The 57,052-nt window shown below is 64.6% G+C and carries 60 protein-coding genes and 1 tRNA gene (2 of these 61 running past the window's edge); 46 read left to right on the forward strand and 15 right to left on the reverse strand.

All coding sequences use genetic code 11. From position 1 onward, the window contains the following. Positions 1-358, forward strand: partial view of a 16S rRNA (guanine(966)-N(2))-methyltransferase RsmD gene (rsmD, locus tag HIM68_RS08300; protein ID WP_172171269.1) — the 3' portion only. It extends 245 nt beyond the left edge of the window; 358 of the gene's 603 nt are visible here — the last part of the coding sequence; the start codon falls outside the window, past its left edge; its stop codon occupies positions 356-358. Here rsmD and ehuA read toward each other — a convergent pair. Genes ehuA through ehuB form a run of 4 tightly spaced genes read right to left on the reverse strand, consistent with a single transcriptional unit; the run spans position 355 to position 3,521 of the window. Next, positions 355-1,167 carry an ectoine/hydroxyectoine ABC transporter ATP-binding protein EhuA gene (gene ehuA / locus HIM68_RS08305; RefSeq protein ID WP_172171271.1) on the reverse strand — a complete coding sequence of 271 codons (813 nt, stop codon included), beginning with the start codon at positions 1,165-1,167 and terminating at the stop codon, positions 355-357. The genes rsmD and ehuA overlap by 4 nt on opposite strands. Next, a complete protein-coding gene (ehuD, locus tag HIM68_RS08310) occupies positions 1,154-1,810 on the reverse strand; it encodes an ectoine/hydroxyectoine ABC transporter permease subunit EhuD (protein ID WP_172171273.1) in 657 nt (218 codons plus the stop codon). Before ehuD ends, ehuA begins: the two co-directional genes overlap by 14 nt. After that, positions 1,810-2,622 (reverse strand): ectoine/hydroxyectoine ABC transporter permease subunit EhuC, encoded by an 813-nt coding sequence (gene ehuC / locus HIM68_RS08315; protein WP_172171275.1) that lies wholly within the window; start codon positions 2,620-2,622, stop codon positions 1,810-1,812. Before ehuC ends, ehuD begins: the two co-directional genes overlap by 1 nt. A gap of 20 nt (positions 2,623-2,642) precedes the next feature. Beyond that, a complete protein-coding gene (ehuB, locus tag HIM68_RS08320; protein WP_172171277.1) occupies positions 2,643-3,521 on the reverse strand; it encodes an ectoine/hydroxyectoine ABC transporter substrate-binding protein EhuB in 879 nt (292 codons plus the stop codon). A 116-nt stretch (positions 3,522-3,637) separates the two neighbouring features. Here ehuB and HIM68_RS08325 point away from each other — a divergent pair, with 116 nt between their 5' ends. The 8 genes from HIM68_RS08325 (at position 3,638) to HIM68_RS08360 (ending at position 9,422) form a co-directional block, all read left to right on the forward strand. Beyond that, complete coding sequence (locus tag HIM68_RS08325) at positions 3,638-4,396, forward strand: GntR family transcriptional regulator (protein WP_172171279.1); 759 nt, start codon at positions 3,638-3,640, stop codon at positions 4,394-4,396. Between the two features lie 71 nt (positions 4,397-4,467). Next, entirely contained in the window at positions 4,468-4,986 is a 519-nt protein-coding gene (coaD, locus tag HIM68_RS08330) for a pantetheine-phosphate adenylyltransferase (protein WP_172171281.1), read from the forward strand. Between the two features lie 3 nt (positions 4,987-4,989). Next, positions 4,990-6,180 carry an MFS transporter gene (locus HIM68_RS08335; protein ID WP_172171283.1) on the forward strand — a complete coding sequence of 397 codons (1,191 nt, stop codon included), beginning with the start codon at positions 4,990-4,992 and terminating at the stop codon, positions 6,178-6,180. A gap of 74 nt (positions 6,181-6,254) precedes the next feature. Continuing rightward, on the forward strand, positions 6,255-6,818 hold the full coding sequence (locus HIM68_RS08340) for a DUF177 domain-containing protein (RefSeq protein WP_227492764.1): 564 nt from the start codon (positions 6,255-6,257) through the stop codon (positions 6,816-6,818). Positions 6,819-6,820: 2 nt separating this feature from the next. Then, entirely contained in the window at positions 6,821-7,024 is a 204-nt protein-coding gene (rpmF, locus tag HIM68_RS08345) for a 50S ribosomal protein L32 (protein WP_025777330.1), read from the forward strand. Positions 7,025-7,028: 4 nt separating this feature from the next. Next, positions 7,029-7,733, forward strand: coding sequence for a ribonuclease III (rnc, locus tag HIM68_RS08350; protein WP_172171285.1), 705 nt, complete (start codon positions 7,029-7,031; stop codon positions 7,731-7,733). Positions 7,734-7,794: 61 nt separating this feature from the next. Further along, positions 7,795-8,733, forward strand: a complete 939-nt coding sequence (gene mutM / locus HIM68_RS08355; protein ID WP_172171287.1) for a bifunctional DNA-formamidopyrimidine glycosylase/DNA-(apurinic or apyrimidinic site) lyase — start codon at positions 7,795-7,797, stop codon at positions 8,731-8,733. Between the two features lie 293 nt (positions 8,734-9,026). Beyond that, positions 9,027-9,422, forward strand: coding sequence for a DoxX family protein (locus HIM68_RS08360; protein ID WP_172171289.1), 396 nt, complete (start codon positions 9,027-9,029; stop codon positions 9,420-9,422). 21 nt (positions 9,423-9,443) lie between these two features. Here HIM68_RS08360 and HIM68_RS08365 read toward each other — a convergent pair whose 3' ends face one another. The 4 genes from HIM68_RS08365 to HIM68_RS08380 form a co-directional block, all read right to left on the reverse strand. Beyond that, positions 9,444-10,304, reverse strand: a complete 861-nt coding sequence (locus HIM68_RS08365) for a CorA family divalent cation transporter (protein WP_172171291.1) — start codon at positions 10,302-10,304, stop codon at positions 9,444-9,446. Positions 10,305-10,376: 72 nt separating this feature from the next. After that, complete coding sequence (locus HIM68_RS08370) at positions 10,377-10,850, reverse strand: hypothetical protein (protein WP_172171293.1); 474 nt, start codon at positions 10,848-10,850, stop codon at positions 10,377-10,379. A gap of 93 nt (positions 10,851-10,943) precedes the next feature. Further along, positions 10,944-12,728, reverse strand: coding sequence for a BCCT family transporter (locus HIM68_RS08375; protein WP_253903805.1), 1,785 nt, complete (start codon positions 12,726-12,728; stop codon positions 10,944-10,946). A 283-nt stretch (positions 12,729-13,011) separates the two neighbouring features. Beyond that, a tRNA-Asn gene (locus tag HIM68_RS08380) sits at positions 13,012-13,084 on the reverse strand. 87 nt (positions 13,085-13,171) lie between these two features. Here HIM68_RS08380 and smc point away from each other — a divergent pair. The 19 genes from smc (at position 13,172) to HIM68_RS08475 (ending at position 32,998) form a co-directional block, all read left to right on the forward strand. Next, the gene (gene smc / locus HIM68_RS08385) at positions 13,172-16,711 is read left to right on the forward strand and encodes a chromosome segregation protein SMC (RefSeq protein ID WP_172171295.1); all 3,540 of its coding nucleotides are present in this window, start codon (positions 13,172-13,174) and stop codon (positions 16,709-16,711) included. A gap of 238 nt (positions 16,712-16,949) precedes the next feature. After that, entirely contained in the window at positions 16,950-17,351 is a 402-nt protein-coding gene (locus HIM68_RS08390) for a hypothetical protein (RefSeq protein ID WP_025777325.1), read from the forward strand. Positions 17,352-17,512: 161 nt separating this feature from the next. Then, entirely contained in the window at positions 17,513-18,655 is a 1,143-nt protein-coding gene (ftsY, locus tag HIM68_RS08395) for a signal recognition particle-docking protein FtsY (RefSeq protein ID WP_172171297.1), read from the forward strand. Between the two features lie 174 nt (positions 18,656-18,829). After that, the gene (locus HIM68_RS08400; RefSeq protein WP_139908450.1) at positions 18,830-20,050 is read left to right on the forward strand and encodes an ammonium transporter; all 1,221 of its coding nucleotides are present in this window, start codon (positions 18,830-18,832) and stop codon (positions 20,048-20,050) included. 427 nt (positions 20,051-20,477) lie between these two features. Further along, on the forward strand, positions 20,478-22,088 hold the full coding sequence (gene ffh / locus HIM68_RS08405) for a signal recognition particle protein (protein ID WP_172171299.1): 1,611 nt from the start codon (positions 20,478-20,480) through the stop codon (positions 22,086-22,088). 157 nt (positions 22,089-22,245) lie between these two features. Next, a complete protein-coding gene (gene rpsP, locus HIM68_RS08410) occupies positions 22,246-22,689 on the forward strand; it encodes a 30S ribosomal protein S16 (protein WP_139468811.1) in 444 nt (147 codons plus the stop codon). Position 22,690: 1 nt separating this feature from the next. Continuing rightward, positions 22,691-22,921: an RNA-binding protein gene (locus HIM68_RS08415; RefSeq protein WP_039210974.1), complete on the forward strand. Its 231-nt coding sequence runs from the start codon at positions 22,691-22,693 to the stop codon at positions 22,919-22,921. Positions 22,922-23,101: 180 nt separating this feature from the next. Continuing rightward, the gene (gene rimM / locus HIM68_RS08420) at positions 23,102-23,602 is read left to right on the forward strand and encodes a ribosome maturation factor RimM (protein ID WP_139468810.1); all 501 of its coding nucleotides are present in this window, start codon (positions 23,102-23,104) and stop codon (positions 23,600-23,602) included. A 101-nt stretch (positions 23,603-23,703) separates the two neighbouring features. Beyond that, a complete protein-coding gene (gene trmD, locus HIM68_RS08425; protein WP_172171457.1) occupies positions 23,704-24,522 on the forward strand; it encodes a tRNA (guanosine(37)-N1)-methyltransferase TrmD in 819 nt (272 codons plus the stop codon). A 173-nt stretch (positions 24,523-24,695) separates the two neighbouring features. After that, positions 24,696-25,037, forward strand: coding sequence for a 50S ribosomal protein L19 (rplS, locus tag HIM68_RS08430; RefSeq protein WP_025777317.1), 342 nt, complete (start codon positions 24,696-24,698; stop codon positions 25,035-25,037). 31 nt (positions 25,038-25,068) lie between these two features. After that, positions 25,069-25,692 carry a signal peptidase I gene (gene lepB, locus HIM68_RS08435; protein WP_139468809.1) on the forward strand — a complete coding sequence of 208 codons (624 nt, stop codon included), beginning with the start codon at positions 25,069-25,071 and terminating at the stop codon, positions 25,690-25,692. 106 nt (positions 25,693-25,798) lie between these two features. Further along, on the forward strand, positions 25,799-26,506 hold the full coding sequence (gene lepB, locus HIM68_RS08440) for a signal peptidase I (RefSeq protein ID WP_172171301.1): 708 nt from the start codon (positions 25,799-25,801) through the stop codon (positions 26,504-26,506). Beyond that, positions 26,506-27,318, forward strand: a complete 813-nt coding sequence (locus HIM68_RS08445) for a ribonuclease HII (RefSeq protein WP_139468807.1) — start codon at positions 26,506-26,508, stop codon at positions 27,316-27,318. The genes lepB (HIM68_RS08440) and HIM68_RS08445 overlap by 1 nt, the downstream gene beginning before the upstream one ends. Beyond that, complete coding sequence (locus HIM68_RS08450) at positions 27,315-27,632, forward strand: DUF2469 domain-containing protein (RefSeq protein WP_025777313.1); 318 nt, start codon at positions 27,315-27,317, stop codon at positions 27,630-27,632. Before HIM68_RS08445 ends, HIM68_RS08450 begins: the two co-directional genes overlap by 4 nt. A gap of 169 nt (positions 27,633-27,801) precedes the next feature. After that, complete coding sequence (locus HIM68_RS08455) at positions 27,802-28,221, forward strand: YraN family protein (RefSeq protein ID WP_139908445.1); 420 nt, start codon at positions 27,802-27,804, stop codon at positions 28,219-28,221. Further along, the gene (locus tag HIM68_RS08460) at positions 28,218-29,855 is read left to right on the forward strand and encodes a YifB family Mg chelatase-like AAA ATPase (RefSeq protein ID WP_172171303.1); all 1,638 of its coding nucleotides are present in this window, start codon (positions 28,218-28,220) and stop codon (positions 29,853-29,855) included. The genes HIM68_RS08455 and HIM68_RS08460 overlap by 4 nt, the downstream gene beginning before the upstream one ends. Beyond that, complete coding sequence (gene dprA / locus HIM68_RS08465; protein ID WP_172171305.1) at positions 29,852-31,081, forward strand: DNA-processing protein DprA; 1,230 nt, start codon at positions 29,852-29,854, stop codon at positions 31,079-31,081. The genes HIM68_RS08460 and dprA overlap by 4 nt, the downstream gene beginning before the upstream one ends. Before the next feature lie 49 nt (positions 31,082-31,130). Next, entirely contained in the window at positions 31,131-31,805 is a 675-nt protein-coding gene (locus HIM68_RS08470) for a maleylpyruvate isomerase N-terminal domain-containing protein (protein WP_172171307.1), read from the forward strand. 77 nt (positions 31,806-31,882) lie between these two features. Beyond that, on the forward strand, positions 31,883-32,998 hold the full coding sequence (locus HIM68_RS08475) for a tyrosine recombinase XerC (protein WP_172171309.1): 1,116 nt from the start codon (positions 31,883-31,885) through the stop codon (positions 32,996-32,998). 152 nt (positions 32,999-33,150) lie between these two features. On the opposite strand, the gene HIM68_RS19330 is transcribed toward HIM68_RS08475, so the two are convergent. After that, complete coding sequence (locus HIM68_RS19330) at positions 33,151-33,840, reverse strand: nucleoside phosphorylase (protein WP_367647477.1); 690 nt, start codon at positions 33,838-33,840, stop codon at positions 33,151-33,153. Between HIM68_RS19330 and HIM68_RS08485 the strand changes: the two genes are divergently transcribed. From HIM68_RS08485 to HIM68_RS08495, 3 genes are all read left to right on the forward strand, one after another. Continuing rightward, complete coding sequence (locus HIM68_RS08485; RefSeq protein ID WP_172171313.1) at positions 33,818-34,177, forward strand: hypothetical protein; 360 nt, start codon at positions 33,818-33,820, stop codon at positions 34,175-34,177. The genes HIM68_RS19330 and HIM68_RS08485 overlap by 23 nt on opposite strands. A 116-nt stretch (positions 34,178-34,293) precedes the next feature. Next, positions 34,294-34,779 (forward strand): hypothetical protein, encoded by a 486-nt coding sequence (locus HIM68_RS08490; protein ID WP_172171315.1) that lies wholly within the window; start codon positions 34,294-34,296, stop codon positions 34,777-34,779. Positions 34,780-34,810: 31 nt separating this feature from the next. Further along, positions 34,811-35,023, forward strand: coding sequence for a hypothetical protein (locus HIM68_RS08495; protein WP_172171317.1), 213 nt, complete (start codon positions 34,811-34,813; stop codon positions 35,021-35,023). A 67-nt stretch (positions 35,024-35,090) separates the two neighbouring features. On the opposite strand, the gene HIM68_RS08500 is transcribed toward HIM68_RS08495, so the two are convergent. Further along, complete coding sequence (locus HIM68_RS08500; RefSeq protein ID WP_172171319.1) at positions 35,091-35,639, reverse strand: hypothetical protein; 549 nt, start codon at positions 35,637-35,639, stop codon at positions 35,091-35,093. 178 nt (positions 35,640-35,817) lie between these two features. Next, a complete protein-coding gene (locus HIM68_RS08505; protein WP_172171321.1) occupies positions 35,818-36,927 on the reverse strand; it encodes a D-alanyl-D-alanine carboxypeptidase family protein in 1,110 nt (369 codons plus the stop codon). Between the two features lie 551 nt (positions 36,928-37,478). On the opposite strand from HIM68_RS08505, the gene rpsB reads away from it, so the two are divergent. From rpsB to HIM68_RS08550, 9 genes are all read left to right on the forward strand, one after another. Then, positions 37,479-38,396: a 30S ribosomal protein S2 gene (gene rpsB, locus HIM68_RS08510; RefSeq protein WP_172171323.1), complete on the forward strand. Its 918-nt coding sequence runs from the start codon at positions 37,479-37,481 to the stop codon at positions 38,394-38,396. A 33-nt stretch (positions 38,397-38,429) separates the two neighbouring features. Next, positions 38,430-39,257 carry a translation elongation factor Ts gene (tsf, locus tag HIM68_RS08515; protein ID WP_101544635.1) on the forward strand — a complete coding sequence of 276 codons (828 nt, stop codon included), beginning with the start codon at positions 38,430-38,432 and terminating at the stop codon, positions 39,255-39,257. Positions 39,258-39,441: 184 nt separating this feature from the next. Beyond that, on the forward strand, positions 39,442-40,194 hold the full coding sequence (gene pyrH / locus HIM68_RS08520) for a UMP kinase (RefSeq protein WP_139468802.1): 753 nt from the start codon (positions 39,442-39,444) through the stop codon (positions 40,192-40,194). Between the two features lie 193 nt (positions 40,195-40,387). After that, positions 40,388-40,945 carry a ribosome recycling factor gene (gene frr / locus HIM68_RS08525; RefSeq protein ID WP_101544639.1) on the forward strand — a complete coding sequence of 186 codons (558 nt, stop codon included), beginning with the start codon at positions 40,388-40,390 and terminating at the stop codon, positions 40,943-40,945. Continuing rightward, positions 40,945-41,967, forward strand: a complete 1,023-nt coding sequence (locus HIM68_RS08530; protein ID WP_139468801.1) for a phosphatidate cytidylyltransferase — start codon at positions 40,945-40,947, stop codon at positions 41,965-41,967. Before frr ends, HIM68_RS08530 begins: the two co-directional genes overlap by 1 nt. 111 nt (positions 41,968-42,078) lie before the next feature. Further along, a complete protein-coding gene (rlmN, locus tag HIM68_RS08535) occupies positions 42,079-43,383 on the forward strand; it encodes a 23S rRNA (adenine(2503)-C(2))-methyltransferase RlmN (RefSeq protein WP_367647478.1) in 1,305 nt (434 codons plus the stop codon). A gap of 100 nt (positions 43,384-43,483) precedes the next feature. Further along, on the forward strand, positions 43,484-44,044 hold the full coding sequence (locus HIM68_RS08540) for a DivIVA domain-containing protein (RefSeq protein ID WP_025777300.1): 561 nt from the start codon (positions 43,484-43,486) through the stop codon (positions 44,042-44,044). After that, positions 44,037-44,711: a hypothetical protein gene (locus HIM68_RS08545; protein WP_172171325.1), complete on the forward strand. Its 675-nt coding sequence runs from the start codon at positions 44,037-44,039 to the stop codon at positions 44,709-44,711. Before HIM68_RS08540 ends, HIM68_RS08545 begins: the two co-directional genes overlap by 8 nt. 112 nt (positions 44,712-44,823) lie before the next feature. Next, entirely contained in the window at positions 44,824-45,717 is an 894-nt protein-coding gene (locus HIM68_RS08550) for a hypothetical protein (RefSeq protein WP_172171327.1), read from the forward strand. A gap of 205 nt (positions 45,718-45,922) precedes the next feature. Here HIM68_RS08550 and HIM68_RS08555 read toward each other — a convergent pair whose 3' ends face one another. Next, complete coding sequence (locus HIM68_RS08555; RefSeq protein ID WP_092017334.1) at positions 45,923-47,122, reverse strand: acyl-CoA dehydrogenase family protein; 1,200 nt, start codon at positions 47,120-47,122, stop codon at positions 45,923-45,925. Between the two features lie 158 nt (positions 47,123-47,280). Here HIM68_RS08555 and dxr point away from each other — a divergent pair, with 158 nt between their 5' ends. The 3 genes from dxr (at position 47,281) to HIM68_RS08570 (ending at position 50,403) form a co-directional block, all read left to right on the forward strand. Beyond that, positions 47,281-48,501 (forward strand): 1-deoxy-D-xylulose-5-phosphate reductoisomerase, encoded by a 1,221-nt coding sequence (gene dxr, locus HIM68_RS08560; RefSeq protein ID WP_172171329.1) that lies wholly within the window; start codon positions 47,281-47,283, stop codon positions 48,499-48,501. Then, positions 48,498-50,048 carry an RIP metalloprotease gene (locus tag HIM68_RS08565; protein ID WP_172171331.1) on the forward strand — a complete coding sequence of 517 codons (1,551 nt, stop codon included), beginning with the start codon at positions 48,498-48,500 and terminating at the stop codon, positions 50,046-50,048. Before dxr ends, HIM68_RS08565 begins: the two co-directional genes overlap by 4 nt. Before the next feature lie 88 nt (positions 50,049-50,136). Next, positions 50,137-50,403, forward strand: coding sequence for a hypothetical protein (locus tag HIM68_RS08570; protein ID WP_139468796.1), 267 nt, complete (start codon positions 50,137-50,139; stop codon positions 50,401-50,403). Positions 50,404-50,457: 54 nt separating this feature from the next. Here the strand turns inward: HIM68_RS08570 and HIM68_RS08575 are convergent, their stop codons facing one another. After that, positions 50,458-51,858 carry a serine hydrolase domain-containing protein gene (locus HIM68_RS08575; protein ID WP_172171333.1) on the reverse strand — a complete coding sequence of 467 codons (1,401 nt, stop codon included), beginning with the start codon at positions 51,856-51,858 and terminating at the stop codon, positions 50,458-50,460. A gap of 280 nt (positions 51,859-52,138) precedes the next feature. Between HIM68_RS08575 and ispG the strand changes: the two genes are divergently transcribed. Further along, complete coding sequence (ispG, locus tag HIM68_RS08580; protein WP_172171335.1) at positions 52,139-53,302, forward strand: flavodoxin-dependent (E)-4-hydroxy-3-methylbut-2-enyl-diphosphate synthase; 1,164 nt, start codon at positions 52,139-52,141, stop codon at positions 53,300-53,302. Between the two features lie 81 nt (positions 53,303-53,383). Continuing rightward, positions 53,384-54,265 (forward strand): DUF4081 domain-containing GNAT family N-acetyltransferase, encoded by an 882-nt coding sequence (locus HIM68_RS08585; protein ID WP_172171337.1) that lies wholly within the window; start codon positions 53,384-53,386, stop codon positions 54,263-54,265. Between the two features lie 12 nt (positions 54,266-54,277). Here the strand turns inward: HIM68_RS08585 and HIM68_RS08590 are convergent, their stop codons facing one another. Further along, positions 54,278-54,694 (reverse strand): RNA-binding S4 domain-containing protein, encoded by a 417-nt coding sequence (locus HIM68_RS08590; protein ID WP_139468792.1) that lies wholly within the window; start codon positions 54,692-54,694, stop codon positions 54,278-54,280. Then, a complete protein-coding gene (locus HIM68_RS08595) occupies positions 54,694-55,554 on the reverse strand; it encodes an NUDIX hydrolase (RefSeq protein ID WP_253903806.1) in 861 nt (286 codons plus the stop codon). Before HIM68_RS08595 ends, HIM68_RS08590 begins: the two co-directional genes overlap by 1 nt. A gap of 205 nt (positions 55,555-55,759) precedes the next feature. Here HIM68_RS08595 and HIM68_RS08600 point away from each other — a divergent pair, with 205 nt between their 5' ends. After that, on the forward strand, positions 55,760-57,052 hold the 5' portion of the coding sequence (locus HIM68_RS08600) for a proline--tRNA ligase (RefSeq protein WP_172171339.1). The gene runs 555 nt beyond the window's last position; 1,293 of the gene's 1,848 nt are visible here — the first part of the coding sequence; the start codon lies at positions 55,760-55,762; the stop codon falls past the right edge of the window.

Genomic DNA, 57,052 nt, shown 5'->3' on the forward strand with positions numbered 1-57,052 from the left:
GGAATCCAATGCGGACAAGCTTGGTCTCGACCATTCGGCCGAGGTCCACACCGGGGACGTGCTCCACTTTCTCGCCGGACTGCCCGGACCGGAGAATCCGGAGTCACGCGTCTTCGACCTCGTGTTCATGGATCCGCCGTACCCGTTGGGAGAGGACGCTGTCACGCAGATCCTCAGACGGCTGAGCACACACCTGGACATGGAGTCCATCGTCGTCGTCGAACGTGCCGCGCGTTCGCCGGAGCCGACGATGCCCGACGGGCTGGAGGTCTTCCGTTCGAAGACCTTCGGCGAGACCGCGATCCACTTCGTCCAGTTGGTCGGGGAGCCGGACGAAGTGAGCGCCGCAGAGGATTAGAGCACGCTGGAGAGGAATTTGCGCGTGCGTTCGTGCTGCGGGTTGTTGAAGATCTGATCCGGCGGACCCTCTTCGAGCACCTGACCACCGTCGAACATCATCACGCGGTGAGAGACGTCGCGGGCGAACTGCATCTCGTGTGTGACCAGCAGCATCGTGATGTCCGTGGTCTCGGCGATATCACGTAGCACCCCGAGCACGTCCCCGACGAGCTCGGGGTCGAGGGCGGAGGTGACCTCGTCGAGGAGGAGGATCTCCGGGTTCATCGCCAGTGCTCGGGCGATCGCCACGCGCTGCTGCTGACCGCCGGAGAGACGGGTCGGGTGAGCGTCGGCCTTGTCGGCCAGGCCCACGCGTTCGAGCAGCTCCTTGGCTTCCTTGGTCGCTTCTTCCTTGGACTTGCCGAGCACATGGACAGGAGCTTCGATGATGTTCTCGAGCACGGTCATGTTCGGGAACAGGTTGAATTGCTGGAAGACCATGCCGATGCGCGTGGTCATCTCACGCGTGCGCTTCTTCGGCAGTTCCACGCGTTTGCCGCCGCGGTCCTCGTGCGTCAGCGGCTGACCGTCGACGAAGATATACCCGTCGGTGAGCTCCTCGAGCGTCATCACCAGGCGCAGGATCGTCGTCTTGCCCGAACCGCTGGGCCCGATCAGGGTGACGCGTTCGCCGGGAGCCACCGTGAAGTTGAGGTCCTTGAGCACGGTGGTCGGCCCGAAGCTCTTCTCCACATCCTTGAACTCGATCGCCGGGGTGCCTGCGCCGGGAGTGGAGGAATTGGCTGGGGTGTTGTCAGTAGGTGGCAAGGCGTCGATCCAATCTCTGAATGACCAGTGAGGTCGGGTAGCTGGCGGCGAGGAAGATGATTCCGGCCAGTGTGAAGGCTTCCGTGTAGGCGAAGGTCGAACCGCCGAATTCCTTCGCAGCAGTGACGAGCTCGACGACGGAGATCGCGAACAGGAACGGAGTGTCCTTGAACATCGCGACCGCGTAGTTGCCCAGCGACGGAATGGTCGCCCGCAGCGCCTGCGGCAGCACGATCGCGGTGAACGTGCGCACCGGCGGCAGCGACAGCGCAGTGGCAGCCTCGAACTGTCCGGGCGGCACGGCATCGATTCCGGCGCGGTAGCTTTCGGACATGTACGTCGAATAGTGGATGCCGATGACGATGAAGCCGATCACCAGAGCGGGCACATCGACGAGTCCCGGAATATCCGAGAACGCGTAGTAGACGAACAGCAGCTGGACGACCAGCGGGGTGTTGCGGATGAACGCGACGATGAGCCGCACGAGCCAGTTGATCCACCGCGGGAGGCCGCGGATGGCGACGGCGAGGATGAGTCCGAGGACGACGGCGATGGCCGTGCCCACGACCGTGGCGATGAGAGTATTGACGAAACCGCGGAGCAGGATCGGCAGTGCCTCGGCAGCGAATTCCCAATTCCACATCAGAGGTCACCTCCCTGCCCGGGGAACGGACCTTTGGTGTGGTTGGTGCCTTCGCCGGCGGCAACGTGTGACTTGAGGCGGTCCTTGCGCACGGCGTCGGCACGGGCTGCACGCCTGGCCTCACGGCGATCAGTGCGGGAATTGGGGCGACGGCGGCCGAGAGCTTTCGTCGCTCTGCGTTCGAGGAAGTTCATGAACTCCTGGAGCAGCCATGCAAGTGCGAAGTAGATGAGGAGGCTGATCGAATAGGCGAACATCGTGTCACCGGTCGACTGACGCAGCTGTTCGGTCTTGTCTGTGAGGTCGGAGAGCGTGATGAAGGAGACGACCGCCGTGCCCTTGAGCAGCTGGATGAGCAGCGTCGCCAGCGACGGGATCATCAGTGCCCAGGCCTGCGGGAAGATCACGCGGATCATCCGACGGGTGGGGGAGAGGCTGAGCGCGATCGCGGCTTCCCACTGACCGGGGGCCACGGTCTTGATCGAGGACCGGACCACCTCGGCGGAATAGGCTCCGTAGTTGAGCGCCAGAGCGGCGACGCCGCAGGCCATGGGGTCGAAATCGACGCCGAGGAGCGGGAGCACATAGAACAGCCAGAACAGCTGCACGAGCAGTGAGGTGCCGCGGAAGAATTCGACGACGATGCGGGCCGGGACGCGCAGCCAGGCGCTCGGCGAGGTCATCGTCAGGCCGAGGATGAGTGCGATGAGGACGGCGCCGATGCTGCCGGCGACCGTGAGGATGCTGGTTGTCTGAACTCCCTCCCACAGCTGTGGGAGGAAGTTCAGCAACGTTGTGACATTGTCATTCATGGTGCGTGAGAGGAACCGACTCAGGAGTCAGCGGTGGGAAGCTCGCCCTTGCACAGCTGATCGGTGGTGATCGAACCGTCGGGGCGTTCTTCCTTCGTGAAGCCGTAGTCGCCGACGACGTCGAGGTAGGACTTCTCATCGGAGACGATCTTCTCGAGGCCCTTGTTCCATTCGTCGCGCAGTTCCTTGTCATCTGTGCGGAAGACCGTGGCGCCGGCTCCCACCTGGGGGACTCCGTCGATCTCCTGGACGAAGGAGTCGCTGACCTCGACACCGGAATCCTCGGTGTTCTTCTCCATCCAGTTGAGGGAGATGGCGGTGAGTGCGAACACGTCGGCGCGGCCGGTGGTCACGGCGTCCATGCCGTCCTGCGGGGTGCCGACCTGCTGGGTCTTGATGCCGAGGTCCTTGGCATAGTCGGACTCGATGGCGCCGGTCATAGTGGCGAGCTTGACGCCCTTCTTCTTCACGTCCTCGAGGTTCTTCATTCCATCCAGCTTGCCCTCCTTGGTCATCAGGGCGGTGGTGTACATGAACTCGGGATCACCGAAGGACGCCTGCTCGCAGCGGTCGGGCAGAATCGACATGCCGGCCGAGATCGCATCGAAGCGATCAGCGTTGAGGCCGGGGATGAGCGAACCGAATTCGGTGTTGACGCCTTCGACATCGTCGACGCCGAGCTCCTTGAACACGGCCTTGGCCAGTGCCACCGATGCTCCCTGGAGTTCACCGCCCTCTTCGAAGCTGTACGGGGCTTCACCGGCGAAGCCGACCGTGATCTTTCCATCGTCGACGGCCTTCTGCAGGGTGGACTTGTCGGAGTCGCTTCCGCCGCAGGCACCGAGGGTCAGCGTCAGCGCGAGGATCGATGTCGCGGCGGCCAGTCCTTTGAGTTTCATGTGCTGTTCCTTCCTTGAACGTCGACACATCATCGTGACGTGCGTCTCTGAAACAGTATTCAATACTCATGTTGTCCGAATGTCACACTGTCTGACAACGTTATATGATCGTGACCGTGACGAATCCTCCTACTTCCGAGCTGCCGGTGCTGCGCAAAGTGGTCCGATCATCGACGATCGACCTCATTGCGGACCAGCTGCGCAATGCCATCTACTCCGGTTCGCTCGAGCCAGGGCAGTCGATCAACGAGGTGCGCACGGCTGAGCTGCTCGAGGTGTCGCGGCCGTCCCTGCGGGAGGCCCTGCAGCGCCTCATCAGCGAAGGCGTGATGACGCATACTCCTGGACGAGGTGTGCATGTGAGACGCATGCGCATGGCCGATATCGACGACGTCTATGCCGTGCGCGAGGCGGTCGAATCGCAGGCGGTCAGGCTCGTCATCAGGCAGGGTCGGTCCACGTCACGGATCGGCACGGCGCTGCGAGAGCTCGAGCACGCCATCGAGGACAACGTCGCGCGCACGATCGGCGACGCCGACCTCAACTTCCACCATTCGATCGTCGCGTGCTCCGGATCGGCGCGGCTGACCGACCTCATGAAGGTCTCGATGGTCCACACCCGGCTGCTGTCGCTGTCGGAGACGCGCGGCTACGAGGTCCGATGCGATGTCCTGGACATTCACAGGAACCTCGCCGAGGCGGTCGCCGCCGGTGACGAACCCCGCTCCCTTGCCATCGTCGCCCGGATCATGGCCGAGGCGGCCTCCCGCCTGCACGGACCGGTTGATGATTTCGACGGGCAGGTGGTCAAAGGCACCGGCGCTGAGACTCCCGCCGACGACCAGTGGCTGCGACTGCGGGAGCAGACGCACTGACGGTCGCGACCTCACGTGTCCGTCACACGGATCTGCCCGCCTCTGATCGGGGCAGACGATACGATGAGGGCATGAAGGTCGTCTGTCCCGGTTCCTATGACCCGATCACCATGGGTCATCTCGATATCATCGCCCGCAGCTCTCGGATGTTCGAAGAGGTCGTCGTGGCAGTGGTCCACAATCCTTCGAAGTCCGGTCGCTTCGACCCGGAGATCCGTGCCGACCTCATCCGCCGGTCCCTGACCGAGGACGAACGCACCCGGGATGCGCGGAACGTCACGATCGACCTCGTCTCCGGGGGCCTCCTCGTCGACTACTGCACGAGCATCGGCGCCCCCGCCGTCGTCAAGGGCCTGCGCTCGGGCACCGACTTCGCCTACGAACTGCCGATGGCGCTGATGAACAAGCACCTGTCGGAGCTCGAGACGATCTTCGTCCCCGGTGATCCGAAGTTTGAGCATGTCTCCTCCTCACTCATCAAGGAAGTCCACGCAGGCGGCGGGAACATCGAAGGCCTCGTCCCCACCTCGGTGCTGGAGGCATTGGGCGGCCGCGGACCCGCGGCCGCGAACGACGACAGCGTCGTCTGAGGGATGAGCGCAGCCGCCGATCCTGCCAATAGGGCCTGGTTCCCGGGCCTTGTCATCCACACTGTCATCGCGCACGCAACGTACAACGGCGTCCGCGTCCTCATCTCCTACCGCACTCTGGAGCTCGGCGGATCAGGAGTCGTCCTCGGTCTCATGACCGCGGTGTACTCACTCGTCCCGCTGCTCACCGCGCTCTTCGTCGGCCGCCTCGTCGACCGCGGGTACGCCACGGCGGTGCTGTGGGTCGGCACCGCTCTGTCGATCCTGCCCGTCGCGCTCGCGGCCACCGCACCCAACCTCGGCGTGCTCCTCATCGCCACGATGAGCCTGGGCTTCGGCCAGCTGCTCACCACGGTCGCCTCCCAGGCGCTCATCCCGCAGAGCTTCCCCGCTTCGAAGCTCACCGCGAAGTTCGGCCACCTCACCCTCGGGGTCTCGATCGGACAGACCATCGGCCTGCCCCTGGCCGGCATGGTCGCCGACGCCACCTCGGGTGATGCCGCGATCACGAACGCGCTGTGGTTCATGACCGCACTGTCAGCGCTCACCCTCATCGCCGCCGTCATCGTCATGCTCCGGGGCCGCACACCCCACGTGTCCCGCGCCGAGGCGGCCGAAGGCGCCATCGCCCCGTTGGCTCTGCTGTCGGTGAGGGGGATGAAGCCCGCGATCTTCGCCTCCATGGCCACGCTCGCCGCCGTGGATCTGATGACCGCCTACCTGCCGCTCATCGGTCAGCAGAACGGACTGTCGGTGACGACGGTGACGTGGCTGCTCGCGGCACGGACCTTCGCCTCGGTGATCTCCCGGCTCTTCATCGGTTTCCTCACGCGGAAATGGCGGAATCTCTCCCTGCTGTGGACCGCCTCGGCGGCGGCTGGGCTCTGTGTGGTCCTCATCCCCGTGCTCAGCCAACCGTGGACGCTGGCAATCCTGCTCACGATCGCAGGCTTCTGCTTCGGTCTCACCCAACCGCTGACGATGACCTGGGTGTCGACGCTTTCGGATCCGGCGAACCGGGCTGCGGTGCTGTCGATCCGCTTGGCGGGCAACCGACTCAGCCAGGTCGCGATACCATCGGCCGCCTCGGCGCTCACGGTCATCGCCGGTTCCGGGATCGTGTTCACGATCTCCGGCGCACTGCTCCTCCTGGCCGGCGGCGTCACCTGGCGCAACCAACACGAGAAATGGTGAGCAGGAACACCTGCGCGGCGGGACGGACCCGATTGGTAATGGCCGCTGACAATGATTAGAATGGTGAGTCGCGTGTGAACGCAGGAGCGACATCCTCAAACGCACCAGGAGGACAGGGCATGAAGAACAGATCTGAATTCGTCTATGATCTCAGATCCATGGGATTGCTCGGTCATCCGGGTGAGTGGGAACGGGTGAACACCACCTTGTCGGCTCCAGCGGATCTCAAGATCGAAGTGATCGGGGTTGCGGAAGGTTCACCACTGACGCTCGAGCTGATGTTCGAGAGTGTGTCGGAGGGGATCTACGTGTCGGGCACAGTCTCGGCGACGGCCCGCGGCGAAGACGCGAGGACGCTCGAACCCATCGAGCTGCCTATAGATGTGGACATCCAGGAGATGTACGTCTATGAGCAGGCCGAAGGGGACGAGGACTCCTACGTCATCGACCGGGATCAGCTCGACCTCGAGCCCGCGATCAGAGACGCCGTCGTGATGGCTCTGCCGTTCAATCCCTCACGGGATGAGAGCGAGGAGTTCAGCTACACCCTGGGGGAGGACCTCGAGGTGGACGAGGACGAATCCGAATCGCCGTTCGCATCATTGAAGAATCTGTTGGAAGAGAAGAAAGAGAGCTAGACGTGGCTGTTCCGAAGCGTAAATTGTCGCGCAGCAACACCCGCCACCGTCGTTCGCAGTGGAAGGCCAAGGCTCCGAACCTGGTCAAGACTGTGGAGAACGGTCGCGTTGTGTACTCGCGCCCCCACCAGGCCAAGGTCGTCGAAGACGCAGCCGGCACCCCGCTGTACCTCGAGTACAAGGGCCGCAAGGTCGCTGACGTCTGAGACTGTGGACACTGACACCACAGCAGCACTGAAGAAGAGTCTCGGGATCGATATTGATCCCGAGACTTTTCGTCTCGCGCTCACGCACCGCTCCTTCGCCTTCGAGGCCGGTGGCATCCCCACCAACGAGCGCCTCGAGTTCCTCGGCGACTCCGTTCTGGGCCTCGTCGCCACCGAGTCGCTGTTCTACGACAACCCGGATCTTCCCGAAGGCCAGCTGGCCAAGATGCGTTCGGCCGTCGTCAACACGCGTGCCCTCGCGTCGATCGCCCGCCGACACGGCATCGGCGAGCATATTCTGCTGGGCAAGGGTGAGGAGCTGACCGGAGGCCGGAACAAAGACTCGATCCTCGCCGACACGGTCGAGGCCCTCATCGGCGCGACCTTCGTCTCCCGCGGACGCGAAGAGGCCTTCGCCTTCGTCCACCGCCTCATCGACGGAATGCTCGACGACGCGGTCAACCTCGGGGCCGGGATGGACTTCAAGACCACCCTGCAGGAGGCCGCTGCCGACCTCGACCTCGGCGCCGTGAGCTACGAGATCACCTCGGCGGGTCCCGACCATGCGATGGTCTTCACCGCCACCGCGATGCTCGGGGCGAACAGCTGGGGCGCGGGCGACGGATCCTCGAAGAAGGCCGCCGAAGCAGCGGCCGCCGAAGTGGCCGTCAAAGCCATCCGCACCATCTACCCGGACTACCGGCGCTGAGCCTCACCGTGGTCTCTTTGTGCGCTCACGGGCGCATACCTGATCGAATCGAGGGTCACTGATGCCTGAGCTTCCCGAGGTCGAAAGCGTCCGTCGCGGCGTCGACGAATGGACGGCCGGGACCACGATCACCGGCGCCGAGGTGGCCGACCCCCGAATCCTGGGCACGACGTCCCAGCGGCGCATCGATCCGTCTGCGGTCTCCGGGTTCGCTTCCGCCGTAACCGGGGCGCACATCCTTAGGGCCGAACGGCGCGGGAAGTTCATGTGGCTGAGCCTGGGAGAGGGGACTGATCTCTCCACTGCGGACTCGGTCGCTTCATCTGCGCCGAGGCCCGAACTCGGCATCCTCGTGCATCTGGGCATGAGCGGACAGCTGCGCATCCACTCGCCCGGCGAGGAGATCCACCGCCACACACGGGCGATTCTGCACCTCTCGGACGATGGAGGACAGACACGAGAACTGCGCTTCGTCGACCAACGGATCTTCGGCCATATCGGCGTCCAACCTCTCGTCCACGGGTACGGACGGCTCGTCCCCGCCTCGGCGATTCACATCGCCCCGGATCCGCTCGAGCCCGCATTCGATCCGGAACGGGTCGTTGCGGACCTTGCGAGGAAGCGCACGGCGGTCAAGGCAGCGTTGCTCGACCAGACGCTGGTCAGCGGAATCGGGAACATCTACGCAGATGAGGCCCTGTTCCGGGCGGGAGTCCACCCTTTGGCGACACCCGCGCGGACACGGAAGAGCCGCCTCGTTGCGGTGCTCGAATCCGCGACGAAGGTGATGAGCGATGCCCTGGCCGTGGGCGGGACGAGCTTCGACGCTCTCTACGTCAACGTCAACGGCGAATCCGGATACTTCGATCGCGCCCTGCTCGTCTACGGGCGCGGGGGACAGGAATGTGTGCGCTGCGGGACGGAGATCGTCAAGATCACCGTCGGCGGACGCGGAACCCACTACTGTCCCGTGTGCCAGAAGCCCCCGCGGTATAGGTAGGCGGTGACGGCGCTGGGGTGATCCGGCCTCCGTGTCTCCGGCACGGTGCACTCCAGCTGCCGAGAGCATCCCGCACCGTTGCTCGCAGTCCCTCGCCTTCGCCGCAAGTCCTACAGTCAACGGTCCATCGGTCACCGGCTGCGGCATTATGCACCGCTGCAGCGCGGTGCAATGCAACTCAGGGTGAGGGATGCCGGGCAGGAGAGGCTGTCGAGACCTCTGGCTGCAACGCAGTGAAGCGTAGACTCGGGCGAGAAGTCGCCACCTCGGCGCTCAGGCGGAGAGGAATGCTCATGTTCACGGTTCCAACGATCGCTGCAGGGATCGTACTCCTGCTCGTCAGGGCGGTTCTGACGGTGGCTTTCGTCCGCGAGTTCATGGTCAAGGCCAAGGATATTCCGCGGTTCGCTAAAGCGGATGGGCTCAACGTCCCGACTGCATGGTTCGTCGCCATCGCCGAGCTCGCCGCCGCAGTCTCATTCGGCACCGGCGTCCTCGCCCAATGGGCCGGTCTCGGCGTCGTCGTGCTCATGCTCATCACGACGAGCCTGCACGTCTTCAAATGGCACTCGAAGTACTGGGCCTCGGCGGGCGGTCCCGAATACGACCTGCTCCTGCTGGTGCTGGCCGCGGTCATCACCGCATTCGGTGCCGGCCCGATCGCCATTCCGGCGCTGTTCGGGATGTGACGTCGATGAGCGCGGGCCGACTCACGACGAACGGGTCAAGCGGCGGATGAAGACGAGGGTCGCCACCGTGAGCAGGCCGGGGATGACGAGGCCGAAGACGATGAACGCCGGCAGGCTGCCCAGACGATCGAGCATCCACTGGAAGTTCATGCCGAAGAACCCCGTCGCCAGGGTCAGCGGCAGGAAGATCGTCGCCACGAGTGTCAGCCGTTCGGACACGACGGAGTCCTGTTCGTTGAGGATGTCGCCGAGCATCGCATACAGTCGCGTGGTCATCGACTGATTCGCCCCGAATGCCGCTGCGGCACGGCCGAGCAGCCGCTGATGGTCCTCGCCGAGGCTCTGGGCGAGCTCTTCCTCGTTCGACAGCAGCCTCTGTTGGGCCGCCTGGGTCTCACCGATTCGGAAGAGCTCGGCTCGCAGTCTCCCCATCGTCCGCCGCCGCGGTGAAGACGCGTAGCCCACGGACTGTGCTTCGAGCTCTTGGCACCGATCATCGATCTCGTCGAGTGCCTCTTCGCAGCGGCGCGCCACGATGAGGATGAGCTCGACGAGCACGGTCCACGTATCGCCGGCATCGGCAGGAATCTTTCCCGCGATGGAGTCCAGGGCCTTCTTCTCACCGATGACGAGCAGGCCGCGCTCACGGGCGTGGAGCTGCAGCGCATGGTGGGCACGATCCTCGTCGAGGACCTGCAGCACGAGGCTGATCTGGTCGTCGACGACCGCAGCCATCGGCCGCCTCGGCCCAGGATGTGCGGTGTGCACCGTCAGGTCGAGGCTATTGGCCGCCTCATCCGTCAGCTCTCGGTCTTCGGGGGTGGCGAGAACGCAGCGTGTGTCGGCTGTGTGCTCACGCAGCGCCTCGATGCTGTCGATCACGATCATCAGTCTCGCCCTCCGTCTCTCGCCGTCAGCAGTGCCGCATGCGAACACAGTATCAAGACGTCAGTGTCAGAATGCCCTCGCAAGATACGCTTTGTGGCCGTCGATGAGCGCGCGTTGCGCCTCGGTGTGGTCAGGTGGGGAGAGAATATTCGCGGGGTTCGTCGGAGATAACCACAGTGAGTCGATTTCGACGATCCGACCGTCTCGCAGGCGCGCTGCCGCAGCCAGCCGATAGCGTGAACCGGGAACCGGTAGGAGAATGCGGTCGAGATCCCGCCAGGCGATCCGATGAGGTCTGCCGGTGAAGCCGCACCAGATGAACTCCTCAGGAGTGATCTCCAACCGGGCGCGGGCTCCTAAGTGGAAATTCACCCACGCGCCGATGAGCGCGATGACCGGTGTGAAGAGGAAGATGAGAAAGAATGGTTCGGCGAAGATCGCCAGGAGGATCACCGTGATGAACGCGAGAATCGCCATGACGACGAGCATCCAGCCGATGAATGTCGAGATGTTCCCCTCGTGTCTGATGACTCTGTTCATCTATCGACGTCCTTTCCCTCAGAACTACCTGACGGCGGCCCAGCTACCTCGCGCGAGGTTGCTGGGCCGCCGTCAGGTAGCAATTGGGGGTTGTTAGTTCTTTGTGGAGGTGTCCTTGTCCTCGTCCGGCTCGTCCTCGATCTGGAGTTCCGAGGTTTCGAGGCCGAAGATCTCGCCATCGTACTCGTCGACCGCGGTGGCCACCGAGGTCTCGAGCACGTGTGCGGCCAGCTGCTCCTGGATGATGAGAGGATCCTTCGACAGGTCCTTCCACACAGCCACGCACAGCAGCAGCATGACGATGACGAACGGCAGGGCGGAGACGATCGTGATGTTCTTCAGTCCGTCGAGCGCCTCGGCGGGATCGGAACCGCCCGCCAACAGCATGACCGCAGCCACGGCACCGGTCGCGGTGCCCCAGAAGATGACGAGGCCCTTGCCCGGCTCCTGCATGCCGTTGGCCGACAGCGTGCCCATGACGATCGACGCGGAATCCGCACCGGTGACGAAGAAGATCGCGATGAGGATGACCGTGACGATCATGAGGATGATCGCGACTAGGTTCGGCAACGGCAGAGCGCCGAGGAGGTCGAACAGAACCGTGTCCATGTTGATGTCCGGTTCTCCGTCGACGATGCTCGCCAATGCCTTGACCGTGCCTTCGCCGCGCTCGGCGCGTTCCTGGATGCCGATGGCACCGCCGCCGAAGATCGCGAACCAGATGGTCGAGACGACGGAGGGGACGATGAGCACGCCGGTGACGAACTGACGGACGGTGCGACCGCGCGAGATGCGCGCGATGAACAGGCCGACGAAGGGCGACCATGACACCCACCATGCCCAGTAGAAGACCGTCCACGACGACAGCCATTCATTGACACCCTGCCCGTCGGCAGCGGTGCGTGAAGCCAGCTGAGGCAGATCCTGGATGAACGCACCCACCGAGGAGGGGATGACGTTGAGGATGAACAGCGTCGGACCGCCGATGAAGACGATGAGGGCGACGATGACGGCGAGCACCATGTTGATGTTCGACAGCCACTGGATGCCCTTCTCCACGCCCGACACCGCCGAGGCGACGAATGCGGCCGTGAGGATGGCGATGATGATGACGAGCACCGGTGAAGTGACCTCGGACATGATGCCTGCGGACTCGATGCCGCCGCCGATCTGGATGGCACCCAGACCCAGCGAGCAGGCCGAACCGAACAGAGTCGCGAGGATCGCGAGGATGTTGATGACCTTGCCGCCGATTCCATTGACGGCGCGTTCGCCGAACAGCGGGGTGAACATCGACGAGAACAGCTGCGAGCGTCCCAGACGGAACGAACCGTAAGCCACGCCGAGACCGACGATGGCGTACATCGCCCACGGGTAGAGGGTCCAGTGGAACAGTGTCGTTCCCATGGACGTGCCCATCGCCTCGGCAGTGGAGCCGTCGACGGTGTTCGGGGGAGGCGACATGTAGAAGAAGAGAGGCTCGCCGACCGCGGAGAACACGAGTCCGATGCCCATGCCCGTGGCGAACATCATCGCGATCCACGAGGAGGTCTTGAACTCCGGCTTCTCATCGTCCTTGCCCAGCGGGATCCGTCCGAATCGGCTGACGGCGACGACGATGACGAAGATCGTGAAGATCGTGGCGGCGATGACGAAGAGCCAGCCGAAGTTGTCCATCACTCCGGTCAGCAGCGTGCCAGCCACATTGCCGAGGCTGTCGGGAGAGACGAAGCCCCAGACGACGAATGCGACGGCGAGGATGCCGGCCGCGAAGAAGACCACCTTGTCCAGACCCTCACGTTTGAAGGGCCGGAGCGCGGTCGTCGGATGCTTCAGGTGCTCGATGAGCTCCTGAGTCTTTGTATGTTCACTGCTCATAGTGATCGGGCCGATCGGGGGCGGGTCCTCGGTGACACGAATGAGAACGGGCTGCCGCCTCGGCGTTCCTTCCTTGAATGGACTGCATCGGACAGGTGGCCGAAGGGATCCGAGCCGAGTGCACCCGAACACCTCTCACACATGATCATGACAGACCATGGGCGATGATGGTCGGAATTCCCTCATCTCGGACCACCATCGGTCGCCTTTCGCTGTGCTTCACCGTCACACAGGTGCGGTGAATAGTGAGGGGCCCTGCCGCGCACGACAGGGCCCCTTCCAGCTCCCCCGGCTGGGCTCGAACCAGCGACCCTTCGATTAACAGTCGAATGCTCTGCCAACTGAGCTACGGAGGAAAACGGCGCAGTCGTCTACGCACGAGGAGAAACTCTACCAAAAGATTCGGGATCTCGCCGCCGCCTGCGGATATGCTGGTGCCCAATATGCATCTCAAAAGCCTGACACTGCGGGGATTCAAGTCCTTCGCCTCGGCGACGACCCTTCGATTCGAGCCGGGAATCACCTGCGTCGTCGGACCGAACGGCTCGGGCAAGTCCAATGTCGTCGACGCCCTGTCCTGGGTGATGGGCGAACAGGGTGCGAAGAATCTGCGCGGCGGAAAGATGGACGACGTCATCTTCGCCGGAACCTCGAAACGTCAGGCCCTGGGGCGCGCCGAGGTGACTCTGACCATCGACAACACCGACGGGGCCATCCCCGTCGACTACACCGAGGTGACCATCTCGCGGACCCTGTTCCGCACCGGCGGATCCGAATACGCCGTCAACGGGGCACCGGCGAGGCTGCTCGACATCCAAGAGCTGCTCAACGACTCCGGCCTGGGCAAGGAGATGCACGTTATCGTCGGTCAGGGCCGCCTCGACGCGATCCTCCATGCCGACCCGCTGGAGAGGCGCAGCTTCATCGAAGAGGCCGCCGGGGTGCTCAAGCATCGCCGCCGCAAGGACAAAGCGGTCCGCAAACTCACCGGACTGCAGACGAACCTCGACCGCCTCACCGATCTGCGCACCGAACTCAACCGGCAGCTGGGGCCCTTGGGACGGCAGGCCGAAGCCGCCGCGAAGGCAGCGACCGTGCAGGCGACGCTGCGTGACGCCACCGCCAGGCTGCTCGCCGACGACGCTGTGAGGATGCAGTCCTCCCTGGCCTCGACGAGCGAGGGCGAAGACCACAGCGACCGCATCGCCGAACTCGACCACCGCCGCACCCGCGCCGAGGCGCGCCTGTCGGAGATCGAAGCCCGGCTGTCCGAACTCGACAGCGAACTCGACGTCCAACGCACCGCCGAATCGCGGACACAGACGCAGGTCGTGCGCGCCCAAGGACTGAGCCAACGTGCCGCGGACAAGCGCTCCCACCTGCTCTCGGAGGTCACGAGCCTCGGGCAGAGGGAAGCGAAGTCACCCGAAGAGCTGCGCGCCCAGGCCGAACGCAACCGTTCCGAACTCACCGACGCCGAGGCGGCCGTGACCGAGAAGACGAACGCACTCGAGGCCAGCCAGCAGCGGAAGGAAGAGCTCACCCAAGCCCTGCGCGCCGCCGAAGACGAGGTCAAGGCAGCACAGATTGCCATCACCGAAGCGGTGAAGAACCGCTCGGCGCTGCAGTCGAAGCAGACCCAGGCGGCCGAGCGGATCACCGACCTCAAATCCCGAATCGAAGCCAACCGCGCGGAGATCGACACCGTCACCGCCCGCATCGCCGAACGCAGCAGGGAACTCGAATCGGCCGAGACTGGTGTCGAGGACGTCGAAGCCGGTGAGACCGAACTCGATTCCGCGTACGAGGCGGCGCAGAAGAGCCTCGAGAAGCTGGAGACCGAACGCACTGAGCTGCAGGAGCAGCGGGCGCAGGTCGCGTCCGAACTGTCATCGGCGAAGGCGCGCGCGGAAGCCCTGGCGTTGGGCACCGCCCTGGAAGCCGACCTCGAAGACATCGTCAATGCGGACCTGCCGGGAGTGCGCACGGCCGTGACAGAAAGACTGAGTGTCGACCATGGGTTCGAAATGGCCGCGGCAGCGGCCCTGTCGACGACGGTCTCCGGTGTCATCGTCGATGACAGCGCAGCGGCGCTGGCAGTGCTCGACCACCTCGGAGAGGACACGAACGTGTCACTGACGATTCCCGCCGGAGTCGAACCAGCAGCAGGGAAGGGTGGTGGGACCACCCTTGACGCTCTGCTGGAGCTGCCTGCGTCAGAAGGCCTGCGATGGCTCTCCGATGTCGTCGACAGCGACGTCCCCGAACTGCGTGCTCTGCTGGCCCGGGCGCTGCACGGTGTCGTCTGCGTCCCCGATGCGCGCACCGGAATCGAACTGACCGCGGCCCGGCCCGAACTCACCGCTGTCACCGTCCACGGTGAAGTGCTCACCGCGACCCGCATCAGCCGGGCCCGCACCGCCTCGGGCACACGGCTGGCCTCACAGACCGCGCTCGAGGACACCCATTCCCTCATCGCCGAACTCGACGACCGGGCGAGGAAGCTCGACGCCTCCTTGAGCGAACTCGAACCCCGCCTGACCGCCGCACGTGAGGAATCAGCCGCAGCCCTCGATGCTCTCCACTCCTCGGATGCGAAGATCATGGCCGCGGCCGAAGAGGTCTCGCGCATCACCGGTGAGATCGGTGTGGCTCGCACTCGCCTGCAGCGCGCGCAGGAGAACGCGACCGAACTCGAATCCCGCCTCGCCGCCGCCGAACGGGACTCTCAATCGGCCGCGGCAGCACTGGCCGGAGCCGCCGAGGTCGACGAAGTCGTCGATACCGCCGCCCGGGATGAACTCAGCGCACAGGTCGCCCAAGCTTCGGAAGACCTCGTCGAAGCCCGCATCAGTCACCGGTCGGCTGCCGACCGGGCCCGGTTCCTCAGCGACCGGGTGGAATCCCTCCTGCGGGCGGCGAAGGCCGAGGAAGCGGCGCGGGAGCAGACGCAGCGCACTATCGCGAAGAAGAAGCGGGCGGCAGCCTCGGTGCAGCTCATCGCCGAAACCGCGGCCGAAGCCGCGGAGCTCGCCGCCTCAACGGTGGCCGAACTCGGTGAGGCGATCCAGGTTCTCGTCGATGAACGCGGCGGTCTGCGCGAAGAGAAGGGCCGCCTAGGCGAGGAATTGGGATCGACGCGAACCCAGCTGCAGAAGCTCAAGGACGCCGCGGCCGAAGCCGAACTCGCGAAGGAGCGTTTCCGACTTCGGCTCGAGGAGATCGCGCACCGATCGGAGGAGGAGACGGGGTTGGGAATCGACCGCCTCATCGACGAATTCGGGCCGCATCTGCCCGTTCCGTCGTTCGAGGAGGACGTCGAGGACCGGCCGTATGTGCGCGCGGAAGTGGAGAAGCGGCAGAAGCAGGCGGCGTCGCAGCTCAAGCGCATCGGCACGGTCAATCCGCTCGCGCTCGAGGAGTATGAGGCGCTGAAGGAGCGGCATCAGTTCCTCGAGAAGCAGATCGCGGACATCGAATCCTCGCGCAAGGACCTCATGCAGCTCGTCGAGGAGGTCGACCGGCACGTCGAACGCGTCTTCGCCGAAGCCTATGCGGATACGGCGCGGGAGTTCGAGGACATCTTCTCCCGTCTCTTCCCCGGCGGTGAGGGCGCCTTGAGCCTGACCGATCCGAACGATATGCTCACCACCGGCGTCGACGTGCACGCCCGCCCGGCCGGCAAGAAGGTCAAACGTCTGTCTCTGCTCTCCGGAGGCGAGCGGTCGCTGGTGGCCGTGGCCATGCTGGTCGCGATCTTCAAGGCCCGGCCGAGCCCGTTCTACGTCATGGACGAGGTCGAAGCGGCCCTCGACGATCTCAACCTCTCGCGCCTGCTCACGGTGTTCAAGGAGCTGCAGGACTCCTCGCAGCTCATCGTCATCACCCACCAGAAGCGGACGATGGAGATCGCCGATGCCCTCTACGGAGTGACGATGCACGGCGACGGGGTGTCGAAAGTCATATCGCAGCGGATTCCGTGATCGGCAGTCCGCTCTTCGGCCGGCGCGCCCGAGGTGGCAGGCCCGCCGCTGGGGCACAAGGCCATTTGACGGTGATGCCCAGGACAGTCCCAGGGAATTTTGCAACTGCCGTACGGCGGGCGAGCACAATAGTCGTGGCCGGGGACTATAGACTTGGGCCGAGACACAGGTATTCGAAGAATGTGAGGAGCGGGACGTCCATGGCCGAGGCTGCTGTACTGCGAGGTGGCTCGAGGGCATGAATTCGGTACTTGTCGTCATCGTCGGACTTGCGATCTCCTTCGCCCTGGCACTCGTCGTCGTCCTTCTCGTGGCTCTGCCCGGCCTGCGCGCCGAAGGACGCCTGCGATACTCCTCCGACGTGCAGCGATTCCGTCTGCCGCCCGAGTGGACCGGCTACGACGACGAAGTCCACGAATTCTTCGGCCACGATGACGGCACCTCGCACCTGGCGACCAGGGAACAGGCGGCGGTGACCGCGATCCGCGACCACTCCTATGTGCTCCGGCCACAGCCCCGACGCCATGCCGCGCCCTCGCTCATCACGGTCCGCCCGCGCACCCGCCACTGGAAGATCCCCGAGTCGGGAACAGGGTGGAAGACCACCGCCGGGCTGCTCTTCGGCAGCCGCGGATCCTGACCTTAAGACCCATGCGGCCTCGAGCGGTCGAGGCCCGCGACAACGGAGACCGCGCCGACTGATTCCGGCGCGCTCACCGACACACTGACACCACCGGAAGAGTCCGGGAACTCGAGTGCCGGCGGCCCGAACGGCGGCACTCAAAGGAGGACGGAAGAACCATGGATCAGCCGATCATCTTGCTCATCGTCGCGGCGATCGTGTTCGCTCTCGTCGTCGGCGTGGGCATCTCGCTGCGCGTCAATGCGCGTAAGAAGGGCCTCGATGACAGGCGCGGCATCGATGCGGAGGTCACCGGTGAGCTGAGCATCGATGACGTCGCCGAGGCGGTCGAGAAGGACAAAGCCGAAGCGCGCGGTTCCGAGGTCCCCACCGAACCGGCCAGCCGCCTCGTCCGCCTGCGCGAGCGCCTGGCGAAGTCGAACAGCGGGCTCGGACGCGGACTGCTCAACCTCCTCTCCCGTGACAACCTCGACGAGTCCGCATGGGAGGAGATCGAGGATACGCTCATCCTCGCCGACGTCGGCGTCGAACCGACGACCGAGCTCGTCGACCGCCTGCGCGAACGCGTCAAGGTGCTCGGCACCCGGGATCCCGAAGAGGTCCGCGGGCTGCTGCGCGAAGAGCTCATCAAACTCGTCGATCCGACGATGGACCGCTCGCTCGCCGACACCGGCAAGGACGGTGACCCCTCCGTCATCCTCGTCGTCGGGGTCAACGGTGCCGGGAAGACGACGACGGTGGGCAAGATCGCCCGCGTGCTCGTCGCTGAGGACAAGTCCGTGCTGCTCGGTGCCGCGGACACCTTCCGCGCTGCCGCGGCCGAACAGCTGGCCACGTGGGGTGAACGTGTCGGCGTCGAAACCGTGCGCAAGGAAGAAGGTGCCGATCCCGCCTCGGTGGCCTACTCGGCCGTCGAGAAGGGACAGGCCGACGGTTCCGACGTCGTCCTCATCGACACCGCCGGACGTCTGCAGAACAAACGCGGACTCATGGACGAACTCGGCAAGGTCAAACGAGTGGCCACCCGACCGCTGGGGGAGGGCCACGAGATCGACGAGGTGCTCCTCGTCCTCGACGCGACCACCGGTCAGAACGGCATGCAGCAGGCGAAGGTCTTCGCCGAGGCGGTCGACATCACCGGGATCGTGCTCACCAAGCTCGACGGCACCGCGAAGGGCGGAATCGTCGTCGCCGTTCAGCGTGAGCTCGGGGTGCCGGTCAAGCTCATCGGCCTCGGCGAAGGCGCGGACGACTTGGCGCCATTCACCGCCGAAGGGTTCGTCGACGCACTGCTCGACTGATTTCGCACACCGAATCTGCGGATGGATTCTGCCGGGTCTCACCCTTGTGAATGCTGGGAGAGACCCGGCTTGTCATAATCACGAAACATAGCCGAATCATCACTGTGACATGCGTCATGGAGACTGTCTCTGCGCGGTTCGATCCGGAACCGGCTTCGACAGATGAGAGACGACATGGAACTCGATGCAGTGAACGTATGGATGATGGTCGCGGCAGGGCTGGTCCTGCTCATGACCCCCGGGGTGGCGTTCTTCTACGGCGGGATGACGCGCATCACCTCGGCGATCAACATGATGATGATGGTCTTCTCCGCAATGGCCGTCGGTGGGCTCGTCTGGGTGCTCTACGGATACGGCCTGAGCTCGGGTGATTCGATCGCCGGGCTCGTCGGTAATCCGCTGTCCCAGCTCGGACTCACCGGTGCCGTCGCCGACGACCCCGCCTCGCTGATCTCGATCGGCTACGGTTCGACGTTCGCGATGATCGCGATCGCACTCATCGCCGGTGCCGTCGCCGACCGAGCGAAATTCTCCACCTGGCTGGTCTTCTCGGCCGCCTGGGTCACCCTCGTATACTGCCCGCTGGCGTTCATGGTCTGGGGCGACGGACTGCTCAGCGAATCAGGAGCGATCGGCAGCCTGTTCGGGCCCGCCATCGACTTCGCCGGCGGCACCGTCGTTCATATCAATGCCGGCATCTCCGCACTTGTCCTCGTCGTCGTCATGGGGCGCCGGGCCCGCTTCTCGACCCCGCACAAGCCGCACAACATCCCGATCACCGTGCTCGGTGCGGCCCTGCTGTGGTTCGGTTGGTTCGGCTTCAACGGCGGTGCCGCCTCGACGATCGAACAGGGCGGACTCATCTGGATCAACACCCTGGCCGCTCCGGCAGCCGGCATGATCACCTGGATCATGATCGAACGTCTGCGGGCCTCGCGACCGTCCAGCATCGGCAGCGTCTCGGGTGCGATCGCCGGCCTTGTCGCCATCACCCCGGCCTGCGCCAACGTCGATCCCTACGCCGCCGTGCTCATCGGCATCGCCGCAGGAGCGGGAGCGATCTTCGCCGTCGAGGCGAAGAACCGCCTGCGCTACGACGATGCTCTCGACGTGGTGGCCGTCCACCTCGTCGCAGGAATCATCGGCACCGTGATGATCGGCTTCTTCGCCTTCCCCCACGAGGACGGACCGGCCGGTCTCTTCTACGGCGGCGGACTCGAACTGCTCATCGCGCAGGTGCTCGCCTGCCTCGTGGCCATCGTCTTCGCCGGACTCGTCACGCTGGCCATCTCGCTGGTGCTGCGGCAGACGATGGGGCTGCGGATCGACCCGCGCGAGGAGCTCGAGGGCATCGACACCTACGAGCACGCGGAGCAGGCCTACTCCTTCCGGTGATCGCGGCCGCCCGCGGCGGCTTCCCCGGTCGCCGGCCGCGGCCAGCTGAATCTCGGCCCTCACCTCTGCGGCGTGCAGCATCCCTCACCGCTTGGTCTATCTCCTACAGCCAGTCGGGCATCCCTCACCGCTCCTCGCAATCCGCCTGGGTGTAACGAGTGGGTATGCGACTGCCAGCGTGTTTTGCGAGGAAATGTCGGGTGAACCGCTAGCGGTGAGGGATGCCTCGCGAGTGGCGTACTGGGACGCTCGCCGGGTGATGGCGGCGAGAAGGGCATCCTCAGCGAGGCGGCGTCAGAAGACGGGCCGCCTCGGTGAGGAGTTCACCGGGGCTCACGGGGGTTTGCCAGCATGCGCGGTTTCAGCCGGACCCGGGTGAGTTGCTAGTCTAGAGAGTCGACCAAACCATCGTGAAGAAGGCTTGTACGTGTTTAACTCTCTGTCCGACAGGCTCACCGCGACTTTCAAGAATCTGCGCGGGAAGGGCCGGCTGTCCGAAGCCGACGTCGATGCCACCATCCGTGAGATCAGACGTGCCCTGCTCGACGCCGACGTCGCTCTGCCTGTCGTGCGTGCCTTCACCGGCCGGATCCGTGAACGCGCCCTGTCCGAGGAGGTCTCGGGCGCACTCAATCCCGGCCAGCAGGTCGTCAAGATCGTCAACGACGAACTCGTCGGCATCCTCGGCGGTCAGACCCGTCGACTCAACTTCGCCAAGCGGCCGCCGACGGTCATCATGCTCGCCGGCCTCCAGGGTGCAGGTAAGACCACCCTGGCGGGAAAGCTCGCGCACTGGCTGAAGTCCGAGGGCCACCGGCCGATGCTCGTCGCGGCCGACCTGCAGCGTCCCAACGCCGTCAACCAGCTCCAGATCGTCGGCGAGCGTGCCGGTGCCGTGGTCTACGCCCCGGAACCGGGCAATGGCGTTGGTGATCCGATCCAGGTCGCCACCGACTCGATCGAGGTCGCGAAGTCCAAACTCCACGACGTCGTCATCGTCGATACGGCCGGCCGCCTCGGCATCGACGAGGAGCTCATGCAGCAGGCCGCGGACATCCGCAGCGCGGTCAACCCCGACGAAGTCCTCTTCGTCATCGACGCGATGATCGGTCAGGACGCGGTGAAGACCGCCGAGGCGTTCCTCGACGGCGTCGACTTCACCGGCGTGGTGCTCTCGAAGCTCGACGGTGACTCCCGCGGTGGTGCCGCGCTGTCCGTCGCCGAGGTGACCGGAAAGCCGATCATGTTCGCCTCCACGGGCGAATCGATGAAGGACTTCGAGCAGTTCCATCCGGACCGGATGGCCGACCGGATCCTCGACATGGGCGACATCATGACGCTCATCGAGCAGGCCGAGAAGAACTTCGACGAAAAAGAGACCGAGAAGCTCAAGAAGAAGGTCGAATCCGGCGAGGACTTCGACCTCAACGACTTCCTCACGCAGATGGCGGGCCTGAAGAAGATGGGCTCGATGAAGAAGATGCTGGGCATGATGCCCGGCATGAGCCAGTACAAGGAGCAGCTGGCGAACTTCGACGAGCGTGAGGTCGACCGAGTCGAAGCGATTGTGAGATCGATGACACCCCAGGAGCGCTCCAACCCGAAGATCCTCAACGGCTCCCGCCGTGCCCGCATCGCCAAGGGCGCCGGCACCACGGTCACCGCGGTCAACCAGCTCATGGAGCGCTTCACCCAGGCGCAGAAGATGATGCGGTCGATGACCCGCGGCGGCGGAATGCCCGGAATGCCCGGTGGCGGAGGTATGCCGCAGATGCCCGGAATGGGCGGAATGCCTGGTGCCGCGGGTGGCAAGAAGAAGAAACCCGCAGGGAAGAAGAAGGGCCGCAAGGGCGGTCAGTCGGGCAACCCGGCCAAGCGTGCGCAGGAGGCACAGGCGCTGGCGGACAAGAAGGCGGGCAAGACCCAGGACCCGGTCGGCTCGGCTTTCGGCGGAGTCGATCTGGGCAAGGACGAGGAGTTCGATCCGGCGAACCTGCCCAAGGGCTTCGGCGGAATCTTCCCAGGTGGCAAGAAGTAGAGCCTTCTGGCACAATTGACTCTTGTACTTTTGCTCTCGGTCCGGGCCCTCTCATCCGCGCCGAAGTGATAGTCCGAGCCGCGGCTTCCAGCAGATCAACCCCACGATTCTTCTGGTACAGCTGTGCACACAGAACACAAAAGGAGACACCACTAAAGTGGCAGTCAAAATTCGTCTGACCCGCATGGGCAAGATCCGTGCACCCTTCTACCGCGTCGTGGTCGCTGACTCGAAGACCCGTCGTGACGGTAAGGCCATCGAGCAGATCGGCATCTACCACCCGACCCGTGAGCCTTCGGTCATCGAGATCGATTCCGAGCGAGCACAGTACTGGCTCGGCGTCGGCGCACAGCCGAGCGACCAGGTCAAGGCTCTGCTCAAGCTCACCGGTGACTGGCAGAAGTTCACCGGCGAAGGCGAAGCGGTCAACACCGTGAAGCCGCAGCCGGAGAAGGAAGCCTACGTGGCACCCAACGCCGAATCGGTGATCAAGGAAGCCATCACGCAGAAGGGCGGCAAGTCCGCTGAAGCTGCCGAGGCTCCGGCCGAGGAAGCAGCCGAAGCCGCACCTGAGGCCGCTGAAGAAAGCGCTGAAGCCTGAGATGTTGCCTGATTCGCTCGAACATCTGGTCCGCGGAATCGTCGATCATCCCGACGACGTCTCCGTCCGTTCGCGTTCTTCGCAGCGCGGCACGACCCTCGAGGTCCGGGTTCACCCCGAAGACCTCGGCCGGGTCATCGGCCGTGCAGGCAGGACCGCCAAGGCCCTGCGCACCGTGATGAACTCGCTGGCCGGCCGTGAGTCGGTGCGAGTGGACCTCATCGAGGCGTAATTCCAACATCCGAGAGGGGATGCAGCGCACGTGCGCTGCATCCCCTCTCGTGCATTCACTTAACCGTCGCCGACTACACTGGTGCCTGAACAGGGCGGCCCGCCGTACGACCGCAGAAGCGCAGTCACCTCAGTGCAGGGCCGGCCGAACAGACAGCGACAGCAGACCTCGAGGAGCAGTATGGACACGGTGATCGCCCGGCTGGGCAAGCCGCACGGAATCAAGGGCGAGTTCACCGTCGAGGTGCGCACCGACCGACCCGAGGACCGGCTCAATCCAGGGGCGACCTTCGCCACGGATCCCGATATCGGAGAGCTGACGCTGAAGTCGGCGAGGTGGCACCGCGATCGCCTGCTCCTGGCCTTCGATGAAGTCCCCGACCGCAACCGCGCCGAGGAGATCCGCAACACCCTCATCCTCGCCGAGGCGGATGAGGACGAAGACGAAACTGACGCCTGGTACCTCGACGACCTCATCGGCCTCAAGGTCTATGAGAACGACGCGCTCGTCGGCGAGATCGTCGACGTCACGAACGGCACCGCCCAGGATCTGCTCCACATGAAGCACACCGCCGGTCACGTTGTGCTCATCCCCTTCGTCACCGAGATCGTGCCCGATGTCGACATCGACTCGGGCCGCGTCACCGTCACCCCGCCCGCCGGCCTCTTCGACGCCGAATGAGCGAACCGTTCCCGATGAATGGCACCGACACCCCCGCCGAGGCGACCGGAACGGACCCGGTGACCCAGGGTGCGACCCGCGCCGAGGCGGTCGGACCGCAGATGTCGATCGATGTCGTGTCGATCTTCCCCGAATATCTCGCCGGACTGCAGCTTTCGCTCATCGGCAAGGCCGTCGATCGTGGTCAGCTGAGCCTCGGCGTCCACGACCTGCGGGACTTCACCTTCGACCGGCACAACACGGTCGATGACTCGCCCTATGGCGGGGGAGCGGGAATGGTCATGAAGGCCGAACCCTGGGCGCTGGCTCTCGAGCACATCCTGGCAGGTCGCGGCAGCGCTGCGGTGGGTGAAGGTGCGGACGGCGCTCGGACATCCGGTCCGGCAGCCGGAGGCAAGCCGACGCTCATCGTGCCCAGCCCTGCCGGGCAGGTGTTCGATCAGCGCATCGCCGAGGATCTCGCCGCCCGTGAGCATCTGGTCTTCGCCTGCGGACGCTACGAAGGAATCGACCAGCGCGTCATCGATTGGGCCGGGGAGCACTTCGACCTGCTGCCCATGAGCATCGGCGACTACGTCCTCAACGGCGGTGAAGTCGCCTCGATGGTGATGATCGAAGCGGTCACCCGCCTCATCCCCGGCGTCATCGGAAACCCCGAGTCGCTGACCGAGGAGAGCCACGAAGACGGACTGCTCGAATACCCGATCTATACGAAGCCGGCGTCCTGGCGCGGACGCGAAGTGCCCGAGATCCTGCTCAGCGGCAACCACGCTGCGATCGCCAGGTGGCGACGTGACCGACGTCTCGAACGCACCGCGGATGTCAGACCGGATCTGCTCGAGAAGCTCGATGACCTGAGCAAGGACGACCTGGCCGCGCTCGAGCGGTTTGAGTCTGAGCGCTCAACCGTGACAGAATAGAGCGTCGCGTTTGTTGGCACTCACCTGCTTCAGGGGGATGAGTGCCCACGGTGGCCCGTCGCATCGATTCGGCGGGTCGACGGGGAGAGATCCCGACAGACGATCCAGTTACCGGAACACCGGTCCGATATGCGTGTCCTCGACCTGAAGCAGAGGCCACAGGAGAAACCACAATGCAGAAGCTCGATGTTGTAGATGCAGCCTCGCTGAAGTCTGACGTTCCCGAATTCCGTCCGGGCGACACCCTCAACGTTCACGTCAAGGTGATCGAAGGTTCGCGCTCGCGTATCCAGGTCTTCAAGGGAATCGTCATCCGTCGTCAGGGCGACGGCGTTCGCGAGACCTTCACCGTCCGTAAGATCAGCTTCGGCGTCGGTGTGGAGCGTACCTTCCCGGTGCACTCGCCCAACGTCGACAAGATCGAGGTGCTCACCCGCGGCGCTGTGCGCCGTGCGAAGCTGTACTACCTGCGCGAACTGCGCGGCAAGGCCGCTCGCATCCGCGAAAAGGCCTGATTTGCCCGGCACTGTGGGCGATGATCACACGGTGCCGAACAGACATGAAGACGCGACCTTCGGGTCGCGTCTTCTGTCTTCGGCACGGTTCTGGAAGGCGATCGTGGCGATCGTCGTCGTCATCATCGTGCTCGGCGGATCGATCCGCGGATTCGTCATCCAGCGCTTCACCATTCCGAGCGCCTCGATGGAGCCGACGCTCAATGTCGATGATTCGATCACAGTGTGGCGCCCGGACGCCCTGCGTGGAGACCTCCAACGCGGAGACATCGTCGTCTTCGACGGCCGCGGATCGTTCGTCGACGATGCGCTGCCCACTCCTCTGCAGAAGATCGGTTCCTGGGTCGGACTCGGCCCTCGGGACGTCTACTACGTCAAACGCGTCATCGCCGTCGGCGGTGACAGCCTCGAATGCTGCGACGCGAAGGGTCGTCTGCTGCTCAACGGCAAGCCTCTGACCGAGGACTATGCGCCGGCCCCCGCCTCGTCGGTGGAATTCTCCATCGAAGTCCCCGAGGGCACCATGTGGGTGATGGGCGACAATCGCAACGACTCCGCCGACTCCAGGTCGCTGCTGGGACGGCCCGGTGGGGGATTCATCCCCACCGACCGGATCATCGGCCCCGTGATCGGGCACGGCTCCTCGATCGACTGAGCGCACACACCGCAACTGCACTGCGGCTGAGTGTGCGGCGAGAGTCGTGCTGATACGCTCGGTTCAGTCCACAGCCGCAGTCCTGGTCCGATGTGAAAGCGAACGAATGACAAGCGAATCCGAAGCTTCCCCGCCGCCCGCCTCGAAACGGTTCGCGCGCGGTCTGCTGGAGACCCTGGCGATCATCGTCGTCGCCCTGCTCATCTCGACGGCCCTGAAGACTTGGGTCGTCCGTTCGTTCTACATCCCGTCCGAATCCATGATGACCACTCTCCAGGTCGATGACCGGGTGCTCGTCAACCAGCTGGCTCACCGCTTCGGACCCGCCGACCGCGGCGACATCATCGTCTTCGACGACCCGGACCATTGGCTCTCGGCCGCCGAGACCGCCGAATACACGCCCAACCCGGTCCTCGAATTCATCGGCTTGGCTCCCGCGGACTCGGGCAATCAGCTGATCAAACGGGTCATCGGCGTCGGCGGCGACACGATCAGATGCTGTGACGCCGAGGGACGCCTGCTGGTCAACGGCGAACCGATCGACGAAACCTATCTCGATGAGGGCACCGCTCCCTCGGAGGTCGAATTCGAAGTCACAGTGCCCGAAGGCCATTACTGGGTGATGGGCGACAACCGCAGCAACTCCGCCGACTCGCGCTACCACATGGACACCGACCCCTTCGTGGCCGAAGACGACGTCGTCGGCACCGTGTTCCTCATCAACTGGCCGTTCAAGCACTTCAGCTGGGTTTCGACACCAGACAAGGTCTTCGCGGACGTACCGGACACCGCCGAGGGACTCAGCGGGAACTGATGGCCGCACGTGGACTGACCGACCTCAGCGTCGAACGGGAGCTGCTGAGCGAGGGATTCGACTACGTCATCGGCGTCGACGAGGTGGGCCGTGGTGCCCTGGCCGGGCCCGTCAGCGTCGGTGTCGCCCTGTTCGATCTGCGCATTCTCACCGCCGCCGAGGTGCCCGCCGGCATCCATGATTCGAAGCAGCTGAGCGCGCAGTCGAGGCAGGAGGCCACCGACCGCGTGCGGTCGTGGGCGACCGCCGCGGCGGTGGGATCGTCGACGCCGGCCGAGCTCGACGAGGTGGGGATGACGATGGCGCTCAACCTCGCCGGACGTCGCGCCATGATCTCGATGCTGCGCGAATGGGCGGACGCTCGTTCCGACAGGCACGGTTCGGGCGGTTCCGAAAGGAACGGTTCGGGAGGTGCCGATGTCAACGGAACGGCCGCCTCGGCGAGGGAATTCCCGGGCCGGACGATGGTGCTCCTCGACGGTCGACACGATTGGCTTTCGGCCCCACTCACCCTCGATTGCCTGGGGACATTCGGTGACTGTGTCGACCTCGAACTGCCGCCTGTGCGCACCGTGATCAAGGGGGACGGCTCCGTTCCGGCTATCGCGGCGGCGAGCATCGTGGCGAAAGTGGCACGCGACGAGACGATGATCGCACTCGCGGAGGCCCATCCGCACTATGGTTGGGAATCGAACGTGGGATACGGGACGGTGAAGCACCGACAGGGCATCACCGAACTCGGACCCAGCATCCACCACCGGAGAAGCTTCCGCCTGACCGCGGACTCAGGAGCGAAGGAGGGCCTGTTATGAGCGCCGATGATCTTGACGACTACGAAGCACAACTCGAGCTTGCGCTGTACAAGGAATACCGGGACGTCGTCGGTCTCTTCGCCTATGTCGTCGAGACCGAGCGCCGGTTCTACCTCGCCAACCACGTCGACCTCAAGGCTCACAACGATGCTGGCGACGTGTACTTCGAACTCACCCTGCGCGACGCGTGGGTGTGGGACAGCTACAGGTCGGCACGGTTCATCAAGACTGTGCACGTGCTGACGTTCAAGGACGTCAATATCGAAGAGATCGCGAAGTCCGATCTCGAACCGCCGACGGCGATCCGCGGCTGAGGCGGGGCGCCGGGGCCACCGGCGAACCCTGGGCTCACTGACCCTTGCACCGATTGCTGTGGACGAGGCACTGACTCGACCGTCCTCGGCCTGTGGATGAGGCGGCCTCGTCCACAGGCCCTTTTTCTGCTCTTCCCTGAAGTATTGCCGGCATGGTCATCTGACCGGTATGGGACGGATACGAACACCCGGTCGGACACGAGCGTCGAAGAGCACGCGGACCGTGAAGGGCCTGCGCAAGCAGGCGCTCGGCAGCAGAGGAGAGGACCTCGCCGCTGCGTTCCTCGAAGACGCTGGACTCGTCGTTCTCGAACGCAACTTCCGGTGCCCACGCGGTGAGCTCGACATCATCGCCCGCGACGGTGACACCGCGGTCTTCGTGGAGGTCAAGACGCGTCGCACGGCCATGCTCGGATCACCGTTGGAGGCCGTGACCCGAAACAAGCTCGCCCGCATCCGCACATTGGCAGGGTTCTGGCTGAGCGGGCAGGACGAATACTTTCCGGCCACGCGCATCGACGCACTCGGAATCATCATGGAACCGCGCGTCCAGTACTTCCACTGCCCGAACATCCAGGTCGACTCGTGAGTGAGGAGACCCTGGGACGGGAGGAACCGTCGGGCGATCCGGTCGATCCGCCGGAGCTGGTCGAGCCGGTCGAGGCCGACGAAGTCGAACCCGCATCCTCGGCGCACATCATCGGGCGGGCCTCCGCCGTGGCTCTGTGGGGACTGACCGGGAAGATCGTGTCGATCGAAGCCAGCGTCAGCGCGGGCCTGCCGGGAATCGACATCGTCGGACTGCCGGATGCCTCGGTGAGCGAATCACGCAAGCGCCTTCGTGCGGCCCTGTCCTACCTCGGCAGACCAGTCGCCACAGAACACCTGACGATCAACCTCACCCCGGGAACGGTTCCGAAGATCGGCACCGGATTCGACCTCGGCATCGCCGTCGCCGTGCTCAGAGCACTCTCGTTGATCTCCAACGACGACACAGGCAGCGTCATCCACTGCGGTGAGATCGGACTCGACGGCAGAATCCGTCCCGTCACCGGGGTGCTCCCGTCCCTGCACACAGCGCTGCAAGCTGGGTTCGACCGCTTCGTCGTCCCCATCGGCAATGCCGATGAGGCGGGACTCATCGGACGGGCAAGAATCCTCCCGGTCGCCTCGCTGGCCGAGGTGGTCAATGCCTACGGAGGATCGATGGCCGTACCCGCACTGCCTGCCGTCCTCGAAATGGATCGGCCCGTCCCCGTGAACCCGGAACTCCACGACCTCAGCGAAGTCCAAGGACAGGCCGAAGGACGTTTCGGCCTCGAAGTCGCCGCGGCAGGTGGCCACAACCTGCTCATGCGCGGAACACCCGGAGCGGGCAAGACGCTGCTGGCCCAATGCCTGCCCGGAATCCTGCCGCCGCTGAACGACGACGAAGCCGTCGAAGTCGCCACCGTCCGTTCCCTGCGCGGAGAACTCGACGGCAGCGACGGACTCGATCACCGCCCGCCGTTCGAGGCACCCCATCACCGCAGCACCGCCTCGGCGCTCATCGGCGGACGCCGCCCCGGAACGGTCGGAGTCCTCAGCCGAGCCCACCGCGGGGTTCTGTTCATGGATGAGGCACCCGAATTCTCACGCGATGTGCTCGAAGCCCTGCGACAGCCGATGGAATCCCGTCGCGTCCACATCCACCGCGCCTGGGGATCGATGGTGCTTCCGGCATCCTTCCAGCTCATCATGGCCGCAAACCCCTGCCCCTGCGGAGTCGGGATGGCCGGCGCCGGCGGGGACTGTCGGTGCACCCCTCTGGACAAACGCCGCTATCGCAATCGGCTCTCCGGGCCGCTGCTCGACCGCGTCGACCTGCAGCTCGAGCTCTTCCCCGTCTCTCCTGCCGACATCCGGCTCGGCGGGGACCAGGAGACCAGCACCACGGTGGCCGCCCGCGTGTCAGGCGCACGGAAGCGACAGTCGGAACGATTCGCCGGCTGCGACTGGAGGCTCAACGCCGAAGCGCCCGGAACCTGGCTGCGCGAACACTTCGCACTCACACCGAAAGACCTGACGGACCTGGACCGGGCACTCGACACCGGCCGGATCACCATGCGCGGCTATGACAGGGTGCTGCGTGTCGCAACCACTCTGGCCGACCTGGCGGGAAAGCAGGGTCCCGACCCCGACACGATGAGAATGGCGCTCGCCTTGCGGACACAGGAGTCATGACCGTGAACACACATGAGGACGTACGCATGGCCATCGCCTCACTGCTGCGCATCGGTGAGCCCGGCGACGGACTGCTCAGACAGCTCGTCGACGGAATCGGCCCGGTCGCCGCTCTGTCGATCATCACGGCCGTCGGTCGCGGTGAGACCACCGCGCACGATGCTGTCCAAGGTCTGGCTGACACCGGCACCGAGGCGGCCGAACACAGTCAGCTGCCAGCGGCCATCGACCGGTGGGCTGTGCGAGCCGGCGAAGCCGACGCGGTCGGGAGCGACCTGGACAAGATCGCGAGAATCGGCGGCCGACTGATCATTCCCGATGACGATGAGTGGCCCCGAATGCTCGACGACCTCGGCCCTGCAGCACCACTGGGCCTATGGGTGAGAGGAGCAGCCTCCCTCAGCGCCGCACTGACTCGTGCCGTTGCCGTGGTCGGGGCCAGAGCAGCCAGCAACTACGGAACCAAATGCGCCTCTGACCTTGCGTGGGATCTTGCCGCTCGCGGAATCACCGTCGTATCCGGCGGCGCGTTCGGCATCGATGCGGCCGCCCACCGTGCCGCCATCGCCCGCGAATCGCCGACGGTGGCATTCATGGCCGGGGGAGTCGACCGCTTCTACCCGGCGGCGAACGCCGAACTGTTCGAACAGATCCTCGCCACCGGTGCCATCGTGTCCGAGACTGCACCCGGAATGACGCCGATGCGCCACCGGTTCCTGCTGCGCAACCGACTCATCGCCGCCTCGTCGCAGGTGAGCGTCATCGTCGAAGCCGGCTGGCGCAGCGGGGCACTCAACACCGCCCGGCATGCCCTCGAACTCTCCCGCCAGGTCGCGGCCTTCCCCGGGTCCGTGTACTCGGCGTCCTCGACCGGAGCACACAAGCTCCTGCGCGAACACGAAGCGGAACTCGTCACCTGCAGCGACGACGTCATCGCGCTCATGGACGATGACACCCCGGCACTCTTCGACACGGCCGTGCTCAGTGCTGCTGTGGGCAGTGGAGAACGCCCGCCGTCTCTCGATCCCTGCGAAGGGCTCGACGAGCGGGAGAAGATCTGTCTGAATGCGCTGACCGTGTCGAAGCCGCTCGACGTCGGCACCATCGCTTCCCGGGCAGGGCTGACGATCGCGGATGCGCTCAACTCTCTCACCGCGCTCGACCTGACCGGATTGGCCGCACGCCGTGACACCGGATGGGTGAAGCTGCGCAGACCGCGCTCCTGATGTCGGCGATGACCGTCAGTCCGCCGCGGAGACCGCGTATCCTGAGGACGTGAGCACAGACTCTCCCGTCGACCATTTCTCTCAGGCCTGGACAGCACTGTTGAGAACCGTCGCCGGACTGCGTGACGGCGACTTCGGGCGAGCCTCCGGCTGTGCCGGGTGGCGCGTCCAAGACCTCGTGTGCCACCTCATCATCGATGCCCAGGACGTCCTCATCACCCTCGTGACACCGAGCGAGGGCGCACCGACCCACGACTCAGCAACCTACTGGACTGTCACAGACTTCCCGCCGACCGGGGATGATCCCCTCGACGCGCTCATCCCGCGACTGGCTGCCGCCTATGAGGACCCGCAGCTGCTGAAGTTCCACCTCGACGATGTGGGCACAGCCGCCGACCGGGCCGCTCGGCTCGCCGACCCCGAACGACGGGTGGAGACCCAGCACCTGGTGCTCACGATCGGAGACTTCCTCAACGCGTATGTCCTCGAATGGACCCTTCACCACTTCGATCTCATCGCACACCTGCCGGATGCGCCGACTCCGCCGACAGGCTGCGTCGCTCGAAGCCGGACGATGTTCGAGGCCGCTATCGGGGCGACGATCCCCGCGGAACTGACCGATGCCGAAGCACTGCTCATCGGCACGGGACGACGACCACCGGACGCGGAGCAGAGATCGGTCCTCGGCGACATAGGCGAACGGCTGCCGTTCATCCTCAGCTGAGGACTGATGGCCGACACCTGAGGCCTGATGGTCAACGGAAAACGGCGGCGTCCTTCGGCGCCGCGTATCCTGAGGACGTGAGCCCATCATCGACCGTCGCCGAGGTGGTGTCCGGCTATGCCGACCACCTGCGGTCTCGTGACGTCTCCGAACACACCGCCCGAGCCTACGTCGCCGACGTCTCCGACTTCCTCGATCACGCCGTGCACTCGACGAAGCTCCGACAGGGGAGCGGAGAGGGGCACCTCACGACGGCATCCGGCGCACGGATCGACATCGCTGCGATCGAACTCGACGATCTGCGGTCCTGGCTCATCGCCCTCGACGATGCCGGTGCCGCGAAATCGACGGTGGCTCGCAAGATCGCGGCAGTGCGCTCCTTCTTCGCCTACGGTGTGAGCAACCTGGCACTGCCGAACAACCCGGCCGCGCGTCTGCGGACTCCGAAAAAGGACTCCCGCCTACCCACGGTGCTCAAACCTCAGCAGGCCGCCGACCTCATCTCCGCCGCCGAGAACCACCGAACCGGAGTCACCGGCGTGGGGCGGAGACGGAAAGGGGGAAGCGCCGACAACGGCACGGATACGAGTGGCTTGATGGCAGACGACTCCTCGACGAGCGACCCGGCTGCAGACGACACCACGACGGGTGATTCCGCACAGCACGGCAAGAACGATCCACTCGATGCGGCCAAACGCATCCGCGATGCCGCAATCCTGGAAATGCTCTACGCCACTGCGGTGCGCGTCTCGGAGCTGACCGGACTCGACCGCAGCGACATCGATCACCGCGCATCGATGATCACCGTGCTCGGCAAGGGCAACAAAGAACGTCGCGTCCCGTTCGGGACCCCGGCACGCAGAGCCCTCGACGACTGGCTCGCCGCCCGCGAACTGTTCACCGGTCCTCACAGCGGCGACGCACTGTTCCTCGGCGTTCGCGGGGGACGCATCGGCGCCAGGCAGGTGCGCGAACTCGTTCACCGCTACGGCTCCGACGACCCCAGCGCCCCGGACATCGGACCACACGGACTGCGACACTCTGCGGCCACACACATGCTCGACCGCGGTGCCGACCTGCGTCAGATCCAAGAGCTGCTCGGCCACTCCACGATGAGCAGCACCCAGATCTACACTCAGGTATCCATGCAGCGTCTGCAGGACACCTACCGGCGAGTACACCCGCGAGCCTGAGACTCAGAGAGACGGACTTGGCCGGCAGAGTCATGGCGGAAGCGTCGGCCTGGCCGAGGCCTCCTACTTCCGTACCGGTGGGGTGTCGTATTCATGTTGTGTGTAAGCGGGAACTTTAGCGCCGTCATTTGTCTCGCTTCTGGTCCTGCTCATCAGTTGCCTGCCACTGTCAGTGCTGCCTCGAGCAACTGAGCTCGCCGTCCAGACGCTGTCCAACTGCCTGCTGACCACTCAGCGCTGTGAACGTCATCTCCGTTGTAGTGAACATGCGTGTACCGGACTCTCCGAAAAATTGCGACCGCGGCAAGTGAAGCGGCCTCCATCTCGACCGTCAGACAGCCTTCTGCACGTCGACGCACGATACGGGCACGAGTCTCCCGAAAATCAGCATCAGTAGTCCACGTCGCGCCAGGACGCCCAGGAATTCCGCGTGTTGCAAGCTCAGAGATAACTCGGTCAACTTCAGCTGGGGCGAATTCGACCCATCGACTCGACGGAAGATAATGGAATGATGTGCCCTCGTCCCGAATCGCTCTATCAACGACAAGAACCTCGTCCTGCCCGAAATCTGGATCGATTGACCCAGCCCCACCATCAGCCAGTGCATTGCTGACGCCGGCAGCTATCGCTTGCTCGAAGCAATGAGCACTCATTGGCCCGCCAAATCCCAGATGAAAAACTGCGTTAGAAGAATCGTGAGTCGCATAGATGCGATTTCCGCCAATTTGATCGCTGAGATGTCCGACGCAGTGGGCTCTGGACTTCAAGCCGGCCGTCGATGGGGATCGAGACGTCTGGCTCGATACTGCAGCTGAGGTCGTGGCCTGGCGGGCGGTCAACAACTATGCCGGCGCTCCCGCGCTGCCCGAGACCCTGCCGAATCAGGCCCGGGCATCCGAACGGGCACTGGCCGACCGGGTTGCCCAGATGAAAGCTCAGGCAACGCCGCCGCAGGCCGGCGAGGGCCACTCACTCCCGGTGCACCAGCCCGGCCACGACACAATCAGGCAGAAGGCTGAGGAGCTGCGCGCCGGTGAGGGTCAGGACTCGTCTCGCGACCGGATTGCCCAGGCGAAGCAGCATGCCGAGGAGAAGGAGCGCCGGCGGCTTGACGGGGTACGGCGGAGAACCGCTCCCCGTCCCGATCACGAGGTTCGTGGACCCCGCCGAGGGTACTAAAAGCCTCTCTGATCTATTTTCCCGTTTGCCCACAATTTCATCTGTTCGTGGGATGTGCTCGACTGTCTCAATGCCATAGGATCGCTACGCCCACTGCAATCTTCGGAAAGAGTCAGATGAAAAAGTTAACCGTTGGCCTGGGTCTAGTAACCCTTACGACTTTGCGAAACCGCGCATACAGATTCATTGCAATGCTGGCAGCTTGCGCCATCCTCTTCACTGGTGTCGGGCTATCGACCGACATCCATCCGGCGGAAGCCAAGACGAAATCGTCCAAAGTGATGTGGTCAGCTAAAATCAAGGGCAAGACGGCGATCCTACGGTACGGAACTAAGAACTGGGGATACGTCCACATCAAACGCGGCGGTACACACGGCCGCAAATACAACCATGAGTTGACTCCGGCAGCTCAGAAACAGTGGAAGCGCGCGATGAACGGGGTCAAGTTCACCAAGGGAACCAAGAGAATCTACCGCGCTCACTACGAGGTCGGGAAAAAGAAGGAAAAACGCACCATGTGCGTCATCTATTCCACCAACAAGAAGATCGGCATGATCACTGCTTATTGGGCGAAGGGACATATCAGTGCCAGCAAATGCTGAACCTCTGGACAGGCCAGATGAAGGCGCCATAGTGGCAGCAGTCGCCAACGGCATCAGCGCCAAAGTGAAAGCACGTGTCCTCAAAAAAGGGTTGGTGATTGGCATCCTGTCGATGTACGACAGTCAGGGGCAGGCCCACATCGATGATGCGAACGGTAACCCCTATGTAGTCGATGCAAGTACCGTCCGCTTAGCCACTGACCTGGAACGTTTGAACGCCGGATTCGACGAACCAGACTTCTAGAAAATAGAGACGATCCACGCATAAACGGCCACCACGGCGATCGCCGTGGTGGCCGTTTATGCGTGGATTATGAACCCGACCGTCTGGGTAGTTTATAAACTGGACGGCTGTTGTAGCGCTCCCACCGCCGGCCGCTCGCATCCCGGAACCGAATCCGATATTTTCCTGCGGCGGTTTCGTCCTCCGGAAAGAGGACCGTCACTTTGTAGTCCGTCCGAGGTGGTAGATCAGGCCAATAGTTGGGCACCGAGAGGACTGATCCATCTTTGCGCACGATATCTATCGACTCAATGAAGAAGCTCTCATCGCTCGTCGACGTGAGATGAAAGTCCACCGCTACTGCAGCTTCCTTTAGAACGAGGCTCACCCTCCCGGTGCCTCGGTGAGTTGACGTCTGCAGGTCTCCTGCCAGGGCAATGATTTTGAGTTCCGACGGGAGAATGGTGCCGGCGATCATTTGAAGAGGCGCTGGAGGAGACACTATCGAAAGTAGTCGAGCCTGCGCGATCTCGCGATCCCGGAGATTCTGGCTGTACAGAAACACGGCCCACAAGAACGCTGCGGCAGTTCCTACAGCGGCAATCCAGTCGGGTACTGTTCCCCAGATGTTCTCCATGACGGCACTCTACCCACTTCCTCAGTGTTGCCGGCCGGCAAGACTTTCCATTCTCGGCTGAGGCATATTCGGGAAGATAAACCGCAAGAACCGAGCCCACCCGCTCCCACACCTGACATCGGCGCGTTCGAGATCGTCGGTGTCGAATCTTGCCCGACGCAGGTAATCGAAGCACGATTCATGGGCGAAGCGGCCCGGCACGTCCGGCGACGGATAGAACGCCATAGAATTCCCAGTGCCAGGGCTCGGGCAGGGACCCCGTCTGCCGTGCCCAACCGGGATGGATCCAACCGAACTTCGGCGCATTCGCCCGCATCCACTGATGCTGCGCGGTGCCGAAGGAATTGATCCCGCTGCCGAGATCGACGGCCAGCGCCCACCCGTGATTCGACGTTCCCGGTGTCGCCGCCATCCGCCCCTTTCGCCGTTTGAGGATCACCTGCGTGGCGTAGTCCCGGTAAGCATCGGTGACCGAGATCGGGGCGCCGAACCGAGCCTCGAACGCCGTCGAGAGCCGATCGAAAGCCGCTTGAGCATCGCAGCGCAGCATCTGCCCGGGAGCCGACTCCAACTGACACATCGCCGAGGCGGGAATCTGCCCATTGCTGTGACCGCCCCACGCTCCGGCACCGGAGGTGGCCGAATCTCCGCCGCCTTTCGGTTCCTTCGCGGGCTTCCGTGACAGAGGCAGAAGTGCCGACTGCTCCTGGCCGAAGAACTTGCCCGGATCGACGTACCTCTGATCGCTCGCGGCCGGCCATGCTCCGATATGCAGGCACGAACGCTGACAGTGGCCACCGCTGCCCACCGTGCCGATCTTCTCGCCGGCGGCAAATCCCTCACCCTTCTTCAACGACGTCGCGGCCGGTTGGAACGTGAGCACATGATCGGACTCGGTGAGGATGCTGACGGTCGCAGTCCCCGCCACCGTGCCGGCAAAGCGGATCGTCCCTTCCGTCGGTGCCCGCAGCGGTTCGCCAACGACAGCGAGCACGTCGATTCCGCGATGCCCCTTGAGCCACGGCTTGTCCGGAGGATCAAAGGCTTCGATGATCTCCATCGCCGGCACCGGGGTGACCCAGTTCGTCGGTGCGCTCCTCTGAAGGCTGACCTGTGTCCGTGTCGACGCAGCCCCGGAGGCGGCGCTCGCCGTTGGGGGAGTGCTCGTGAGCACAAGCGCCGCTGCGATGATCACGGCAAGGAGCAGTGACTGCGGTGAGCCGAGGCTTGAGCGTCTCGTTCGAAGATGGAGCAGCAGGCGGAGACGGTCGAACGCGAAGTGAGTCATGGGAGCATGCAAACCCCTAGGGCACGGTCGTGTCACCCGTGAGTATCACCCCTGTGGACGAGCTGCCGCCACCCACAAGACAACGACGTTCGAGTGCGTCGGCCGTCCACAGGAAGCGATGGGCAAGTGCACCGAATCGACGGCGATCCGGCTCCACACGCCCGACGGGACCCTGCGCTCCGACACTCGCCCGCACCCATCGATCCACACCCGTCGACGTATGAGTCGGTGCGACGATACGGCCCGGTGGGCCGCCTCGGCGGGGGATCGATCTCGATTGGAAATGACTTGCCCAACCGGGATAGACTTGAGCCCAGCAGAAGCGTGTCTTCTGACTACGCGTATCCGAATTCTTCTCCTTCCCATGGTGCAGGCAGCCGTCAGGTGTGCCTGTGGGGCGGACGAACCGGGTACCAGGAATCAACCGAAAATGTCATCGACGCATCCCGTCGGTCGAATCGATGCGGACCCTCAGAGGTTCGCTTTGAGAACGGTCGACGCGCGCGTGACGTAAAAGCACCCTGAGGGTGCACAGAAAGGAGGGCGTCGGCATGGCCGTCGTCACCATCCGCCAGCTGCTCGACAGCGGCGTTCACTTTGGACACCAGACCCGTCGTTGGAACCCGAAGATGAAGCGCTTCATCTTCACCGAGCGCAACGGCATCTACATCATCGACCTGCAGAAGTCGCTGGGCTACATCGACAACGCCTTCGAATTCGTCAAGGAGACCGTGGCCCACGGCGGCTCGATCCTCTTCGTCGGCACCAAGAAGCAGGCCCAGGAATCCATCGCTGAGCAGGCTCAGCGCGTGGGTCAGCCCTACGTCAACCAGCGTTGGCTCGGCGGTATGCTCACGAACTTCCAGACCATCTCGATGCGTCTGCGCCGCCTCAAGGAACTCGAAGAGATCGACTTCGACGACGTTGCAGGTTCCTCGCACACCAAGAAGGAACTGCTCATCCTGCGTCGCGAGAAGGACAAGCTCGAGAAGACCCTCGGCGGCATCCGCGACATGCAGCGCACCCCGTCGGCCGTCTGGATCGTCGACACCAAGAAGGAACACCTCGCGGTCGACGAAGCCAAGAAGCTGGGCATCCCGGTCATCGGCATCCTCGACACCAACTGCGACCCGGACGACGTCAACTACCCGATCCCGGGCAACGACGACGCCATCCGCTCCGTCTCGCTGCTGACCCGCGTCGTCGCCGACGCCGTGGCCGAAGGCCTCATCGCCCGCCACTCCTCGGACGACGCCAGCGGTGAGAAGAACGTCTCCGCCGTCGAGCCCATGCCCGAGTGGGAGCGCGAGCTCCTCGAAGGCAAGACCGAAGAGAACGGCACCGAGGCTGCTGCCCCGGCCGAAGAAGCCGCTCCTGCCGCTGAGGCTGCTCCTGTGGCCGACGCCGAGAACGCCGAAGCCGCTCCGGCCGCTGAAGCTGCCGACTCCACCGAGTCGGCCGAGTCCTGATTTCGTTTAACTCCACCATCCTGAGGAGAAGGAATGGCAAACTACACTGCCGCTGATATCAAGGCACTGCGCGAGAAGACCGGCGCCGGAATGATGGACGTCAAGAAGGCTCTCGACGAGTCCGACGGCGACCAGACGAAGGCCATGGAAGCCCTGCGCATCAAGGGCCTCAAGGGCGCCACGAAGCGCGAAGGCCGCTCGACCTCCGACGGTCTGGTCGCGACCTCCGTCGAAGGCGGAGTCGGCACCATGATCGAGCTCAACTCGGAAACCGACTTCGTTGCGAAGTCCGAACCGTTCGTCAAGCTCTCCGAAGAGGTCCTCGAGCTTGCCGTGGCCAACAAGGCCGATTCGGCCGAGGCTCTCCTCGCCGCTGAGACCGACGGCAAGCCCGTCTCCCAGTTCATCACCGAATCCGGTGCCTCGCTGGGCGAGAAGGTCGAACTGCGTCGCGTGGGCCGTGTCGAAGGCTCCAAGATCGCCTCCTACCTGCACCGCACCAACAAGGACCTGCCCCCGCAGGTCGGCGTGCTGCTGGCATTCGAAGGTGACGACGAGACCGTGGCACACGATGTCGCCGTGCACATCGCCGCTATGGCCCCGAAGTACTTCTCCCGCGAAGACGTTCCCGCCGACCTCGTCGAGAACGAGCGTCGCATCGCCGAAGACACCGCGAAGAACGAAGGCAAGCCCGAACAGGCTCTGCCGAAGATCATCGAGGGTCGCGTCAACGGCTTCTTCAAGGAGAACTGCCTGCTCGACCAGGGATTCGCCAAGGATCCCAAGCAGTCCGTGGCCAAGGTCCTCGAGGCCGCCGGCGTCAAGGCCACCGGCTTCCTGCGCTACCGCGTCGGAGCCTGAATCACCACTGACCGTGAAGCAGACAGATCTCTGCTTCCCAGGTTCACCGAGTGAGTGAGAACTCACCCGAGGAGCGGGGTCGGACCAATCGGTCCGGCCCCGTTTTTCGCTAAACTGACCCAGACGCCCGATCACAGTGACGATCCCACCGGGTACAGACCTGCCCGCACGGAAGAAGGACTCCATGACAAGCACCCCTGTTCACGAATCCAGCTACGCCAGCCGCGCGGTGCGCTCCCATCGGCGCCGCGTTCTGCTCAAGCTCTCCGGCGAGGTCTTCGGCGGCGGCAAGATCGGCGTCGATCCCGACGTCGTGGCCGCAGTTGCCCGCGAGGTCGCTCCCACGACCGAGGACGTCGAGGTCAGCATCGTCGTCGGCGGCGGCAACTTCTTCCGCGGAGCCGAACTCTCCCAGCGCGGCATGGACCGCACCCGTGCCGATTACATGGGCATGCTCGGCACCGTGATGAACTGCCTGGCACTGCAGGACTTCCTCGAACAGACGGGTGTCGACACCCGCGTGCAGACCGCGATCCCCATGTCGCAGGTCGCCGAATCGTATATTCCCCGCCGTGCCATGCGGCACATGGAGAAGAACCGCGTCGTCATCTTCGGCGCCGGCGCCGGACTCCCGTACTTCTCCACCGACACCGTGGCCGCCCAGCGCGCACTTGAAGTGCATGCCGATGAGGTCCTCATCGCCAAGAACGGTGTCGACGGCGTCTACACCGCCGACCCCAAGGTCGACCCGAAGGCCGAGAAGATCTCCGAGATCAGCTACCAAGACGCCCTGCAGCGAGGCCTCAAAGTCGTCGACGCGACCGCCTTCAGCCTGTGCATGGACAACAAGCTGCCGATGCACGTCTTCGGTATGGAAGGCGAGGGCAACCTGCGCAAGGCCATCATCGGTGAGAAGATCGGCACGGTCGTCCACTGAGACCCACCCCCACCGAGGCGGTCCGACGCTGAACGCAGGCGGATCCTCACAGCGTGGGACCGTATCCACCGAGGCGGTCATCCGCCTGGCATCCACGCAGGTGAGAACACTCCTGCGATGATTCGGTGCGGCATTTTTCAGTGATGACCCATAGAATGAACCCAAAGCTTTAAGAAGAGGGAAAGAGGCAACCGTGATTGAAGAGACACTGGCCGAAGCCAGAGAGAAGATGGACAAGGCCGTCGAATTCACGCAGGAGGACTTCGCGTCGATCCGCACCGGCCGTGCCAACCCCGCACTGTTCGCCGATATCGAGATCGACTACTACGGCGCTCCGACACCGCTGCAGCAGCTCGCCTCGTTCCAGACGCCCGAGGCACGCACGATTCTCGTGACCCCCTACGACAAGGGCACGCTGACCGATATCGAGAACGCTCTGCGCAACTCCGACATCGGCGCGAACCCCGCCAACGACGGCAACGTCATCCGCGTCGTCCTCCCGGACCTCACCGAGGAACGCCGCAAGGAATACGTCAAGATCGTCAAGGGCAAGGCCGAAGACGGCAAGGTCTCCATCCGCAACATCCGTCGTCACGCCAAGGAGACTCTCGAACGTATCAAGAAGGACGGCGAAGCCGGCGAGGACGAGGTCACTCGCAGCATCTCCGAGCTCGACGATCTGACGAAGAGCAAGGTGGAGAACGTCGACAAGCTGCTTGCGCAGAAGGAAGCTGAGCTGCTCGAGGTCTGATGATCGCCGTGACAGGGTCCGACAGCCCCGCGACAGATCCGGCTCCCCTCGGGGAGCCGGATCCGTCAGGCGAGGCCGCGCGGGTTGAGACCCCTTTCCCGAAACGTCGAGACCTGCGCAACTCGGACAAGCCGTATTCGCCTGACGACCCGGAATCGAATCCGACCGCCGAGGCGGCGGCGACCGATTCAGAACCTGAACCGAAAGATTACGGTCGAGCCGGACGCAACTTGCCGGCCGCGATCGGCATGGGACTTCTCATCGGCGGCGTGGTGCTCGCGTCTCTGATCTTCCTGCCGATCTCGTTCCTCTTCATCGTCCTTGTCGGCATCGTCGCCGCAATGTGGGAGCTGGCGAACGCTCTGTCACGTTCCGGCTCCCTCGTCTCCCGCGTGCCCACCATGGTGTCGGCGGCCTGTATGGTCGTGGCCACGTTCATCGGGGGCCGCGAAGCGCTCTGGGTGACCTTCGCCGCCAGCGCGGGAGCAGTCATGCTCTTCACGATGGTCGAGCGCCGGAAGAACGCAGTCAAAGACGTCTCGCTCTCCCTCTTCGCTCTCACCTATGTCGGCCTCATGGCCTGCTTCATCGTCTACATCCTCACCCAGCCGGACGGCAACTTCTACGTCATCATCTTCCTCGCCGCGGTCGTCGCCTCCGACACCGGCGGCTACGTCTTCGGCGTGCTGTGGGGCAAGCATCCCATCGCCCCGCGGATCTCTCCGAAGAAGTCCTGGGAAGGCTACCTCGGCTCGACCGTCTTCGCCGCAGTGGTCGCAACGATCCTCGCCGTCACCGTCGTCGACGCTCCGTTCTGGACCGGTCTTGTCATCGGTGCCGTCATCCCCGCTTTCGCCACTCTCGGCGACTTCAGCGAATCGATGATCAAACGCGACCTCGAACTCAAGGACATGGGCACCCTGCTGCCCGGCCACGGCGGTGTCATGGATCGACTTGACTCGATCCTACCGACAGCCCCGGTCGCGCTCGTTCTCTTCTCGGTCCTGCCCGGCTACCTCTGACCGGCCCGCCGACTCGGCTACCCGGCTGCCTCTGACCCCGTCCGGTTCGCACCTGCCCGACGTGGCGGCTCACACACGACAGCCGTGCAGCGAACATGAGACAATGGCCGTGTGAGTTCTCAAGCAGGCAGAAGGCAGACCAGGCCCGTCGTCGAACATGCCGACGGCACGACATCGAAGACCCCGATGCGCGATGGCCGTCCCCTTCTCAACTTCAAGTCCGCACGGGTCAAGCAGCCTCCTCAGCATCTGGCCGATATGACGATGGACGAACGCGTCGACGCGGTCAAGGAGATGGGACTGCCCGCTTTCCGGGCCAAGCAGATCTCCACCCACTACTTCAGCCACTATGTCACCGACACCGAGGCGATGACTGACCTGCCCAAGGACAAACGGGCAGAGATCCAGGAACGGTTCTTCCCGCACCTGCTCACCGAAGTGCGCCGCCTGCGCACAGAGAACGGCGACACCATCAAGTTCCTGTGGCGCCTCTTCGACGGAGCTCTCGTCGAATCAGTGCTCATGCGCTACCGCAACCGGGTCACCCTGTGCGTGTCCAGCCAGTGCGGCTGCGGAATGAACTGCCCGTTCTGCGCCACCGGCCAGCAAGGTCTGACCCGCAACATGTCCACGGCCGAGATCGTCGAACAGGTCGTGCGCGCCAACCAGGTCATCGCCGCCGGCGAACTCGCCGAAGCCCCAAAGTCGGATATGCCCGGTGCCGGAGAGACCGCGCTCGGCGCGGAAGCCGATGATGACGAAGCGGCGGGAGAAGCCGGATTCGACGGGGAGGCCACGGCCGCCTCGGCGAATGGCCCCGAACGGGTCTCGAACATCGTCTTCATGGGCATGGGCGAACCCCTGGCCAACTACAAGCGAGTGATGAACGCGGTGCGCCGGTTCGTCGGACCGAGCCCCGAAGGGCTGGGCATGTCGGCCAGGCGGATCACGATCTCCACGGTCGGACTCGTGCCCGGCATCAACAAACTCGCCGCCGAAGACATCCCCGTCACGTTCGCCCTCAGCCTCCACGCACCCGATGACGAACTGCGCGATGAGATGATCCCGGTCAACACGCGCTGGAAGGCCGATGAGGCCATCGACGCCGCCTATAACTACTACCAGGTGACCGGACGGCGGGTGAGCATCGAATACGCGCTCATCAAGGACATGAACGACCACGCGTGGCGTGCGGAACTGCTGGCCAAGAAGCTCAACGCCCGCGGACGCGGCTGGGTCCATGTCAACCCGATCCCGCTCAACCCGACTCCGGGCTCGGTGTGGACGGCCTCGGAACCGGACGTTGCCGACGAATTCGTCCGCCGCCTCATCGATCAGGGCATTCCGACGACGATCCGCGACACCCGCGGATCCGATATCGACGGCGCCTGCGGACAGCTCGCCGCAGCCGACTGATCGACGCCCGGTTCGGCAACTGCGGACCGCGGCAACGCAATTGCTGCGGCTTCCATCTATTATGGTGGAAACACCACAGCCACTCGCTTCTGGAGGAGACATGGCGGACACGACTTTCCCTCGAATGTCCGGTTGGAAGAACGGATACGACCCCAAGCAGGTCGACAGCTTCTTCAAGCGTGCACGTGAGTCCTTCGAACGGCCGACGCCGCAGCCCGGCGACCTCGACTCCCGGGCGGTGCGCACGGTCGGTTTCGATCTCGTCCGCAAGGGCTACCACGTCGCCGTCGTCGACGCCGCGCTCGACCGTCTCGAAGATGCATTCGCCAAGCAGGCCCGAGACCGTCTGATCGCGCAGTCCGGGCAGGACGCCTGGGTCTCCGAGCTCACCCGTGTGGCCGCGTCGCTGCGGGGTCGACTGGTCCGTGAGCCCGGTGAGCGCTTCGACAATCCTCCTCCCGGAGTCATCGGCTACGACATCACCCAGGTCGACGACATGTGCGACAAGGTCAACTCGTACTTCACGCAGGGCGTGGCGATGAGCGTCGACCAGGTCCGCCGCGTGCTGTTCAAGACCGCAAAAGGCAAGAAGGCGTACAACGAGGACCAGGTCGATGCGTTCATCGACCGCGTCGTCGAAGTGATGGCCTCCGTTGACTGATTTCCACTACTTCGCGGTCCCGACCGCGGCCGATCCCGGCACGCTCAACCCGGTTTACGAACTCCTCGACTTTCCGATCGCGATGGGCAAGGCCGAAGACATCGTGCTGACCGGACCCGCTCCGGAGAAACCGCTCGTCGACGGCCGGGAAGTCACGGATCCCCGCCTGGTCAAGGCCCTGTCCGTTCCCCTCGAGTTCGACCGCGCCGAGGTGCTCGACCGCAGTTCGAAGCTCGCCGGAGTGCTCCGTGCCATGGGCGTGGTTCCGGAATCCGGTGCCCGGCTCACCTTCGCCGAGGATGTCCCGCCGTTGGCGCGGGCGCTCGGTGTTCTTGCTGCCGCCCGGATCGGGCTCGTCGTGGATCTGCGAGCAGGAGCTCCGTCTGACTCTGCCTCAGACTTAGTGGTTCTCCACGCCATCGAAGACGAACCGGTCGAGCCGGGGCGTGCCTCCGTGCGGGTCACCCGGTCGCGCTTCGAAGGCGTCGGAGTGACGATCGGCTCCGAGACCGCGAACCTCGACCAGGCGATGCGCGACTCACGCGTCGAATTCGCCGCAGTAGTGCCGCTCGACCCGCAGCGCACTCTGCTGCTCACCGACGACGGTGATCTTGAGGCGGGTACGAGCCTCGAATGGTACCGCACCGAGGTTCTCTCTGCCTCCTGAGCCCTGGACGCCTGGGGGTGCTGGGAAATCCGGGGGCTTCGACTCCGATGCTGGTGTCGAGGTTCCGGCTTCCGCAGACCCGCGGCCTGCTGATCCGCGTTCGGCTGAGACGGTGTCTGCTCTGCGCGCGGCCGGATGTGTCTTCGCCGAGGACGAAGCTGCGATCCTGCTGGAGTCAGCAGCTGGCTCTGTGCCGAAACTCGATGAGCTCGTTGCACGACGCGTGGCCGGTGAACCCCTCGAGCAGATCGTCGGCTGGGTTGATGTCGCGGGTCTGCGACTGAGCGTGCGTCCCGGAGTGTTTGTGCCGCGGCAGCGGACTGCTCTGCTTGCGGCTCACGCAGTCGCGGTGACCCGACGGATGCTGGACCCACAGGGAAATGGGGCCAGGACCATCGCATGCTCAAACTCTGTTGCTGACCGGCCCGTTGTGCTCGAAGCGTTCAGCGGAGTCGGCCCGGTCGCCTCAGTGGTGGCCTCCTTGGTGCCGGGGGTGGTGATCCACGTCGGCGATGCTCAGGCGGAGGCCGTGCGGTGTGCGGTGGAGAATGTCGAACGCTGCATCCAGTCGGGGGACTCAGCGCACGCGGGGGAGTCTACGCAGGCAGGCGGGCCCGTACAGGCAAATGAGTCCGGTACCACCGTGACGGGGCATGCCCTCGACTGCCTGCACGGATTGCCCGACTCACTGCGGCGGTCGATCTCCGTCATCGCGGCCGTGCCGCCGTACGTTCCTGAAACGGCAGCCGACTTTCTGCCGCATGAGGCCCTCGACTTCGAACCGAGCAGCGCCCTCTTCGGCGGCTCCGACGGACTCGACCTCGTCCGCCGACTCATCACGGAATCGCTCGCCTGGTTGGCCCCTGCCGGTGTGCTGCTCATCGAACTCGGGCGAGGTCAAGTTGCAGAGGCCACCGGGCACGCAGCCGAGCTAGGGCTGGAAGCCCGGAGCCACCTCGGCGACGATGACCAGACGGTCGTGCTCGAACTGCGTCGTGGAAACTGACAACGGCCGGCTGAGATCGGGTGATTTCAGCCGGCCGGCTGCGTACCGACTGGTTCGAAGTGCGGGCGCGGGGCGCGAAGTCTGTGCGTCAGCACTTTGAACCAGCCGGTGACTGCAGATACAGCACGCCCGCCGAACCTCAGCAGGATCGGCGGGCGTTAGCTGTGCTCAGCAGCGGATGGACTCCGTGCTCAGCGACGTGGTTTCAGTTCGCGAAGGCGTTGATTCCGGTCATCGTCCGACCCAGGGTCAGCTGGTGCACCTCGTGCGTGCCTTCGTAGGTGAGCACTGTCTCGAGGTTGACCGCGTGACGCAGCGGCGGGTACTCGCTCGTGATGCCCGACCCGCCGAACAGGGCGCGCAGGTCACGGCACACGTTCATCGCGGTATCGACGTTGACCATCTTGCCCAGGCTGATCTGCTCGGGACGCACACCCTTCTCGGAGTCCTTGAGCTTGCCCAGGTGAGCGGCGAGCAGAGTGATCTGCGAGTACTGGCCGAAGGCCTTCGCCAACTTCTGCTGCGTGATCTGGAACGACGCCAGCGGGCGATCGAACTGCACACGGGTGCCGGTGTACTCCAGTGCGGAGAGCAGCGCGTCGCGGGCTGCACCGGTGACACCGAAGACGATGCCGTAGCGGGCCTCGGACAGGCAGGACAGGGGGCCCTTGAGTCCCTTGGCCTTCGGCAGCATCGCATCCTCGGGCAGGCGGACGTTGTCGAGGACGATCTCACCGGTGATCGAGGCGCGCAGCGAGATCTTGCGGTGGATCTCCGGGGTCTGCACACCCTCGGTGTTCGAGGGGACGACGAAGCCGCGGACGACGTTCTTGCCCTTGTCGTCGACCTCTTCGGTCTTGGCCCACACGACCATGACATCGGAGACCGGGGAGTTCGTGATCCACATCTTCGCGCCGTTGAGGATCCAATCGGATCCGTCCTTCTTCGCGGTCGTCTTCATCCCCGACGGGTCGGATCCGACATCGGGTTCGGTCAGCCCGAAGCAGCCGATGGCCTTGCCGGCGGCCATCTTCGGCAGCCATTCTTCCTTCTGTGCTTCCGATCCCCAGTGGTGGATGGCGAACATCGCCAGCGAGCCCTGCACGGAGACGAGGGAGCGCAGACCGGAGTCGACGGCTTCGAGTTCGCGGCAGGCCAGTCCGTACTGAGTCGCCGTCGAACCGCCGCAGCCGTAGCCGTCGAGGTGCATGCCGAGCAGCCCTAGCTCGCCGAGTCCTTCGGCCAGTTCCCGGGCGGGGATGGTGGCGTCGAGGAAGTAGTCGCCGATCTTCTCCCGGACGTTCTCGTCCAGCCATTTCTTCACGATCGATGCGAATTCGAGGTCATCGGATTCGAAGACCGAATCCAGTCCAAGAATGTCGTCGGGGCTCAGCGTCTTGCTCATATCCATCTCTTTCGCCATTGATTGTCTTCATTCACAGTTTTACCGGAACCCGGTGGAAGGTCGGTGTCCCGAAGCACTACAGATGACCAGGTTCCGCTAGGCGACACACGAGTCCGTGTCGAGTCATTTCCCAGAGAACTTTGGCATCATCGGTTGGCGTGAGTAAACGTGGTTTCATTGTAGTCGGCTCAACCGGTTCGGTCGGCACCCAGGCCCTTGATGTCCTCGCCGAACACCGGGACGAGCACGCGATCATCGGCTTGGCCGCGGGGTCCCAGCTCGACCTTCTGCTCGAGCAGGCCCTCGATTTCCACGTCCCCGTCATCGGGCTCACGACCCCACCCGCCGGAGGCGAGGCCGAGGTGCGTGCGCGACTGACCGAGCTGGCTGCCCAGCGGGGGACCGCCGATCCTGTCGAAGCCATCCACCTCGGGGACGATGCCGCCGAGGCGGTCGCGGGCTTGGCCGCCGATATGGTCCTCAACGCGATCACCGGTGCCGCCGGTCTCGGCGCGACCCTGGCCGCCCTCGAACGCGGCACGGACGTGGCCCTGGCGAACAAGGAATCCCTCATCATCGGCGGGTCCATCGTCCTCGACGCCGCTCGTGCCTCCGGGGCCCGCCTGGTGCCGGTCGACAGTGAGCACTCCGCCATCGCCCAGGCGCTGCGCGCCGGCACGCACGGTGAAGTCAGCAAGCTCATCATCACCGCGTCGGGCGGTCCCTTCCGGGGCATGACCCGTGATGCCCTGCGTCGAGTCACCCCCGCCCAGGCGCTCAACCATCCCACCTGGTCGATGGGGTCGATGATCACCATCAACTCTGCGACCCTGGTCAACAAGGGCCTCGAAGTCATCGAAGCCCACCTGCTCTTCGACATCGACTTCGACCACATCGAAGTCGTCGTGCATCCTCAGTCGCAGATCCATTCGATGGTCGAGTTCGCCGATGCCTCGACGATCGCGCAGATCTCCCCACCGGATATGCGGCTGCCGATCTCCTATGCGCTGGGCACCCAGGACGATGGAACGACGAAGCGACTGACTTCGGGGGCCGTTCCGCACAATTGGGGCCAGCCCATGCACTGGTCGTTCGAACCGGTCAACCATCTCGCCTTTCCTGCGCTCGGTCTGGCTATCGACGCCGGTAAGAAAGGCCGCAGCTACCCGGCCGTGCTCAACGCTGCCAATGAGGAACTCGTCGCCGCATTCATCGCCGGAGACATCGCCTTCACCGGAATCGACAAAGGCCTGTCCCGAGCTCTGGCCGCCCACGAATCTGCGGCCGAACACACGGTGGAGACCGTGCTGGCCGCCGACGCCTGGGCCAGGGACTTCGCTCGCGCCGACGTCGCCGAACAGAACGGGGGCCGCCGATGACAGTTGTGCTCTACATCGTCGGGATCATCCTGTTCCTCATCGGCATCTCGATCTCGATTGCGCTGCACGAACTCGGCCACCTCACCCCGGCGAAGAAGTTCGGGGTGAAAGTCACGCACTATATGGTCGGCTTCGGACCGACCCTGTTCTCCTTCCGCCGCGGTGAGACCGAGTACGGCATCAAAGCGTTCCCCCTCGGTGGGTTCATCGCGATGCCGGGAATGTATCCGCCCGAGGAAGCGACGAAGTCCCGCTATGAGACCGCCGCCGCTGCGCAGAAGGGCGGCACGGTCGCCGGCGTCGACAGCGGGGTCGACGGCACGTCGGGCCGCCTCGGCGAACCGGGCGCTGCACTCGACTCGACGGGCAGCGAAACCTCGGGCCGCCTCGGCGAGGGGACGGATGACGGTGATGCCGCTCCGCTGCGCCGGGACCGCAAGAAGCGGAAGGGGCGGCTGTTCGAAGACACGATGGCCGATGCCCGGGAGTTCTCGAACCAGGAGATCGCGCCGGGGGAGGAACACCGGACGTTCTATGCGCTCAGCGTGCCCAAACGCCTCGTCGTCATGTTCTCCGGTCCCTTCGTCAACCTCATCCTGGGCATCCTCATCATGGGGATCTCGCTGCTGGGCATCGGTGTGGTCACCCCGACGACGACCGTCCAGACCGTCGTCGAATGTGCGGTGCCCGCGTCCGAAGCGCAGCAACGGCCGGCCTCGGAGCAGAACACCTGCCGTCCCGACGATCAGCTCACCCCCGCGTGGGAGGCTGGGATCAAACCGGGTGACGAGATCACCTCGATCGCCGGCGTCGAGACGAAGGACTGGGACCAGCTGTCCTCGGTCATCAAGGAACATGCAGGCGAACGAGTCGATGTCGACTTCATCCGAGATGGTCAGGCCCAAACGGTGACCGTGCCGATCATCGCCACCGAACGTCCGAAGGTCGACGATGCAGGCAAGGCCGTGCTCAACCCGGACGGAACTCCGCAGACCGAGACCCAAGGATTCTTCGGCGTCGGACCCGTCCAGGAACGTCAGTCCCTGCCGCTCGCGGACTTCCCCGGCGCAGTGTGGGACCAAGTCTCCGGAGTCTTCCACGCGATCATCACCCTGCCGGTCAAACTCGTCGACATCGGCGAAGTGGCCGTCGGCACGAAGGACCGCGACGCCGAAGGACTCGTCGGCATGGTCGGCGTCGGCCGGATCGCCGGTGAGATCGTGTCCACCGACCAGATCGACGTCGTCGACAAGGCGCAGATGGGGCTGGGCATGCTCGGCTCGCTCAACATCTTCCTCTTCGCGTTCAACATGATCCCGCTGCTGCCCCTCGACGGCGGACACATCGCCGTGGGTCTCTACGAAGGTGCGCGCCGCCGCATCAACCGGTGGCGCGGCCGCGGACTGGTCGGTCCCTTCGACACCGCGAAGCTGCTGCCGCTGACGTACGTGTGCATCGGGCTGATGCTGTGCATGACGGCGCTGCTCGTCTACGTCGACCTCGTCAAACCCATCACCCTCGACGCGATCTTCAACTCCGGCGGTTAGTCCGGGTCGTTCCGGTGGATGGGCCGGGCCGGGCTCTGGCAGCTAGACCGGACATGCAGTTTGGGCGATCTCGGCTAGGGTGGTGCGAGTGGAGAATACTGAGACCAAGCCACATGAGCGTTTCTTCTCGCGAACGGAATGGACGTTCATCGGATTCCTTGCGCTCGCCTTCGCGCTGACTCCGCTCTTCTACGGGCTGCCGCTGCTCAGCCCACTGTTCGCAATGGGGACGAGAGTCCGCGGACACAGGGCGAAGATGACCTGGCTGTGGACGGTCGCCTCACTGCTCGTCTTGATGTCGATCGCACCGTTCATTCTCAAGTTCGCAGGGCTGAGTAACTTCGTCGTGGAATGAAGGCGTGAGCCATCTGCGGTTGAGCGTGAACTGTCCGTTCAGTGGCGCATCCGTTCAGGCACTGAGGGTGATCGTCTGCACCTCGCCGAGGTGATTGAGGCCGACCGTGATCGTGGCGTTCTCATCTGCTGTGCCCGGCACTGTGACCACTCCGCGCAACGGGGAGACCATCTCGAGGTCCGCCTCGGTGAGAGGACGGTCGATCTGCTTCTCCGCCCGCCACCGGGCGGAGCGCTCCCGCCTCTCTTCGCGGGGTTCGTCGAGGTCCATGTTCATGGAGAAGATCGCCTCGGCGACGGTGTCGTCGAAGTCGTTGACGAGGTTCGCCGCGGCCATCACGGCATCGATCTGGGGTTGGGCGGCGGGGTATCGGGGCACCGGCGCCGAGGTGGCCCGACGTTCCAGCCGGGTGCCCTGTCGTCCCGTGGCCGCCGCCCAACCGAGGTCGAGCGCGTCCTGGACGACGCGCTGCGCCGGGTAATAGGTCGTATTGCCGAGCACGACGAGGCTGAGCCCCAGATCGGGGAACCAACGCATATGTGAGCCGTATCCTGGGTAGCCGCCGGAATGGCAGACGATGCGGCCGAAACGTGTGTCCAGACGAGTCTCGAGACCGTATCCGTAGCTGAGCGTCTCCGCGTGGTGGTCGCTCTTCTGGATCTCCATGGTCCGTCGTGGCTGCTGGTTGTCGGTCAGTATCCGAGACCAGGATCCGGAAGCATAGGAGTCCATGCGTTCGAGGGCGTCGAGATGCGCGTCCATCCATGTGCCGATGTCGTTCACCGTGGAGATGACCCCGCCGATGGGGGAGAAGACTCCTGGACCGGTGAGTTCGGCCGGGTGGAGGCCGCCGCCCAGGTCGACGCGGAACCCGGTCGCCAGGTCCGGGAAGCCCGTGTGGTCGAAACCGGTGCGTGTGAGCTTCAGGGGATCGAAGATCTCAGTGGACACGAGTTCGGTGAACGCACTGCCTGTGACCGCCTCGGCGACCATGCCGAGAAGCGCATAGCCGAGGTTCGAATACTCATAGCCGGTGTCGGCGGGCGCGCAGGCGATGGCGCCGCGGTGCAGCCAGTCGGTGAGCTCGGCCGGAGTCATCGCCTCCATCCGGTCCGCCCACGGGTCGTCCTTGGTGAAACCGGTGCTCATCGTCAACGCCTGCCGGCAGGTGCGGTCGGCGATGGCCGTATCGGTCAGTTCCGGGAGCAGGGCGCCGAAGGGAGCGTCGAGATCGAGTCCGTCGGCGGCGAGGAGCCCGATGGCTGCGGCGGTGAAGGACTTCGTCATCGAAGCGATCCGGTACGGAACGTCGCCGTTCACGGTTCGGGCGGGGCCGCCTCGGCGAAAGATTCCCCATGCCAGAGATCCACCCTGGTCGTCGAGCTTCTGTGCTGCGGCCTCGAGAGCCGCAGTCATCGCCTCGACATCGGGTTCGACGAATCCGGGTGTTCTCACAGGGCTGCTCCTTCGTGCAGACGTCAGGTCACCTTCACACTACCGTCAGCCGGTGACACCGGATCGGGACCAGTGGGCCGTGGCGTGGTGCGGGTGGAGTCGAGGTCGCGCGGGGGTCGCCCGGAGTGCGCCGGTTGACTGTCCGGGGTACGCCCTGCGGACGGACAGTCCTGTGTCAGTGGGAGGTCCTACAATGGTGATGGTTCGCACAATCCGGGTCCCGCATCGGCGCCGGCTCGGACATTGTGGCTGGTCAACAGCCTGACTGAAGGGATCCTTCGTGACATCGGTCAATCTCGGAATGCCCGCACCGCCGCCTCCCGTGCTCGCTCCGCGGAGGAAGACGAGGCAGATCAATGTCGGAAAGCTGGGGGTCGGATCCGATTCCCCGGTGAGCGTGCAGTCGATGACGACGACGCAGACGACGGACATCAACGGGACCCTGCAGCAGATCGCCGAACTCACCGCCGCCGGCTGCGATATCGTGCGCGTGGCCTGTCCCACCGCCGATGATGCCGCGGCTCTGCCGATCATCGCCGGCAAATCCCAGATCCCTGTCATCGCCGATATCCACTTCCAACCGAAATACGTCTTCGCCGCTATCGCCGCCGGCTGTGCGGGAGTGCGCGTCAACCCCGGCAACATCCGCAAGTTCGACGACCAGGTCAAGGAGATCTCGAAGGCCGCCGCCGAGGCGGGCGTGTCCATCCGCATCGGCGTCAACGCCGGATCCCTGGACAACCGGCTGATGGAGAAATACGGCAAGGCCACGCCCGAGGCGCTCGTCGAATCCGCGCTGTGGGAGGCCTCCCTGTTCGAAGAACACGGATTCTATGACTTCAAGATCTCCGTCAAACACCATGACCCGGTGATCATGGTGCGCGCCTATGAGCTGCTCGCCGAGCGCGGCGATTGGCCCCTCCATCTCGGCGTCACCGAGGCAGGGCCCGCCTTCCAGGGCACGATCAAGTCCGCCACCGCCTTCGGACACCTGTTGGCCGAGGGCATCGGAGACACCATCCGAGTCTCCCTGTCCGCGCCTCCCGCCGAAGAGGTCAAGGTCGGCAACCAGATCCTCGAATCCCTCAACCTGCGGCCCCGAAAGCTCGAGATCGTCTCCTGCCCGTCCTGTGGGCGCGCGCAGGTCGACGTGTACACGCTGGCCGAACGTGTCACCGCCGGACTCGAAGGCATGGAGGTGCCGCTGCGGGTGGCTGTCATGGGCTGCGTCGTCAACGGCCCCGGTGAGGCCCGCGACGCCGACCTCGGCGTGGCCAGCGGAAACGGCAAGGGCCAGATCTTCGTCAAGGGCGAGGTCATCCGAACCGTGCCCGAATCCGAGATCGTCGAGACGCTCATCCATGAGGCCAACCGCATCGCCGAGGAGGCCGCGGGGCAGCCATCGGGCGCTGCATCGGGGCCGCCTGAAGTGACCGTCGGCTAGGTGCGATACCTTGTGAGGACGAAGAGTTTCATGGTCCAGTCATTGGCCCATGCTGACGGCTGAGAAAGAGTTCAGGGGCACATGGCGCTGAGGATCGCACGACTGGAACATCAGCACACCCGGTGGCTGACGGACCTGCTTGCGCGCAACCCCTGCGAGAACGTCTACCTCGTCTCCCTGCTCGAAGTCACGGGCACCGCCCGTCTGGGCTCCCCGGCAGGCACGCTGTACGGAATCTTCGATGGTGACCGGCCCGTCGCCGCCTACTGGGTGGGCGGCAACATCATCCCGGTCGCAGCGACTCCGGCGACGAATGAGGTGCTCGCTCGCAAACTCAATGCCGACGGTCGCGTGTCCTGCTCACTCATCGGCAGCCGGTCCGTCATCCTCGACCTGCAGCAGCGACTCAATTGGGGCCGAGCGCGTGGAGTGCGTGAACGGCAGCCGCTGTTGGCCATCAGCTCGGATCCGCTGGTCACTCCCGATGAGCATGTGCACCGGGTGACCCTCGATGACCTCGGTGCGGTGTTTCCCGCCAGTGTGGACATGTTCACCAAAGAGGTCGGATTCTCACCGATCGAGGACGGCACCGCCGGGTACCTGGCGCGGGTGCGCGGGATCATCCGCGGCAAGAACTGCTACGCCCGGATCTCCTCCACCCTGCCCCAAGGCGGTGCGGTGCCGCGGTGGCCGGCCGAAGAGCAGGACGAACAGGTGCTGTTCAAGGCCGATATCGGCATCCGTGCCCGCCGCATCGTCCAAGTTCAAGGAGTATGGGTCCATCCCGCAGTGCGCAATCAGGGTCTGGGGGCAGCGGGCATGGCCGCGGTCGTCCAGCGCACGCGTGACAAAGGCCATTCCACGGTGAGCCTGTATGCCAATGACTACAACGAGACGGCGCTGCGCATGTATGCCCGCGTCGGCTTCGAACAGGTCGGCACCTTCGCCACCGTCATGTACTGAGCTCTCGGCGGATCAGTCGCGGCGGTTGCGCGACTGAGGTTTGGCCATATCGCCGAGGAACTTCTCCATCTCCCGGCGGTCCTTCTTCGTCGGACGCCCCAGCCCTTTGTCTCGCCGGGGCACGAATCCGCGCAGCGCCGGATCGGGCGGGGGAGTGAGGTCCTCATAGCACTGAACGGCGATGGAGGCCTGCATCCTCGTGGGGATGAAACCGGTGATCTTCCAGATGAATTCGGACCCGGCCTTGCGCACACGCACCTCCTGGCCGATGCTCACCTTCTGCGCGGCCTTTACGCGCTGACCGTCGACCTGCACATGCCCGCCGCGGCAGGCCTGAGTGGCGAGATTGCGGGTCTTGAACATCCGCGTCGTCCACAGCCACACGTCGACGCGCATGTGCTTTCCGGCATCGCGGTTGATCTCGGTCATCAGCGATGACCGTCCGAGAAATTCGTGCCGGACGAGGGCATTCCTGCATCGGCACCATCGGGGTCCTGTATCCGGGAGTCGGCGCGCAGCACCAGTGCCGAGCGCCGGGTGAAAGTCTGCGCGGGACGCCCTCGCCCCTGGCTGACGGCCTCCCCGGTGGGATCGAGCAGCGGCAGCATGGTGCGGCGGAACGTATCTGCCTGGAGGCTCTCCCCGGCGACGATCTCGTGGAGCTCGCGCAGCTGCCGCAGCGAGAACTCCTTCTCCAGGAGCCCGAAGGGATCCGGGGTGCGTTCGTGGAACGCCCGCAGTCGGTGCACGGCCACGCGCACGATCTCCTGATGCTCGGCGCTGAGCTCGCCGACATCGTGGACGGGCACGAGCTTCCGCCGGTGGACGGGGGAGTCCGGGTGATCGGAATCCGATTCGGCAGGATCAGGGTCGGCCGCCTCGGGGAGGACCGCCTCGGCGGGGGAAGATTCCGTCACCTGCGCCGGAGCATCCGCCACGGCCGCCTCGGTGGGATCGTCCTCCTCGGCGAGTCCGACATCGGAGGCGGAGAGAACATCGAGGTGGGCCACGGAGATCACCCAACCGCGATCATCGCGGTCGGGTTGGTCGAACACGTGCAGCTGGACGGGGGCGCGGTCGACCAAACGAGCCTTCTCGCGCAGACAGCGGGCGACCGCCTCGGCGAGGCGTTCCTGTGGACGCAGGATCGACCCGGGCAGCTGCCACACCCCATCTCCGGGATGGGTCATGAGAACATGCAGGCCACGGCCGGGCACGGGGCAGAGGACCGCGGTGTCGACCGCGACCGAGGGCCGCGGGAACTGCGTGAGTTGGCTGGGATCAGGCATGCTCTTCGTATCGTTCGGACTCGTCATTTCAGCGGGGACCGGGCGGGGACCGGACGGCCCCGACCGATGCCGGGCTTCGGTGCTGCAGCCACCAGTCTAATTCTCTTCCCGCAGGTGACGAATCCGCGCCCGCTCCGATTCCCTCCGGCTCGCCCGCGTGCGATAGTGTTCGATCTGAGTCTTGACAAGTTGAGGAGATTTACCCATGGCCCTGCGCATGTCGTCCCTGTTCGTGCGAACCCAGAAGGAAGACCCGGTCGGCGCCGAGGTGGCCAGCCACAAACTGCTCCACCGTGCCGGATACATCCGCAGGTCAGCACCGGGAATCTACACGTGGCTGCCGCTGGGACTGGCCGTGCTCGGCAAGATCGAAGCCATCGTGCGCGAAGAGATGGCGCTCGCCGGCTCCCAGGAGGTCCACTTCCCGGGTCTGCTGCCCGCCGATCCGTACAAGAAATCCGGCCGTTGGGAGGCCTTCGGGCCCGACCTCTTCCATCTCAAGGACCGCCGCGAGAACGACTACATCCTCGCTCCCACCCACGAAGAGGTCTTCACCCTTCTGGTCAAGGACCTCTACTCCTCGTACAAAGACCTGCCGCTGTCGATCTACCAGATCCAGACGAAGTACCGCGACGAGGCTCGCCCCCGCGCCGGACTGCTGCGCGGACGCGAATTCATCATGAAGGACGCCTACTCCTTCGACATCGACGACGCCGGACTCGACGCCTCCTACGAAGCCATGCGCGTGGCCTATCTGCGGGCCTTCGCCCGTCTCGGCCTGCCGTGCCTGCCGGTCAAGGCGACCCCGGGTGCCATGGGCGGCTCCGGGACAGAGGAGTTCATCTACCCTTCTGAGGTTGGGGAGGACACGTTCGTCAAGTCACCCGGCGGATATGCCGCGAACGTCGAGGCCGTGACCTCGATCGTCCCCGAGGCGATTCCCTACTCGCAGTCGCCTGCCGCACATGTCGAGGACACCCCCGACACTCCGACCATCGAGACCCTTGTGGCCGCGGCGAACGCCTCGCATCCGCGCGACGATCGTGAGTGGACGGCCGCAGACACGCTGAAGAACGTCGTCTGCGCCGTCACCCATCCCGACGGCACCCGCGAGATCATCGTCATCGGCCTGCCCGGCGACCGCGAAGTCGACCTCGACCGGGCCGCCGGCACCGGCATGCTCGGTGACGGTGAGGTCGACCTCGAAGCCGCGACTGCTGAGGATCTCGCAGCCCACCCGGAGCTCGTCAAAGGCTACATCGGACCCGGCAACTCCCTCGACGCGCCGGTTCTCGGCCTCGAATCGCCCTCGAAGATCCGCTACCTCCTCGACCCCCGAGTCGTCGACGGCACCCGCTGGATCACTGGAGCCAATGAGCCCGGACGCCACGTCTTCGACCTCGTCGCCGGACGGGACTTCACTGCCGACGGCACCATCGAAGCCGCCCAGGTCGTCCTCGGCGATCCGGCACCGGACGGCTCCGGTCCGCTGGAGCTG

Origin of the sequence: Brevibacterium sp. CT2-23B, from assembly GCF_013168765.1 — a bacterium.
Classification (GTDB): domain Bacteria; phylum Actinomycetota; class Actinomycetes; order Actinomycetales; family Brevibacteriaceae; genus Brevibacterium; species Brevibacterium sediminis.

Excerpts from the sequence above, each read along its gene's own strand:
- pyrH (WP_139468802.1), top strand. The coding sequence starts at position 39,442 with ATGACAAGCACCCCTGTTCACGAATCCAGCTACGCCAGCCGCGCGGTG.
- HIM68_RS08595 (WP_253903806.1), bottom strand. The coding sequence starts at position 55,554 with ATGCCTGATCCCAGCCAACTCACGCAGTTCCCGCGGCCCTCGGTCGCG.
- HIM68_RS08375 (WP_253903805.1), bottom strand. The coding sequence starts at position 12,728 with ATGAGCAGTGAACATACAAAGACTCAGGAGCTCATCGAGCACCTGAAG.
- HIM68_RS08555 (WP_092017334.1), bottom strand. The coding sequence starts at position 47,122 with ATGAGCAAGACGCTGAGCCCCGACGACATTCTTGGACTGGATTCGGTC.
- HIM68_RS08415 (WP_039210974.1), top strand. The coding sequence starts at position 22,691 with ATGTTGCCTGATTCGCTCGAACATCTGGTCCGCGGAATCGTCGATCAT.
- trmD (WP_172171457.1), top strand. The coding sequence starts at position 23,704 with ATGTCGATCGATGTCGTGTCGATCTTCCCCGAATATCTCGCCGGACTG.
- ehuB (WP_172171277.1), bottom strand. The coding sequence starts at position 3,521 with ATGAAACTCAAAGGACTGGCCGCCGCGACATCGATCCTCGCGCTGACG.
- mutM (WP_172171287.1), top strand. The coding sequence starts at position 7,795 with ATGCCTGAGCTTCCCGAGGTCGAAAGCGTCCGTCGCGGCGTCGACGAA.
- HIM68_RS08490 (WP_172171315.1), top strand. The coding sequence starts at position 34,294 with ATGAAAAAGTTAACCGTTGGCCTGGGTCTAGTAACCCTTACGACTTTG.
- HIM68_RS08565 (WP_172171331.1), top strand. The coding sequence starts at position 48,498 with ATGACAGTTGTGCTCTACATCGTCGGGATCATCCTGTTCCTCATCGGC.
- tsf (WP_101544635.1), top strand. The coding sequence starts at position 38,430 with ATGGCAAACTACACTGCCGCTGATATCAAGGCACTGCGCGAGAAGACC.
- ehuC (WP_172171275.1), bottom strand. The coding sequence starts at position 2,622 with ATGAATGACAATGTCACAACGTTGCTGAACTTCCTCCCACAGCTGTGG.
- HIM68_RS08455 (WP_139908445.1), top strand. The coding sequence starts at position 27,802 with ATGGGACGGATACGAACACCCGGTCGGACACGAGCGTCGAAGAGCACG.
- ehuD (WP_172171273.1), bottom strand. The coding sequence starts at position 1,810 with ATGTGGAATTGGGAATTCGCTGCCGAGGCACTGCCGATCCTGCTCCGC.
- dprA (WP_172171305.1), top strand. The coding sequence starts at position 29,852 with ATGACCGTGAACACACATGAGGACGTACGCATGGCCATCGCCTCACTG.
- lepB (WP_172171301.1), top strand. The coding sequence starts at position 25,799 with ATGACAAGCGAATCCGAAGCTTCCCCGCCGCCCGCCTCGAAACGGTTC.
- HIM68_RS08505 (WP_172171321.1), bottom strand. The coding sequence starts at position 36,927 with ATGACTCACTTCGCGTTCGACCGTCTCCGCCTGCTGCTCCATCTTCGA.
- HIM68_RS08585 (WP_172171337.1), top strand. The coding sequence starts at position 53,384 with ATGGCGCTGAGGATCGCACGACTGGAACATCAGCACACCCGGTGGCTG.
- HIM68_RS08445 (WP_139468807.1), top strand. The coding sequence starts at position 26,506 with ATGGCCGCACGTGGACTGACCGACCTCAGCGTCGAACGGGAGCTGCTG.
- smc (WP_172171295.1), top strand. The coding sequence starts at position 13,172 with ATGCATCTCAAAAGCCTGACACTGCGGGGATTCAAGTCCTTCGCCTCG.
- HIM68_RS08400 (WP_139908450.1), top strand. The coding sequence starts at position 18,830 with ATGGAACTCGATGCAGTGAACGTATGGATGATGGTCGCGGCAGGGCTG.
- HIM68_RS08450 (WP_025777313.1), top strand. The coding sequence starts at position 27,315 with ATGAGCGCCGATGATCTTGACGACTACGAAGCACAACTCGAGCTTGCG.
- ftsY (WP_172171297.1), top strand. The coding sequence starts at position 17,513 with ATGGATCAGCCGATCATCTTGCTCATCGTCGCGGCGATCGTGTTCGCT.
- HIM68_RS08370 (WP_172171293.1), bottom strand. The coding sequence starts at position 10,850 with ATGAACAGAGTCATCAGACACGAGGGGAACATCTCGACATTCATCGGC.
- HIM68_RS08590 (WP_139468792.1), bottom strand. The coding sequence starts at position 54,694 with ATGACCGAGATCAACCGCGATGCCGGAAAGCACATGCGCGTCGACGTG.
- HIM68_RS08530 (WP_139468801.1), top strand. The coding sequence starts at position 40,945 with ATGATCGCCGTGACAGGGTCCGACAGCCCCGCGACAGATCCGGCTCCC.
- rplS (WP_025777317.1), top strand. The coding sequence starts at position 24,696 with ATGCAGAAGCTCGATGTTGTAGATGCAGCCTCGCTGAAGTCTGACGTT.
- HIM68_RS08540 (WP_025777300.1), top strand. The coding sequence starts at position 43,484 with ATGGCGGACACGACTTTCCCTCGAATGTCCGGTTGGAAGAACGGATAC.
- rpsB (WP_172171323.1), top strand. The coding sequence starts at position 37,479 with ATGGCCGTCGTCACCATCCGCCAGCTGCTCGACAGCGGCGTTCACTTT.
- HIM68_RS08360 (WP_172171289.1), top strand. The coding sequence starts at position 9,027 with ATGTTCACGGTTCCAACGATCGCTGCAGGGATCGTACTCCTGCTCGTC.
- HIM68_RS08390 (WP_025777325.1), top strand. The coding sequence starts at position 16,950 with ATGAATTCGGTACTTGTCGTCATCGTCGGACTTGCGATCTCCTTCGCC.
- rimM (WP_139468810.1), top strand. The coding sequence starts at position 23,102 with ATGGACACGGTGATCGCCCGGCTGGGCAAGCCGCACGGAATCAAGGGC.
- coaD (WP_172171281.1), top strand. The coding sequence starts at position 4,468 with ATGAAGGTCGTCTGTCCCGGTTCCTATGACCCGATCACCATGGGTCAT.
- HIM68_RS08500 (WP_172171319.1), bottom strand. The coding sequence starts at position 35,639 with ATGGAGAACATCTGGGGAACAGTACCCGACTGGATTGCCGCTGTAGGA.
- HIM68_RS08335 (WP_172171283.1), top strand. The coding sequence starts at position 4,990 with ATGAGCGCAGCCGCCGATCCTGCCAATAGGGCCTGGTTCCCGGGCCTT.